Below are 57,671 nucleotides of genomic sequence, written 5' to 3'. Positions count from 1 at the left end.
CGTGCCATCGTGGTCACCACTTTATTATTCATGGAGCCGCCTTGCAGAGAATGAGGATGTCCAAGGAAGGCAATGGCAGGTGTCATTGATTGCGCGGGAACGTTAAGCACCGCTTCCAGAGCGCCTGCATCGCCTTCAAAACTGAAAGGATGTTCGCCAGGTATATTCAATTTGTCAACAGGTATCATTACGGTCCAGCCAGTTTAAATTAATGGTAAATTATACCCCAGCAGCTTCAAAATGCCAGGTTTTGGGCGACGTGAGTATATAACTCATCTTGCAATTTGATGCACGTGCTTTATGATCTAAGTAAGGAGTTTATTTTTACTAAACAAACTCCCCTAGCACTGACCCGATGGGCAGTGACTTTGACAAACACTTATATAAAATGGAGGACTTGATCCATGAGACAGGTACCTGAATTATTCCCTGTTATAACTCAGACAGGGAGAACATCATGAAAATCACCGATTTCAAGCGTAAAAAAGCATTAGGTGAAAAAATATCCTTTCTGACCTGCTACGACTACCCATCCGCCTGCATTATTGCAGAAACTGAACTGGATTGTGTTCTGGTGGGTGATTCAGTGGCCATGGCTGTTCACGGCTATGAGACAACGGTAATGGCTACCATTGAAATGATGGAATTTCATACTCGTGCAGTTGCGCGTGGTATAAAAAAACAATTCCTGGTCAGCGATCTGCCTTTCCTGGCGCATAAAGGCTCACAGCAGGAAACCGTTGCCAATGTACGGCGTTTACTGCAGGCTGGAGCGCAGGCCGTAAAAATTGAAGGAGGGGATTTGGACACCTGCAAAACCATAGCCCATTTAGTTGCCGCTGGCGTACCGGTTGTGGGTCATATTGGCCTTACTCCCCAGTCAGTTCATCAGCTGGGCGGGTATAAAGTACAGGGTAAAACCCGGGAGCAGGCAGAACAATTACTTAACCAGGCCAAGGATCTGGAGGCTGCCGGCTGCTGCGCTCTGGTTCTGGAATGCGTTCCTCAGAACGTAGCGGAACACATTACCAGCCAGCTTTCTATCCCGACAATTGGTATAGGAGCCGGTGTGGGAACAGACGGGCAGGTATTGGTTTGGCATGATATGCTGGGCTTAAATGACTTCAAACCGCATTTCCTCAAACAATATTGTGAAGGTAAAGCCTATTTTCGACAGGCGATTAATGACTATATTAATGAAGTCAGGCATTCACAATTTCCTGCCGAGGAACATGCTTTTTAAGTCTCGGAAATTTTGGAATTATTGTAGGTTGGGCCCTTGGCCCACGCAAACGGGTTGAACCACCCAACGCTCAACGTTGGGCCAAGGGCCCATAGCCGTCAGGCTAAGAATATCAGATCCCCTCTCCACCGCGCGCAGCGGGGGAGAGGGTTAGGGTGAGGGGGCTTTAAACAAGTTCGCGAAGCGATTCATTAATCATATTTCTGTGGCGATGGTTTATTGCCACAACAAAATGGAATCACTAACGTGATAAATTTTTTAACCCCCTCACCCTACCCTCTCCCCCACGCTGTGCGCGGTGGAGAGGGGATAACATCACTTCTTAGCCTGACCGCTATGGGCCAAGGGCCCAACCTACATATCATTGCAGAATTCCTTTAACTTAATGGTAGTACCTCCAGTTCTCCCCGAGGCGAGTGAGGATTTTAATCTTCTTAACAGTGAGCTACAAAATTATGCAAATTTTTAATCGACTTGAGGACTGGATTAACTTTCGCCGTTCATTGCCAGAAAAAGCAGATATTGGTTTTGCCCCCACGATGGGTAATCTGCACATCGGTCATTTGTCGCTTTTTGAAAGAAGCAAGCGAGAGAATGCACTCACTGCAACCAGCCTCTTTGTCAATCCAACTCAATTTAACCGTCAGGATGATTTTAATCATTATCCCCGCAGCCTCGAAGCCGATTTACAGTTAATGGAAAATGCCGGCGTTGATTTTTGCCTGCTGCCAGAAAAGGAGGCTATTTATCATGATGGTTACACCTACCAGATTCAGGAAAACGAGTTTTGCAAATTGATGGAGGGGCAATATCGTCCCGGGCATTTTAATGGCGTGCTGACCATCGTAATGAAATTATTTAATCTGATTAAACCGGACCGCGCCTACTTTGGGGAAAAGGACTATCAGCAATATCAATTAATCAAAGGAATGGTTTCCGCCTTTTTTATGGGCATCGATGTCATTGGCTGTCCCACAATCAGGGAAGAAAGCGGATTGGCCTATAGCTCGAGAAACAACCGCCTGACCGCAGAACAAAAACAGTTAGCGAATCAGTTTGCGCAAATTTTTCATCAGAACAAATCCTGTGCCGAGATTATTACCGAGCTGGAATCCAGGGGTATACAGGTGGAGTATTTGCTTGATTATCAGAACCGTCGTTATGCTGCGGTCCTGATTGGCGACATTCGCTTAATTGATAATTTTGCCAGAACATGAGGCGATTACGCCTGCGTGCAAGCTTGATTGCCGGCTTTTTCTATGTCAACCTATGGTGATTATAACGCCAACCCAAACTCATTAAATTGAAATAAGCTGATGAAATATAATTTGAAATGGATGATCCTTATTTTTTTCAGCTTGCCTGTTATTGCTCAAGGGGCGGAGTCAGTCATCCCGCCATTGCCAGCCGGCGCATCCACTCAAAATAAGGAAAGCCCGGCAGAAGCTGATATTTTAAGAACGATTCAGACCCTTCGTCAGCAAGGAAGGCTTAAGCAAGCCAAAGAGGCGGCTAAAAATTACCTGCATCAATTTCCAAAGGATGGCGATGTACAGCTGCTGCTTGGGTTGATTGAAATGCAGCAGAATAATCTTGCTGAGGCAGAATCCTATCTTCGACAGGTCCTGTCCAATACCCCAACTTATACCGATGCCCGAGTCGCTTTAATCCGACTTAAATTGCGGCAGAGTCGTTTTGCTGAAGCGAATAAACTGTTGATAGAAGGGCTTAAACTTCAACCAGGACAGGCTGAATTATTGAAACTGCATAATCAGCTGGTGAAAGCAGAAACGCCTGTTCCTTCACCACAAAAGGTAGCGAGTATGCCCGCACCCTCCTCTGCCTCCAGGATAGCACTCAAAATACAGGCGCCCAGCGCTGCCAGAACAGATAATTCAAAAAAACTGCTGGCCGAGCTGCAACAACTAAGACAACAGGGAAAACTGGAACTGGCTAAAGCCAAAGCAATAAGCTACTTAAGCAAAAACCCTGAGGATGGGGATGTTACTCTGGTATTAGGACTTATCTATTATCAACAGCAGCAATTTGCCAAAGCCTCCGGCTATTTTAAAATGGTACTGGAAAAAACTCCCGCCTATGTGGATGCGCGGGCTGCTCTTATTCGCATTCAGCTTATCAATAAAAAATATGAGGATACCAGGGATTTGCTGCAAGCTGGTTTAAAACTCAATCCTGGTAATCACGATCTGAAAGAGCTCGCAAAAAATCTGGCCTCTTTAACTGCGATCAAAAATAAAAAGCCAGTTTCCCCTGGACCGGCAACTGTCGAACCCATTGATCCGCAGTTAGTCAAAGTAAATCAGCTGATTAGTCAGAAAAAATATGAAAAGGCAAAGGTCTACCTGATTCAATTATTGGAAATCCATCCTGAAAATACCAGATACCGCATTGCGCTGGCTGATTTTTACCTCAGGCAACATAATGATATGCAGGCTTTACTTCTTATCAATAAAGGCCTGCGTACTCAGCCACGAAATATTGATCTATTGCTGAAAAAGGGCGAAATTAACACTATTCTGCGCGAATACGCGGTGGCAGCCCGGGTCTATCAGAAGGTTCTGATGCTCTCACCCGACAATCGAGGCGCAAGGGGAATGTTGAATGAGATTAGCAACATTAGCCCAAGATATACCTATGGTGTGAATGAAATTGGTATCGCTTCCGATAACGCCTATGTCGATGATCTTCACTCGATATGGGATTGGTCAACTCTTTACTATAGCCGGGATACAGACTGGGGCCGACTGGGCGGGAGGATTAACTATGCTTCACGACAGAGTCTCAATGCAAACCAATATGAAATAGACATCTCTCCCCGATTCAACCGAAATATTTATGCCGATCTAATGGCAGCCTGGTCCGATCAGCCCGCCTTGTTTCCGGATTTTACCGGTGCTGCAGAGGGCTATGTCAATATACCCAAATTCTTTGAATTATCTGCAGGAGCCAAATACGCGCAAATAGCCAGCACCTATCTAAGCACTTACACTGGCTCGTTTAATCTATATCCCGGCAGTTTGTGGCTTAGCTTTCGCCCTTTTTATTTTGTTCCGCGGGATTCAAACAGCAAGTCCTATTTATATACAGGAAGGGTGAGAAAATATTTTTCTACTGATGATCATTATATCGGTTTGGGTGGGGGCAGCGGCCACAGCCCGGATTTGGCCGATTTATTAACTGTTAATTTCCTGGTTATCAAAAACAGTTTTATTAATGTGAATTATACTTTCCCAATTTTCAATCATCATCTGGTAGTTGATTTAAGTGCCGGATATCAGCGCTGGCAATACCCTTCTGACCTGGTCCGCCGTTTATACGACGGCAGCCTGGGTTTACGATACCGTTTTTAGGCTTGCTATGGCTCAATTTTTAGGAATCATCAAGTTTGTGGTTCTTTTTCAGTTTGCACTCATCTTTATTTTTGTTTTAGCCATGTATTTTACCCGTGGCTATTTTCACTACCGCGCGGGCAAAACCAAAAAACTGGCCGATGAAATTGCCCAACGTCTGAGCGCTTGCCTTAGTGAAGAGCAGGAATTACCTGCTAAAAAATTACGTCAATACATCAAAGCGATTGATGTGGTTCTCATGGTACTAAAGACGATGGAAACTCATCATCAGCATGAGGCTGCTTTTAAGCGGTTCATCATTTATCTCTCAGATAACTTATTACAGCCTGCAGCCAGAAATCTTTACAATTCCCGCAACTGGCTTAAACGCTATTATGCGGCAATTTGCCTCAGTTACGGCTTTGAAAAAAGTGATGAAGACAGGCTAAGTCAATTAGTTCGTGACAATACTTTATTAATATCGATAAATGCGGCGAGCACTGGTATCCGATATCAAAATCCAATCGTTATTAATCAATTGATTACCAGTTTTGCCAAAGGCCGCCATCTGCAGCAATCCTTCTTCGCCCAAATATCGGAAGTGTCCAATTATGATGTGGCGGACATTATTATTGCCAGGCTGCAAATTGAAAGAGAGCCTTATACCAAGTTATTCTGCTATCGACTCTTGAAACAAATCCCTTACACCAGACTTCTTGATTGTGCCATTGACGATTTGCTGTTTGATCTGGTTGATTTACGTATTGGCATCATTGAATACCTGACAGAAGTACAGGATGAGCGGAAAAACCAGATTCTTTATGATTTAGCCTTTGTTCCTCAATGGGAGGTACGTGCAGCAGTTGCAAAATCTCTGGCCAGGATTCACAATCCCAGGAGTATGGATATATTAAGTATTTTATTAACCGATCCGCAGTGGTGGGTGCGGGTGAATTCTGCCACCTCGTTATATGCACAGGGAGAAGCCGGCATAGACATATTAAAAGCACAATCGCCAGAGAATGATAAATTTGCTTACGAGACCGCTCAACGAATACTTCTTTCGGGAAATAGAAAATGACGGGTATATTATTCTTTATCTCGATTTGTATTCTGGTCTATTTTACATTCCTTGGGCTCTGGTATTCCTTCCTGCTGATACTTTCCTTTCCTGAGGTAATCAAGAAGTTTCGCGAAGTGACACTGGGTGATATCAGCCTGTTTATTGATCAACTGACTCAGATACCAATTACCATTGTCACCCCCGCTTTTAATGAGCAGCATCGCATTCTTTCCATGCTTTACAGCGGCTTAAACAGCAATTATAAAAATGTTCGTTTTATTGTAGTTAATGATGGTTCAACCGATAAAACGATGGAAATATTGATTGATGAATTCCAGTTGTATGAAATTCCTACGGTAATTAAGCAGACCATACCTACTTGCAAAGTCAGGCACTGCTTTCAATCAGCTCGCTTTCCTAATCTGATGGTCATTGATAAAGAGCATTCGCCCTATCATTGCGCGGCGGACTCCGTCAATGTCGGCTTAAATGCCTGTCAAACCCCCATTATGCTCACAGTGGATGCCGATACGGTTCTCGAGCCAGAGGCTTTGACTCGCATGATGTTCAGTTTTTTATCAAAAGGCCATTGTATTGTGGTCAGCGGGTCTGTGTATGTACTGAATGAAAATAAAGTCCAGAATGGACGTTTACTAACCACCGATTTACCCAAACGCTTCGTGCCTGCCGTGCAGGGTTTGGAATACTTGCGCTCCTTTCTTTATGGAAGAGCCGGACTCAATGTGCTGGGCGGAGCCATGTGCTATCCTGGTGCATTTACCTTGTTTGAAACACAAAGCCTTCGCGAGGTCGGCGGCTATGATTCGCAAAACTTTTCCTATGATGCGGAGATTACGCTCAAACTGCATCGTTATATGATCAAAAACAGATTTCCTCATTCTTTGAATCATTCGCCCAACGCTTTTTGCTGGACGGAAGTTCCATCAACTGCCAAAAGCTTCTGGAATCAGCGTGATAAATGGCAGCGCGGCATGTGGCGAAGTGCCATGAAATTTATCACGATGTTCGGCAACCCTCGCTATGGAATTGTAGGTTTAATAAGCTTCCCAGCCTTTGTCCTTTTTGAAATTTTAGGGCCAGTTGTCGAGTTCTGCTCTTACTGTACCTTTATCATTGCCTACTTTATTGGGGATATCGATTATCAGGTTATTTTCTGGTTTCTGGTGATGGCCTGGGGATATCTTGCCTATATTACCGTGGCGATGATTTTTCTAAACCTGATTACTTTTAATAAATACCATCGCATGAAAGATGTATTTCGCAGCATCTGGCTGATTCTCGCAGAAATGCTCTGGTTCAGGGAATTTCGTGCCGCCTGTTGTGCAAGAGGAACCTTAAGGTATTTTGTTAACCGCCTTCTGGGAAAACCGCTTTGACAGGCGATAACTTTAAAATCCTTTCTCCTCTGATGTCCTTCCCGCGAAGGCGGGAATCCACTCCGCAATTAGCTTTATAGCTAGCTCAGAGATGGGTCCCCGCCTTTGCGGGGAAGACAGTTTAATATACAACTGATCTTAACTTGATAGCAGTGAGGATTAGAGAGGGGGTTTCTTCTAATCCCCCTCAGCCAAATCTATGCTCAAATTCAGCAAACCACATGTTCAAGCATTTCAGTGATTGTCTTTTCTAATGACCAATGATGTCGATAGCTAATTAAAGAACGTAATTTGCTTAATTCAGGCTTGCGATTTTGGATGTTGATGTAACCGTCGCCGTAGGTTTCTTCCAGGCTTTGAAACTGGATTTCAGAGTTTGATTCGGCCAGATGCTTCACCAGATTGGCAAGCTCAATAATGCTGATATCGTGATCGCTGCCGACATTGACCACTTCACCCACTGCTTTATTACTGAGGCTTAATTCGCGCATGATCTGGCAAGTATCCCTGACATCGCAGAAAGAGCGTGTCTGACTACCATCCCCAAAAACTGTGATTGGCTCACCATGGGTCGCCTGTTTTATAAAACGGGGTAATACCATTCCATAACGGGATGATTGCCGACGACCTACGGTATTAAAAATTCGCATAACGCTGACTGGCACCTGCATTTCATGATAATAAGCCATTCCTGCCACCTCATTACAGAGCTTGGAAACGGGATAACTGGCATGGGCTTTCCCACTGGCCTCAACATGCAAAGGATCTGTCTCTTTCATAGCAATGGGTTTTGAACCATAAACCTCAGAGCTTGAGGCTAATAGTACGGTTGGTTTTTCCTGAAGGCGTGAAACCGCCATCAGTAAACGCTCAGTGGACTGCATATTCACCTCAAGGGTCGCAATCGGTCTTTGCAGAACATTAAACATACCCACAATGGCAGCCAGATGAAAAATAACTTCGCACTTCTGCACGATGGGATCCAGGGGTATTTCCAGCAGGTTGGAATGATAAAATTTGAATTTTTTATTGGAAAGAAAGGGCTCTATATTGCGTAGTTTACCGGTACTCAAATCGTCTACTACAATCACTTCCTCATTTAAATTCAAATATAACTCAGCCAGATTTGAACCAATGAATCCAGCGCCGCCAGTAATTAGAATCGCCATACTAGTCCTTGTTATTAAGAATAGCGTTAATACACTTGATTGCAGCAATCACCTGCATCAGGATTGCACAACCAGTGTAGCGAATTAAAGCCCCCAGTAAAACACCCCGGGTTCATCCAGTTTTTCCTCAGCAAACAAATTGGGAATATCCATAATAACCGCCGGGCGCTCACATTTCATCACTAAGGACTGCAAACCTTTCTGCCGATAATAGTCATGCCCTACGACCACAATCGCCGCAGAGATGGTATTAACTTCGTCATAATCCACCAGATGGATATCATATTTTTTCTCAACATAGTCCCTGTCGGCAAAAGGATCGTGCACCTGACACTGGAAACCTGCCAGTTTTAATTCCTTGATAAATTTCAATGCCAGGCTGCTTCTGATATCTGCCGCATTTTCTTTATAGGTAATCCCAAAAACACCCACCGGGCAATGTTTTACCGGAATATCATACTTGATCAAAGCCTGGACTAATTGACTGATAACAAAATAAGGCATTCCGTCATTCACTTTTCGCGCCGTTAAAATCAGGTCGTGCGGAACGCCAATCCGCTTTGCCTTGAATGCCAGATACAGGGGATCAACAGCAATACAGTGACCACCGACAAATCCAGGTTTGAAAGGCACGAAACTCCATTTGGTTTTAGCGGCCTGTAAAATTTCATGCACATTTAAATCAAGTCCGTGCATGATTTGTGCAAATTCATTCATACAGGCGATATTAATATCGCGCTGGGTATTTTCGAGAATCTTCACCGCTTCGCCAGTTTTAATGTTTGAAACAGGATATAAGGTATCACAGCAGTTTTTATAAACGTCCTCTATCTGTTTTAATGTTTCCTGATTCTGCGCAGAGATCACCTTAATAATGTTTTTTAAATTATAATGCGGATCGTGAGGGCTAATCCGTTCAGGTGAGTAACCAATATTAAAATCAATTCCACAACGAAGACCGCTCATCTCTTCCAGTAGAGGCTGGCATACTTCCTCGGTAGTGCCGGGATAGACAGTCGATTCATAAACAACAATATCGCCTTTCTTCAAAATACTGCCTACCGCTTTAGTCGCATTAATCACCGGTTCGAGATTAGGCAGCTCGTAAAAAAAGGCAGGGGTTGGAACAGTAACAATAAAGAAATTAGCCGTACGAATCTCATGCGTATTGCTGGTAAAAAATACCGGACTTTCCTGTAATTCTGTCTTATTTACCAGATTGTTTTTGTCAAAGCCTTTTTTTAGTTCCTGAACTCGGCTTTCGGAAATATCATAACCATAGACCTTGTATGTTTTACTTAAAGCCGTCGCGAGACTTAAGCCTACATATCCCAGACCGATTATCGCAATTTCCCTATTCATAGATTACGTTCCCTGATTGTCAATGTTAAAAGTATAGTTGAATTGCCTGGTTCAGGTAATACAAGCAACTGTTTTTTATCACTAAGTTTTCAGGGATTAGGTGATGACCATGTGTCAAGTTGATTACCGCTACATCCTGGATGCCGGCTGCCCCAAAAGCTAAACCATAAACAGTATGCGCGAAAGATTGATCTATGCGTGAATACACCCTAAATTTAATAGTAGAGTCACTACTTTCGCTTGAGGGCTCACCTGGAAGGATATGGAAATGTTGCAACCTCATGGATTATTAATACATCAGACAAAACAGGCTTATCATTATCTTCTGTCTCGGGGAAATGACTCCCATGATTAATGATCTCTCCCACCTGAAAGAGTTCAACTTTAGCGATCAACAGGGAGTCAGCCAATCGATATTAAAGGATAAAATCCATCTTTTATACAAGCAGCTTCCTGTTGCTATTTTAGCAGAAGCCTTCGCGTATATTGTGTTTGCCTCAGGCATCTCATCCTATGGCCAACATCTGTTCAGTATGAAAATCTGGCTGGTTTATATGATTATCGTAACCCTGTCAGGGTTAACCTTATACCTTACCTTTCGATTTAAACCACAGGCACTCTCCTATCGGATATGGTTATTACAATTCGCTTTGTTCTGTTTTCTGTCAGGCTCAGGATGGGGCCTGGCCAGCGTGTTGCTGATCCCTGCAGACAGTATTCTGCATCAGGCATTTGCCATCATCCTTATTTTTGGTCTGATTGCCGGAGCCGTTCCATTTCTTTCTCCATTGATTAGTATTTATGCTTTGTTTCTGTTGCCCACTGCGCTTCCTTTAATAATATGGCTTTTTATGCAAAGCGAAATTCATGTTCTGATTGCCTATTGCGCCATCATATACGCACTGGTTGCTTTAGCGAGTAGTCTCTATGCCAATCAATATTTAACTAATGCACTTTCTCTGGCTTATAAAAATATCAATCTTGACAGCATCAATCAGTTACTTGAAAAAAAAGTAGCCCTGCGAACCCGCGAGCTGGAGCAGAACCTTGCCCTGACCCGCTCCACACTGGAGTCCACTGCTGACGGCATTATTGTAGTAAATCGTGCAGGAAAACTCGATTATTACAATCAGAGGTTTCTCGACCTGTGGCAGGCAGCCTTCACCAGTCAACCTCGAATCAGCATTCAGGAATTTTTTCCAACGCTTTTGCACGAGCTTAAAAATCCGGAAGCATTTCGAAAAATATTAGAAAAACTGAGCATTGATCCGGAAAGGGAATATGCTGACGAATTTGCTTTGCGCAATGGCCATATTCTTGAATGGAACTCAAAACCCCACCGCCTGGGGAACGCAGTTGCCGGGCGCGTATGGAGTTTTCGCGACATCAGCCAGCGCAAGCAAATGGAATTGCAGCTTGCTTTTCAGGCTAATCATGATCAGCTGACTGGCCTGCCCAACCGAAAACTGCTCTATGATCGTATTATTCACGGCATTCATTTTGCCAAGCGAAATCATAATAAACTACTGCTTATTTTTTTAGATATCGATAATTTTAAACTTATCAATGACAATCTTGGTCATGAAATTGGCGATGAATTGCTGCAGCAGATTACCCAGCGTCTTAAGCTCGCTACTCGAGAAAGCGATACCCTGGCACGTTTTGGCGGCGATAAATTTGTTGTTTTATATGCGATCAAAAACTACAGACATGCTGTAATGCTCTGTAAACGGATTTTGTCAGTAATGACTAAATCCGTTTATATTCATCCTCATGAAATTGTCGTCACGGCGAGCCTTGGTGTAAGCCTGTATCCCAAGGATGGTACCGAGGTTGTCACTTTACTGACCAATGCCGAAATGGCCATGTATCAGGCTAAAAACATGGGCCGTAATAACTACCAGTTATATGACGAATCCATTCGCAATCAGGCCCGGCAAAGTCTCCAATTACAGATGGAATTGCGAACTGCCCTGGTGAAAAAAGAGTTTTTCCTTCTCTACCAGCCGATAATTCAGTTAAACAGCGGCCAGATTGTTGGAGTTGAGGCCTTGTTGCGCTGGCAACACCCCACGAAAGGGATTATTTTACCTCATGAATTCATCACCATAGCAGAAGACTCCGGTATCATCATACCGCTCGGGGAATGGATTTTTAAAACAGCCTGCACCCAGAATAAAACCTGGCAAGACCAGGGATTAAACCCCATTCGCATGGCCATTAACGTTTCCGGAATTCAATTATTAAGAGATGACTTTGCCGCCTGCATCGATCGCTGCCTCGAAGAAAGCGCGCTTCCACCCCATTATATTGAAATTGAATTAACAGAAAGCGTGATTATGGACAAACAGCAGCAACATATTAATTTGTTGAATGTACTAAAAAACCGTGGCGTTCAACTTTGCATTGACGATTTTGGAACCGGTTATTCCAGCTTAAGCTATTTGCGCGATTTCCCTGTTGCAAAGATTAAAATTGACCAATCCTTTGTTGAAAAATGTCCCTTCGATCCGAACAATAATTCCATCGTGGAGGCCATTATTGCCATGAGTCACGGGTTAAAAATGCGTGTTTTAGCAGAGGGCATTCAAAATGCAGAGCAGTTACAATTTCTCAAAGACTTAGGCTGTGATGAAGGCCAGGGTTTTTATTTTAACCAAGCGCTTTCAGCGGAAGAAATTGCAAAACTTCTTGCCTGATTTCATATCATAAATTCTAGTTTTTTTACAACTAAAAATAAATAGGCTAAAATGAATCCTTTTTAAATAACAAAGGTTAGCTAATGTTTCTCGTAAAAAAAGCCATTCGGCTTCTTAAATTCACTTCTTCAAATCCATTTGACAATCTAGATTCAGCGAGCCTTTACACAACATTATTACAAAGCGAATCGCCTCAGGAACAAGCCATTTATTCTTTATTTACACGTAACAATACCATTGCTCGCTCATTGCAGGAAAAATTACTGTTTCTCTGGATTCAAAAGCCTTCAAGATTAACCAGTACAAATTGCAGTAAATTCTATGAAATTTTGAAGAACTCACTAAGCAATTCGTCCACCAGTCCTCGCTATAAAATGCGTGCAGGATGGTTAATGGCTATTTTATCCAATACACTTCCCGAAGAGTTCAAAAACACGGTCGCGTCTATTGATCAGGACTCTTTTATTCCAGGTTTCGCAGATTTCTACCCAACCAGAAAAGTGTTAGAGTTCTTAAAGGCTATGCGAGTGAGCGCTGAGAATCCATCAGGATTGATTACGAATTACTATTTCGTGTCTACAGCCCATCTTAAAGTCGAGGATATAGAGGAAATTTTACCCATGTACCTGGGAGATTTTAGAAAAAATCAACCCACTTTAGATCTTAACGATCAGCTTTTTCCACTCCTGGCTTTTCTTGAATGCATGAGTGATGAACAACGCCTTAAAGCATTTAATCAGATTGTAAAATGCGTACAAATCGAACCCTTATCCTTTATAAAAGAAATCCTTAGCCGATTTCTGGCACAAGCCAGCGATAATTTGGTCGCTCAAATTAAAAACCAGGTCGCAGATGACTTTGTGAAAAGAAACTCTCCAGAGCACAAAGGCTCCATTAATGAGAAATATTACTGTATCTATGATCTGCATAATTTTATGAATACTCTTATGGAGCAAGCACATCAAGAGAAAAGAGCCGACTTTGCTACACCAGCAAACGAAAATGAATTATCGCGCTTCATTGATGATTTATTTAAAAATCTCCAATCGTATCCGAAAACACTGGCTGCCTATGAAGGAGCTTTTAGAACCTTAATGCAGCTAGTGTTTAGCAATGATCAAGCAAGAGTAATCATTAAAGAGAAAATTGATCAGAACTATGACGCTCAAAAATGCAATATCTATTGTCGTTTCCAGCAGCAGCTGAGGGCGGCCTGCATACTGAAAACCTGCCTTCCAAACACGCTTCAGGCCTGCCAGGAATCAGTGGATTCGCAAACCATGATGTCTGAAGCAATCGCCTCAATCTGAGCTAACACTAAAAATGCTGATTAATTGCCTTGGCGTAGGTTTCCTGCGCCTCGGTTAATTGCTTTTCTGCTGCACCCAATTCAGCCATCAGCACCAGTTGCTGCTCTTTCCTGTCGCCAAGCGCAGATAATCTTGCCGCCAGCGCATCTCGCTGCTCAGTGAATGATTGAATCTGTTCTTCAAGAGAAGCCAGCCATTGCTGGCGAGTGCTTAGAGCCTGCAGCATAAAGCTGGCCGTGTCTTCTGTTTTTTTAACAGACGCCTTACACTGGCATAATCTGACCAGAATATTAATTTTCTGATGGATACGCTCTGCAAGATAATTGGCAGCCTGCGAATTGACTTGTATGGCCAGCCTCTCGATATCCCTTTTAATTTCGGCAATGAAATTGTCGGCTTTGGGTTCAAACTGATAGTGAAAAATGCCCGGCGGCAAGCTTTGCCAGGATATCTGGACGCCGGGCTTGCTCAGATTCCAGGCTAACTCCGGCAGTCTGGATTTAAGGCCTTGCAGCATTATTTCTATGTTTTCTAGCATGGGCTTATACCCGGTGGTGTGTCTGGTTCAAATTCTTTCTCATCAGCGAACTCAGGCTTATGGACCAGCTCATGTGTTTTTAGCCGCTCCAGTAAATAGCGGCAAAACTGACGGCCGCTTTCTTTTGGAAAATCATTCTCAAGCAGATACTGATGACCATCACTGAGAGCATTGATGTTCAAAAAATTAAGCCAAAGCGGATATTTAGTCAGGATAGTGAGCATAAGGCTTCGATCATAGCGCAGCAGTCCATTAATTGCTTTAATCATTTTTGAATCGCAGTCAGGATCCTCGCTTTTTGCTATCTGTTCCAGCGAGCGGTATAAATAACTCACCTGCCATTTTTTTTTCAAAAGCGGCAGAGATTGCGAATTCCCATCCAGCAACTCGCTTACCGCCTGCTGAATATCCTTTCGATCTTGCAAGTAACGCTGAACCTTTCTTGTTGACTGCTCTGGAAAATTGTTTTTGCTCATGAAGGCATGAATTGATTCAAGGGCTTTAATTTCCAATTGATGCAGCCAATGAAAATATTTGTCAAAAATCCGCAAAACACAGGTTTCATCATACTGAATGAGTGCTGCTATCGCGCCAGGAATTTTTTTAGAGTAGTCGTCAGACTCCTTCGCCTTCAGGATAAAGCGTTGCAAACCATGATATAAATACTCTAACTGCCAGGGTTTAAAAAATTTCATCCATTCGGGGTATTCAGTTAGCAAATCTAGAATTGCCTCATCGCAGTGGTTCATCAGAGTGAATAATTGCAAACCCTCAGGCTCTTTTTCAAGTGAGTCTTCCAGCATAAGCCAGACATTTTTCCGATTGTTTCGATACCCTTTGGAGCGAGCATAGGAGTCTTCACTCAAAAAAGTCTTAAAAAAAAGATTCATATTTAACATATCTGCGCCTTCACCGACTCGCAAAATTAATCGACAAATACGATATTGTAAGCCTTTTGAGCAATTTTATAAATAAGAGTTCTAACTTCACCTGCACTCAGAGCTTACACCATAAAGCGCTTGAATTTTTTATTCAAAAAGGTATGCTTTGTAATTGTGGGGCCGTTAGCTCAGCTGGTAGAGCAGGAGGCTCTTAACCTCTGTGTCATAGGTTCGATCCCTATACGGCCCACCATTCAAAATCAGGTACCTAACTTGATTTTATATTTCCCTGCTTGTCTCAGCAATCCAAAATAATTTTTTAAAATGGACCCTCCAGCTAAGGTCTCCTCAACAATGGGTTCGCCATAATCAAGGCGCTTTGCTTGCGCCGAGCATTACGGATCGTGAGGACTGTTCTCACCAGTTTTATCAACACTCTCAAGGTTTTGAATGCACTACGAAAGTTTGAATCCATATCCTTATCTAGGGAGTGTTCATCAAACTGTGTCATTGCTTACAGGCACGCCGTCATCTCGAACGCAGTGAGAGATCTCCCAATCTTGATTTGTGCCAGCATTCGGAGATCTCTCACTGCGTTCGAGATGACATGGCATGACACAGTCGATGAAGACTCTTTTATTTAATAAAAAAATCTGCATGTCTATTAAATCTCTTTCTCAATAAAAAAGCTTGACCCTATAGTAACTATAGGCTTTATCTTGTTCATCAACAGGCAGGAGATAAGAACAATGGCGGAATGGCTGGTTAAAAGTTTAAGTCAATTGACGGGAGTTTCTGTACAGACACTGCATCATTATGATCGCATTGATTTGTTAAAACCGTCGTTACGTCTTGTTAATGGCTATCGTGTTTATACAGAAAAAGATTTATTAAAACTTCAGCAAATTATTGCCTTGAAATTTTTCGGATTTGAACTGTCACATATTAAAGAATTACTCAAGAATGACGGGGATGCCCTGGAACATTTTGCCACCCAGGCACAGGTATTAGAAAAAAAGGCGCATGCTTTGCTGGAAGGTGCTAAAGCATTAAAGAAAATTACCTCAGAGATGAATCAGAGCCAACCAATTCCCTGGAAAACATTGCTTGAACTTATTGAGGTGTATCAGATGACGGTCAAACTTGAGCATTCATGGGTTAAAGACATTTTTAGCCCTGAAGAATTAAGAGAATATGCGGCTTTTAAACGAGAAACGGATGAATCGAAGCAGCGTGTTTTTTTTGAGAAAAAACTATCTTATTTAATCCATGAAGTAGGCAGAAATTTACATTGTGATCCCTCTTCCGAAATTGGTATTCGTTTGGGCGAAGAATGCATGAAGAATATCAACCAGTTATATGGAAAGAAATATGCGCATTTGCGAACTAAACAATTTGAAAAAGGATTTGCCAATGGATTAGGACTTAGAGAAAGAGGTCTGACTTCTGAAGTTGTGAACTGGATGCAAAAAAGCATTAGCGCTTACTGGCAGGCAACTTTTTATGAACTGATTAAAACCTTTGGGGAAATTCCTGAAAAGGATTTTTTATCGTGCTGGAATGAATTAATCGATGAGCGCTGTGGGAATAATTTTGAGCATAAACAAAGGGTCTATGAGCAGTTTTTAAATGATGACAATGTACCTGATGGCATAAAAGACTGGTTAAACCATCTAATGAGAAATAACAATAATATAGGGGGTTAAAATGAAAAATATACCGGAAACAGTGGTGGTTGTGGGTGCAACCCGCGGCATTGGTTTAGGTTTTGTGGAAAAGTATTTAGCTTTAGATTGCAAAGTAATTGCCACCTATCGAGCGACTAGTAACCTGCTTAATCTAAGAAAACAACAGGAACGCTATGGCGATAAGCTAATTTTGTTGCCACTCGATTTGGCTGATACAACGCAAATTGACGCATTTACCAAAAAGGTTCATGAGTCCGAAGAAAAAATAGATTTATTGATATTGAATGCCGGAACAACCGGAAATAATGATGTCCTCAAGTTAGAGCCAAAACCTCTGGATCCAGCCACATTCTGGCCTGAGCTGGAACTTTCCAGGAAGGTGCATGAGGATGGACCATTGCGGCTGATCCTGGGGTTAGAAGATAAATTACAAAATGAAAATGCCTGCATCGTCTATTTAACCACTCCTCATGGCCTTGGTTCAAAAACTGTAGGTATTGACGCGCATGCTATGTCAAAAGCTGGAGGTCAGAGTATGATTTATAGCCGCTGCAAAGCAATGGTTAAAAAATGGGCCGATGCCTGTAAAGAGCCTGAACAACTGGCGCAAGCACCTGGCGCCTTCGCAATTTATCCTGGTTGGGTGAAAACAGATATGGGCGGCTCAAATGCCCGTCTTACAGTAGCGGACAGTGTCGACTCTATGGTTAAGGTGATTGACACTGTGATTAGTACCAAGAAATTTGCTGCAGTTTATTCATATAATGGTTCGGCAATGAACCCTAATGCCTATGCTCCTTCAGAAGAGCTGATAAAAGTAATTGCGTCAGCAGAAAAAGCAGCTCTGAAAATAGAAACGCCTGATGAATCAGCAGAGGAAGTACGCTCGCAAAATCAGCAGATGTCCAATGCCATTCTCCCGACCTTGTCTATTTTTGCGCAAAAAGAGAGTGATGTGCGTACTAGTCCTCATGTCGGCAATTCTATTCCTAATGCCAGCAATTCCTCTTCCGGGGTAATACATAATCCCTAACCCGCGACCTTACGGACAAGCCGCAGGCCGTAGGGGTACGGACATAAAGTTAAGCTCAGTTGTATATTAAACTGTCTTCCCCGCGAGGCGGGGACTTCCAATTAGCCTTAAGTTTTTCTTGACTCCAGTAGATCAATTGTGTAAATAGCCCCCTCGCCCGCGGAAGAAATTTGAGCAAAATACTTATGTTTCTCGCGGGAGAGGGTTGGGGAGAGGGTAAAAAACCGGTTTCAGCTGGAATAAAATCCACATACATTACGAGAAACTTAATATAGATAGGAACTATTGAAAGCTGTTCTAACAATAATTGGAGTTATTCCCTCTCCCCAACCCTCTCCCGCGCTTACCACCTGGATTTTAATCACTTTTCTTGCGCGGGCGAGGGGGCGCTACATCATACATTCTTAATGTCAAGAAAAACTTAAGGCTAATTGGAAGGGCGAGGATTTATCGCTGAACTAGCTGTAATGCCAATTGGGGAATGGATTCCCGCCTTCGCGGAAGGACAAAAGTCCATGACTTAATGGCATTGGGAGTAAGAGATCTTAATAGCCCGGTAAAATTTTTTTTTAATTAAAACCCAGAATTTCATCGCGAGCGGTAATGCTTTGCACAAACTCACCGACTTTTTCAGAACTGCTTATCCCCGCCAATTCTTTCGCATTGAAGCTGGTTTCCGGCATTTTCCAGCCACGTGCGCTTATAAACTGATTGAATTCATTGAGGCTATGAGGTGAATACAAACCCATGGAATTTCGTTTTGTTTCGCATACGGATTTAACCAGGGACAAAATGACGTTAGTTTCAGCGTCATTCAAATTATCTTTGGTCTCTAACCAATCATTGATTCGATTTAAGGCTGCTGCCTTGGCATCAGAACCGCTGTTAAACCATTGCTTTCGGCCGTTCTTTTTGTCTTTAATATTCTCTGACAAATCAGTAATCAACTGTTTAATCTGAGCAAGCGGCGATGGTACAAACTCAATATTATTATCTTGCAAAAGCTTTTCGAGCGCAGGAATATTCTCCTCCCCGATTTTTAACTTATAGCGGGAAGGCACAACAACCAATGGTTCACAGAATCGCATATCCTCTTCGTGATGCATCAAAGTCATCGTCAAATCTAGCAGCTTAGTGAAGATTAAGGCATTCGTGTAGCCAATACTGACCAAGGCCTCAGCAATTCTGGTTTTTTTCTCTTTGTTTTCTGAAAACATAGAGATTAGTTCTGCCGTTTGCTCATCAGAAATAGCGCTGACTTCCAAATCCCCCAGCAGCCCTTGCTGACGATGTTGATTAAGTGCCGCGGCTAAATGCAAAAGGAAGTTATCAGCAGAAATGATTAATTTCTGCCTCTCCAATAAAGCATCTCTCAGCAGCAAAGCGATTACAGTCTGTCCCTCCATTGAAAAAGTTCCATTTTCCCCATTCACCTCACAATGAATCCTGGGGATTGTAAGTTGATCATGAGCAATAATCCTTCTAATTACCTTTGTTATCAGTTTTCCTCTTACTAAGGAGTCCATATTTTCCCTTGCTTCATGTTCTGCAAACAAAGGAATGATCAAATTCTCACCAATTTTATAGTTAGTAATAGCAGCGGTGATTAACTGAACACAAGTTTGCTCTTCCGGGTTCATATCTTCAGGCATTAGCCAAGGCATAAAAGACTCCACATTACTGGTGACAATCGAATTGGGCTATTATCGCATAAATCGACTCATTTGTGTTAATATTTTAAACAAAATGTGTTTTATTAGCCGACACATCACATCACAAAATCTATCAAGGCCTTTTTATCTTTCAAGGCCTTTTTGTATAAAATCACTGATAGCCATATTGGTTCTCAGCAAATGGGGAATAATATGACCCGTGCTTTCGCAATTAAGCTTTCTTTTGATATTTTCAAAATGCTTGTCGACCGTGCGTTTTGAAATGTCGAGAATATCGGCCATTCTCTGGAAATTGAACCCAAAATAATACAGATAGATTAACTCTCTTTCTTTATGAGTTAATTCCTTATTGGCGATAAAATTAAACGGCAATAAATTAAAGTCAAAAGCCTCATCATTTACCATTGACTGCAATCGTTTATCCGACTGTTTCACCTCTAAAACAGCGTTCTGTAAACAGTCTATATGGGCTCTTTTATGCAGCTCGAACACTTCATTCATCTGCACAATAAAATCGCTCGGCAACATCAATATGTTCTCATTGGTTAACAATTTCCGGCAACGCTTGCCTAAATCCTGGCTGATTAGCTTTAACATATCCAGGTTATTCAGCGCGAAATTGCCGCCCTGGAGCGGGTCGCAATGTGCAGCGAAGGTATATATTTCAGTGTAATCAGGCTGTTTATTCGCGATATCAAAAAAATAACGATACTTATTATCCACCAGCACCTCTTTAATCACGTTGGGAAGAAGCGAGTCCTGCAAGACATCGCAGGAATAATAATTGCCGTAATTATTGGAAAGATTATCGATAATTTGTTCAGCATATAATTCATTTTCAAGGAACACATCAATTAAGGTATTGTCTGAAATAATCTGTAAATAGCGTCCCTGTAAATCAAAATACAAATACCCCCAATTGCAGATTACTGTTTTGTCAAAAATGTGCTGATAACAACCCTTGAGATAGGAGGTATACATTTTCATGTGCTTGTAGCAGTTCATTGAAGCTCACCAGGCATCGCGACTATTTTTAGTATAGCTCGCGAATTTAATCCTAAAAGCGAAAGCAGATGCAGAGCATAAAAAGCACAAATATCATATAATATAAACACTAACGCTTATTGTGATGCACCCATGCCAAGAAAACATATCGATCCCCAAAAATTTACTCTTAAGAGGAATGCGCTGAATAAGACCACGGTTAAAGCAGAAAAAACTGCAAAACCAGGTTCCCAGTGGTATTACAAACATCCCAATAATGTCCGAGCTCAGGAGAATACCCTTCCGAATCAGCATGCTTATGAACTGGAAGCCATTGCCAGTGACTTATTCCGTTTTATCCTCGGTCTCTCACGCGCGGCCAAAACACGCGTAGTAAAATCAGACTCTGTCGAGGCTGTAGCATCTCAACACAATCCAGCGGGATACAAAACCGCAAGCCCGGAAGAGTTCGAGGCCGTCATGAAGGATCCCGGAATGGTGTGGGCTCTGTCGGTTCTCAACGAAGGTGATTTGAATCCTGCTAATTTTGGCGTTAATGACAACAACGAAACGGCACATATTGATTATGATCTGAGCCTGGAACGCTTAAAGGCCCGGATGTATGGAACTACAATATATAGTAGACATGGTGCAGTCGATATACCACCCAGTGAATTGTTTGCAGTTCTGCTCCCCCGGATGGAAAGAGATGAAAAGGATTTACAATCAGAACCAGGAAAGATAGAAATCCGGAAAAAATTCTTTCCCATATTGCTGAAAAGCCTTCTGCTCACTCCAGATGTCCTGGATACGATTAGCGCCCGTCACACCGAGCTCCCCTTATTACGAGAGGGCTTAAAAACTTTTATGGCTGAGCAACTGGATCCTGTGGACAAGCTTCTTGGCTCAAAAGCCCTTGCTGAATACCTCATCAATACTAACTTTCAGCAACTCGAACCTGAGCTTAAACAGTTTTTTAAATTTGAATTTAAATTGAATGAGCGCGAAGCAGACAGATTATTGGCAGCCATTGAGGATCGATTTATCAGCGTGAAACTTTTATCTTTTGATAAAAACCCGGAACTGCTGAAACGCTATGTAGAAACTCCCAGGAGTGAGGAGGCTCAGGCAAAACTCCTTAAAAATATGAGACTGCTGGCAGCTACTCATTCACTTGAAAATATACCAGCCCTATTGCATCGACTGGGTAAGGACCATTACGCAATCAGTGATTTTAATGATACCAAAACACTGGAAAGCTATCTGCCGAAAATACGGCAGGGCGAAGCCAGTCAGTGTAAACGAGTCCTCGGTCAATTATACCGGGAAACTCAGTCACCTGATTATACAGGTGACAGCCAACAGTCTGTTTTAATCAAAAAAAATTTGCTGGGCCATCAACTGGAATCCAATGATTTCAGGGCAATCAAGGCAACCTCTTATACCATAGACACCTTTGCAGATGACCCGGATTTATTGAAAAAGTATTTAACTCAATACCACCAGAATGATTATGAGCAGTACAGTGTCATTCTCAAGCAATTATGCGAACAGGCGCAACAAAGCAATATTCCAAAAGACTCCTCCCAGTATCGTCTGCTCAGTAAATTGCAGCAGCTGGATGACTACAAGCAGCAGCGAAAGGGACAAGCAGAATACAAGCATTATCACGGGTACTTTTTCGGTTACTCGAAAACCGAAAAGCTGGCGGCTGTTAAAGGAGGAGAGGAGCAGTTGCTCGGCATTACTGCTGTTCTTGATAAAAAGCAGGAGAAAGCCTTAAATCAGGGTGAGTTAAAAAGCAGATGGAATGGTCCATCTTGAGTAAGCATTTTTGCCGTCTTTGCGAACAAAGTGAAGCAACCCAGATCGAAACTGGAAAAAAGTCAAGATCTGGATTGCTTCGCTGACGCTCGCAAAGACAGATTTTTATGCACTTATCTTAACCTTCCATCAGCTTATGTGGCAAACTTTCCAGACGACCGGCCTGAGTGACCACCACATAATCGAGTTTGCGTTGCAACTCACTGATGCTATCAGCACCGGCATAGGTTAAACCGGAACGTAAACCGCCAATAATATCGGCAATGGTGCCATCCTGAGTGTCACGATATTGCACTTCGGTTGCGACTCCCTCAGCTGTTTTCCATTCATTCATTTGCCCGTGGAAATCTTCCTGCGCTTCACGCGAAGCCATGCCGCGATAGCGCTTGACCTTGCGTCCATCTTCTTTGGTAATAACTTCCCCGGGCGTAGGCTCAGAACCCGCCAGCATACCGCCAATCATTACGAAATCAGCGCCAAAAGCGAGCGCTTTCACGATATCTCCGGAGGTTCTAATCCCGCCGTCCGCGACAATGGAACGATCAGTCCGTGCGCACTCCTGTATGCAGGTTAACATGGGGATACCGAAGCCGGTTTTAATACGCGTGCTGCATACGGAGCCGCCGCCGACTCCTGCCTTAATAATATCAGCGCCGCAAGAAGCCAGATAATCAGCGCCGGCATAGGTAGCGACATTTCCCGCCATAATACAGCGGTCGCCGACGATTTTACGAAGCTCCTTCAGCATCTTGCCCACATACTTGGCATGACCATGCGCCACATCTACGCAAAAATAATCAGCCCCCGCGTCGCGCAGCGCCTCCGCTCTTTGTAACTCCGCATCAGAACATCCCACCGAAACGAACACTGGCCCAAGACATTGCTTAAACTCGCTGATATTCTCCTCAATACTTAAAAAGCGATGCAAAGCGCCCATGCCGCCTTTGCTGTGCATGAAATTGGCCATTTTGCTTTCGGTGATGGTGTCCATGTTGGAACTGATCACCGGCAATTGCAGCTTGAGCTTACCCAGTCTGTCTTGCATGCTGATATCAACGACACGTCGCGATTCATGATGATTATAAGCAGGCACCAATAAGACGTCGTCAAATGTAATGGCTTGAGTGTGCATTGTTTATCCTTTGTAAAACGCGTACTATAAATGGTCTGCCGCATAATGTGCAAGCCTTGATCGCTCTCCACGCGTTAAAGTCATATGCGCACTGTGTTGCCAATGCTTAAATCGGTCCACGGCAAAGGTCAGTCCCGAGGTCCTTTCTGTTAAATAAGGTGTATCAATCTGCTTGATATCTCCAAGGCAAATAATTTTGCTTCCGGGGCCTGCACGGGTCACCAGGGTTTTAATCTGTTTGGCTGTCAGGTTCTGCGCTTCATCGATAATGATATAGCGGTTCAGAAAGGTACGGCCGCGCATAAAATTCAATGAGCGGATTTTGATTTTATTCTGCAGTAAATCCTGGGTGGCACCACGCCCGAAACTTCCCCCTTCCTGCGAACTGTGAAGCACCTCAAGATTATCCATCAGAGCACCCATCCATGGAGTCATTTTTTCTTCTTCTGTTCCGGGTAAGAATCCAATATCTTCACCTACTGGAATAGTAATGCGAGTCATCAGAATTTCATTATAACGATTCTGATCCAGTACCTGGGTCAAACCGGCAGCGATAGTCAGCAGCGTCTTGCCGGTACCTGCGGAACCTTGCAGAGTAACAAAATCAATATCCTGATCCAGCAAGAGATTTAAAGCGAAATTCTGCTCGCGATTACGCGCATTAATTCCCCAGACGCCATGTTTGGCCTGCGTATAGTCTCTGGCAACCTGAACCACCGCATGCTCGGGTGTGAGTTGTTTAACAATGCCCTGGAATTGATTATCGCGCGTACTGATGCAGTCATTATAATACCAGTGCTTAATCAGCGGACCGCTGATTTTATAATACGACCGTCCCCCTTCCTGCCAGGCATTCATATCCTTGCCATGCGCATCCCAGAAGTCATTTTCCAGAATATGGAGACCACTGTGTAAAAGATTAACATCATCAACTACCAGATCATTGTAATAATCTTCCGCTAAAATCCCGAGAATACCGGCTTTTATACGCAGATTGATGTCTTTAGAAATGATAATGACCTGACGCGGGGCGAACTGTTTCTGCAGGCCAAGAGCGGTCGCCAGAATGGTGTTATCCGCTTTGTGTCCGGGGAGAGAAATTGGCCTCACCCCTTCAAATTCATGGGTTTGAAAAAACAGGCGGCCGCTGCCTTTGTGATCATGATTACTGAGAACGCCATTTAGCGGCAAACCAGCCACAACCTCCTGATGAGTAGCATGCGCCATTAACTCCACCAGCATACGGTTCACCTGGCGTACGTTGCGCGCCACTTCCGACAAACCGGTTTTATGACTGTCAAGCTCCTCGAGAACAACCATGGGTAAGTAAATATCGTGTTCGTCAAAACGATAAATAGCAGTGGGATCATGCATCAGGATATTGGTGTCGAGTACAAATAACTTTTTAGTATCCATAAGACCGCCTTATTATAGTAGTCATCAACACAACTCACTCCCTGCATAGATCATGCCTGAAGTGCTTTCAACTCATCCAGAACTTCCTTCACGTGATTGTCCACGCTGACCTTGCGCCATTCCTTGCGCAATACCCCTTCAGGATCAATCAGGAAGGTGCTGCGTTCAATTCCCCTGACCTGCTTGCCGTACATCATTTTCATTTTGATGACATCAAACAAATTACAAATGGCTTCATCCTGATCACTTATTAATTCAAATGGCAGTTCCTGCTTGCATTTAAATTTATCATGCGAGCTAAGACTGTCGCGGGAAATTCCAAGAATTTCAGCATTGAGATGTTTAAATCTGGAGTGGGCATCACGGAAATTCTGACTCTCCAGAGTACAGCCGGGTGTCGCGTCCTTTGGATAAAAATAAAGCACAAGCCATTTGCCGCGATAATCACTAAGTTTCTGCTCAAGATCATTTGTGGCAACAAATTGAAAATCCTTAACCAGTTCACCTGTTTTCATAGTAATTCCCTGATTTAAAGTTAATATCCTAGTACAATTCGCAAGAAATAACCTCTCTTTTTATTAATCTGCATACTATAAATCACTTACTCAGAGTATAATTCCAACATTTAGTAATCCGAAGAATTCATTATGTCAAACGACAACTCTAAAAACTCAAGCATTGCGCTTAATAAAAAAGCACGGTTTGATTATTTCATCGAAAACGAATACGAGGCGGGGATCGTTCTGCAGGGATGGGAAGTCAAAAGCCTGCGGGCAGGAAAAATTAATTTGTCCGATGCGCATGTGATTGTAAAATACGGCGAGGCATTTTTACTGGGCGCCCAGATTCAACCCTTGCCCACTGCTGCCGCTCATTTACAGCCAGACCCCACTCGCACCCGTAAATTACTGTTAAACCGCCAGGAGCTTAATCAACTCATCGGCAGCGTCGAACGCCAGGGATATACCTTAATCCCCTTGTCTCTGTATTGGAAAAAAAACCGCGTCAAGATGAAGCTGGCTTTGGCAAAAGGTAAAAAAACGCATGATAAGCGGGATAGTATCAAAGAACGTGACTGGCAGCGTGAGCGGGCAAGGCTGATGAAGAAGCGTTGATGAGGCAGGTTATTGCAGACTAAAACTTAATCCCTTACCCAGCCATTCTCATCATAACACACCATGTCTTTCCAGGTTATATTTGACAATAAATCATTGAGAGTTCTAATCTAAATGGATGAGGGCTGGTGCTATTGTCATTCCCGCGCAGGGATGACAGTTAAATTTAATTTATGGACGTGATCAGCAGCCCATGTTACACCCTGTTCTTCAGGCAAGATCAGGTTTTACAGACTCTAAGGAGAGAGCTATGCCAAACTGCACCAGGATGTGCCGGTTTTTGTTTGTTATTATGCTGTGGCTGCCCTTTGGCCTTTCTGCTGCACCAGCAGTTAAAGCGATGGTAATTTTTGGCGACAGTTTGTCTGACACAGGCAATACAACCCACCTGCTTAAAGCATTGCGGCAAGATGAACATCCTGCCTTTCTGGTTAAACCTCTTAAAGTGTTTGTAATAAACAAAATGACTGAATTTGCCAATGATTACTATGTGCCGCAGGTGGTACTGGATTCAGGTATTGATTTGGTCACCCATTTTTTTGATGAGGATTTGGCCCCCTTACTAGCCAATTTAATCGGTAAAGTGAGACAGGTTCCTGTTTTGCCAGGCGATCCCTACTGGCAGCATCATTTTTCAAATGGCCGTATCTGGAGTGAATACCTGGCGCCGATGCTTAATGTCGATCGTGAGGATTTGCGCGTTTTCGATGATCAGGCATTTGGCGGCAGTTGGGCGGTGAGCTATGATTATCAACTGACTGTGTGGAATTTAATCCGCCATCCAATCAATACTCTGAAAACACTGGTGGTCGGAAAATTAATTCCCCCGAGTCTTGGATTGACGATTCAATCCTATTTATTGGTCCATGAACGCCTGGACAGCCAGACGATTTATTTTGTGTTCAGCGGGGCTAATGACTATGTTAACGTCTTAAAATTTGAGGACAATTATAATCCGGCGGTAATGAACAGCTATATTGATAATGTGCTGGACGGCCTGGGTTCAGGGGTAAAAAAACTGGTCAGCGCAGGAGCCACGCATATTGTGGTCATTGGATTACCTGAAATTGGTCATATTCCCAAATTCAACCGTACCTATGACCGTCCGGTTCTTAATAACGCCATTCAGCAGCATAATGAACGCCTGGCTCTTCGAGTTGAAGAATGGCGGCTGATCATGCCTCAGGTCGACTTTCTCTTCATTCCCGTTCAGTCTTATTTTGAAAAAGCCTTAAACAATCCGGAACAGTTTGGCATAAACAATACCATGGATGCCTGCATCGATATTAAACTTCCAATGTTCAATACGCTTGTCGCTTCCCCATTCGCAGGAAACTACGTTCTTGAGTATTTGCAGGTTCTTCACTATCGCGACAGTAATTTTGCGGCAGGTGATAAAAATTATCATGTCTGCGATAATCCGGACGCCTATTTATTCTGGGACGAATTACATCCTACAACCCGTGTTCACCGCTATCTCGCCTATGAAATTTGTGAGGCAATGAAAGAGCATGGTTATCGAACTCAATGCCAGACACCTACAAATCTTTAGATTGTGGGGGTTTTTGTGGCATAATTTCAGGTTCTTTACAATGAATAAAAAGCCCGGTCTTGTTATATAGGCAATAATTAAAATATGAAGGAGCCATTATTATGTGTGGAATCATCGGAGCAATCTCCCAACGAGATGTGAGTCGTATTTTGCTGGAGGGTTTGCGCCGTCTGGAATATCGTGGATATGATTCAGCAGGTATTGCAGTTATCGATTCGCATAGCCGTCTGAAACGTGTTCGCATGCAAGGCAAGGTCCAGGCATTGGCAGACGCCATGCAGGAAACCGCCATTGCCGGTACGACAGGGATTGCACACACTCGCTGGGCAACTCACGGAAAACCCTGCGAACTTAATGCGCACCCTCATTTATCACATAATGAAATCGCCATAGTCCACAATGGCATCATTGAAAACCATGAAGCACTCCGGGAAGATCTAAAGACCAAAGGCTATCAATTTACCTCAGAGACCGATACAGAAGTCGCCGCTCATTTAGTTCATCACTTTTATCAGCAGCATGAAAACCTTTTGCGTGCTGTCCAGGAAGCAAGCTCTGCCATGCATGGGGCTTTTGCCATTGGCGTGATCCATCAGCAACGCCCTCATGAGCTCATTGCACTACGCAAGGGAAGCCCGCTTGTGATTGGCATAGGAATCGATGAGATGTTCATTGCCTCAGATCCGCTGGCCTTGCGGTCGTTCGCGCAATCGGTGATTTATCTGGAAGAAGGCGATAGCGCCCGGCTGCATAAAGGACAGGTAGAACTGTTTAATGCACAGCTAAAACCAGTTAAACGTCCCCATCATCCGCTGGAAGATGATGGCCAGTCAGCCAGCAAAGGCCCTTATCGCCATTTTATGCTGAAAGAAATTTACGAACAAACCAAGGTTTTGACCGATACGCTTGAGGGCCGTATTCAAAGCATCGATATACTTAAAGCCAGTTTTGGAGAACGTGCGAATCACATTTTTCCGCAAGTCAGGCAAATCCATATTGTCGCCTGCGGCACCAGCTACCATGCCGGATTAGTCGCGCGCTATTGGCTCGAATCTCTGACAGGCATTCCCACTCAGGTTGAAATTGCCAGCGAATATCGATACCGCGACGTTGTTGTTGAAAAAAACACTCTTTTTATCACTGTTTCTCAGTCCGGTGAAACAGCCGATACACTGGCTGCTCTTTACAAGGCAAAAAATTCAAACTATCTGGCCACATTGTCCATTTGCAATATTGCCACCAGCACTCTGGTCAGAGAATCTGATTGTGTTTTCCTGACCCGCGCAGGATTAGAGATTGGCGTGGCATCAACCAAGGCGTTTACTACGCAATTGGCCGCCTTTTTAATGTTGGCTGCTGCATTATGTAAAGACGAAAGAGCGAATACAGTATTGCAGCAGTTGCAGGAATTGCCCTCATGCTGTGAGCGCGCTTTGCAAATGAGTAATGAAATTGAGAGCTTATCGGCATTATTCGTTTCAAAATCCCACACCCTGTTTCTGGGAAGGGGAACGCAATATCCCGTCGCTCTGGAAGGCGCACTCAAATTGAAAGAGATCTCCTACATTCATGCGGAGGCCTATCCCGCCGGTGAGCTTAAACATGGCCCTCTGGCGCTGGTTGACAAACATATGCCGGTCATTGCCGTCGCTCCCAATGATGAATTACTTGATAAATTAAAGTCCAATCTTCACGAAGTCAGTGCACGTGGCGGCCAGCTGATTGTTTTTGCAGACGACTCTCACAAATGGCAGCCCAATGGGGCCAGACTCATCCCTGTTCCCGCCTGTGGATCATGGATAGCCCCCATTGTTTATACCATTCCTTTGCAGTTACTTGCCTACTATGTAGCCGTAGCCAAAGGTACGGATGTGGATCAGCCGCGCAATCTGGCCAAGTCAGTAACGGTAGAGTAATCCTGTTATTAATAAATTGAAAAGCGGTATTCGTTCTTAATTTATTGATTGAAATTCACCTGGCCCGACCGTTTACGATCGGGCTATGTAAAAAGATAAATCAATGAGTACTCCCAAATACCTGCTTATTGTATATAATCACCGCTGAAAATCTCGCAAATTAAATACTGATAAGTATATAATGCTGGCGATTTAACAGTTTTGTCTTACGGGGATGTGAATGTCACAAAAAATGCTGTCGGCTGCAACCATCATTGCACAGGAATTGAAAGTGAATGTTTCTCAGGTAGAAACCAGCATTCGCTTATTGGATGAGGGCGCCACTGTTCCTTTTATTTCCCGCTATCGTAAAGAAGTAACGGGCGGACTTGATGACAACCAATTGCGACACCTGGAATCGCGCCTCTATTATCTGCGCGAAATGGATGAACGTCGTAATGTCATTCTTCAGTCGATTAAAGAGCAGGAAAAATTAACACCAGAACTTGAAGCCAGCATTCTTGCCGCTGACACCAAAACAAGGCTTGAGGACTTATATCTGCCCTACCGCCCCAAACGCCGCACCAAAGCACAGATTGCCCGTGAAGCAGGACTCGAACCGCTGGCCACATCGCTCCTGGCAGATCCCAACTTATCCCCCGAACAGGAAGCGCTCAAATTCATTAATGCTGAGGCAGGCATTGAAGATGAAAAAGCAGCACTGGAAGGTGCACGACAAATCCTCATGGAGCAATTTGCAGAAAATGCTGAACTGATTAACGAGCTGCGCGAGTATTTATGGCAACATGCTGTTTTAAAATCAACAGGCAGTGCCACCAGTAGCGACAAGAAAAATAATGCCAGCAAATTCTCGGATTATTTTGCTTATGAAGAACCATTAAAAAAAATCCCCTCTCACCGTGCCCTGGCATTATTCCGCGGGCGTCGGGAAAGCGTTTTACAATTATCGCTTCAGCTCAATGACAATGAGAATTACGGTGAAGAGCATGTGGGCCGCTATTTCGGTATTGTCGATCAAAAACGTGCCGCTGATGCCTGGCTCCAGGAAACAGTCCGTATGACCTGGAAAATTAAATTATTCACCAAACTTGAGCTTGAATTACTGGCCCGTTTACGAGAAGCAGCGGATGAAGAAGCAATCCAGGTGTTCGCCAGAAATTTACGCGGCTTACTGCTCGGTGCCCCAGCCGGACAAAAAATTACCATAGGTCTTGATCCCGGCATCCGTACCGGCGTGAAGGTGGTAGTCGTTGATATCACCGGAAAACTGCTCGACTACACTACTATCTTCCCCTTTGCACCACACAATGAATGGCATCAGTCCATCGCTGAGCTCGCCAAACTGGCTGCCCGCCATAATGTCAATCTGCTCAGTATTGGCAATGGAACCGGCTCCAGAGACACCGAGCGTTTGGTTGCTGATCTGATGAAAATGTATCCTGATCTGAAATTGACTAAAATCGTGGTGAATGAAGCAGGGGCTTCTGTCTATTCCGCCTCCGAATTAGCAGCCAATGAATTTCCTGATTTGGACGTAACATTACGCGGCGCTGTTTCCATTGCCAGACGCCTTCAGGATCCTCTGGCAGAGCTGGTTAAAATTGAGCCTAAGTCGATTGGTGTAGGGCAATATCAGCACGATGTAAATCAGACACGTCTGGCGCGTAGCCTTGACGCAGTAGTAGAAGACTGTGTGAATAGCGTTGGGGTCGATGTCAATACGGCCTCGGTTTCTCTGCTGACTCGCGTTTCAGGCTTAAATGAAACCTTAGCGAAAAACCTGGTGCAGTATCGCGATGAAAATGGTGTATTCAGCAGCCGTGAAGAACTGAAAAAGGTTCCGCGCATGGGAGAGAAAACCTTCCAGCAGGCTGCCGGTTTCCTGCGGATTATGAATGGGGCAAATCCACTTGACGCCTCTTCAGTACATCCGGAAGCCTATCCTCTGGTTGAAAAAATACTGGCCAGACATAATGTTGAAATCCGACAAATTATTGGAAATCATAAACTCCTGAACAGCGTTAACGCCGCAGAGTTTGCCGATGATCAATTCGGTTTACCCACCATTCGTGATGTGCTTCGTGAGCTGGAAAAACCTGGACGCGATCCACGTCCTGAGTTCAAAACCGCCTCCTTTAAAGAGGGTGTGGAAGATATTAGCCAGCTGGAAACAGGTATGATTCTCGAAGGCGTCGTCAGCAATGTGACTAATTTTGGTGCCTTTGTCGACGTCGGTGTTCATCAGGATGGTTTAGTTCATATTTCAGCAATGACTAATCGCTTTATCAGTGACCCGCACACTATTGTAAAAGCCGGCGATATCGTCAAAGTGAAGGTGGTCGAAGTCGACAAGGAACGACGACGAATTGGCTTAAGCATGATTCTTGATGAGGAAAAGTCAAACGTTTCGGTGAGAAAGCCCGGCAAGCCAACCGAATCAGCCAAAAACCCGGGGCCGAAAAAAGTATTAAAAGGCTCTAAGCCAGCCCATGATAAGAAACAGCCCGAAAAGCCGGTTAAAAAAGGCGTGTTTAATACGGCAATGGCCGATGCCCTGTCCAAATTGAAACGTGGTTCCTGATATGACTGATACTCCGCGCGGCGAAATTACCATTCAAACATTGGCCATGCCTGCCTCAACGAACGCCAACGGCGATATTTTTGGCGGCTGGATTGTTTCGCAAATGGACCTGGCGGCCGGAGTATTGGCAAAGAAGATATCTCATGGCCGCGCAGTTACCGTGGCGATTAACTCAATGACATTTCTAAAGCCCGTACACGTAGGTGATGTGGTCAGCTGTCATGTTGAGTTAGTCAAAACGGGTAAAACCTCAATGACCATCGCTGTTGAGGTTTGGGCCGAACCTGGCGCCGCTGTATCTGGAAAATATAAAGTAACCGAAGGTATATTTGTTTTTGTAGCCATTGACGAACATGGAGCGCCAAGACAGGTACCTCAGACCCCATGACTGAAGACTTTACGAAATTAAAACAATGGATTGAGCAGATGGCGGCGTTAATTGAAAATAACGCCGATCCAGAGCCCCATTATGTGAATTCTTTTCTCCAGGAGCCTCATCTGGCTTCTCAGCTGGTTGATCTGCTTGATCATATGTCTGAAGAGAAACTGGAGGAAACACGCTCCTATTATTCAGCCTGTATCTATGCATTGGATATTTGTGTCGCTCAACTCCAGTCTGCACTGGAAAGCGGCAGTAAATCGGCGATTAAAATTCTTGATCAGCTGATGTCGCATCTTGCTCGTACTATCAGAACCGCCTCGCATACGCTGAGTTTCTGGCTGCCTATTTTAAACGCTTTTTACGATGTGCATGCCGAACTGTCAGATGAGTTGCGCGATGCCTATCTTGAGCTGGCGGGGCAGGAAGAAGAAATTAGTCCTGAAGAAGAAGTTAATCATCTTAAAGCCATCCAGGATATGATTAATGAATTATCAGAGCTCAGTATTTTCGATATCGCCGAAAACTTTTTTGCTCAGAGCTATGCCATGCCGGTGGAGTTCTTTGCCGATCTGGTATTTGATCTCTACAGCATTCCGGAAGGCCAGGATATTGCCTTACTCATGTTGCTTCACCCCAAACACTTCGTTCGGGAAATAGTAATCGCAGCCCATGAGGAAATTGTTAACGGCGTAACTTTCAGCTCTGCGTCGCTGACCCGCTTGCAGGCTATCAAGAATTGGTATCCTGCAGAATATCATGAGCAGTTTAATCGCTGGATTAAAATCCAGCGGAAAAAGGGAGTTATTCTACAGCCCCCTCCTCACGGGGAAATTAAGCGAATCAAGGCCAGTGAAGTGGATGGAAGCGGCGCTCAGGGGCTATTTATTCATGTAAAGCTGGGCCGAAACAATCGACTTTGCGGCCTGCTATTCAAAGATGAAATAGGAATAAAGGATGTCTGGGTCACCCCAATAATGACCACTGCAGAAATAAATCGTTATTATGAAGAGGCCTTTGACGATAGTGTGACCTTGCGTGTGGTCGATCTTGATTACCACCGTATAATTTGTGAGCATTTTCTGGCGATGACACTTGCCAAAAATGAGGTTCCTGACCTGCATTTTCTTGAAATGCAGGAACTGCTTGGAGTGCATTTCACGCCGCAGGCAATCGATATTCCAGCTTTGATAGAGGACCTGTCGGTTCAAATCCATCCCTTTACTCCTGAAATTGTTGAGATGTCTTTCAAGCGTTCAAAAAGCTGGTTGAAAAATAAATCATTCACCGAATCCTGGTATATCGAGAACGCTCATGTCGATAAGCTGGTCAACCGCTGCAGCAGTTTTGTCGAAGGGATCAAAGTATGTTCTATCGATGAAGCTACCGAGGAAGTGTTTTCCGAGGAGTTTGAAGCCCGCCGTGAGAAGTGGCTCTTCCATTTTTTATGGATTGCCCTCTGGTTAAAAGCCTCCAGCCGGGCCAATGAAAAACTGTGGCAAGACAGTTTTTTCATTGCACACGCCATCTTTAATGGCACTCCGCTCAAAGATATTCCAGTAATGCAGGAAATTGTCCGCCAGACAATCTACAACAGTATCGAAACAATGAACGAACGCCGCACGCATTTGAACAAAGAATAAAACACCGCACTGCTTAAATATTGGGGATTGTCACTTAAAGATAGTAGCGCTCTTCAATTAAACTCTCATAGGGTATATGTAATTCTTTATGTAGTTTGGCAATTTGCGGTAGGGTTAAATGACGTTTTCTATTCAAAACATCACTAACGCGACGTTTCGGACCAAGTTGTTTCGCGCCCCAAAGAGCCTCAACTCGCTCGAGAGCAATCTTATAATCACCCTCATTATGAATTGGCTTAATCATTTTCAACCTCCGAGGCATTCACCCGATCATACTCTTTGTGAGTACCAACAAATTTAATAAACATGGCTAACCTGGAATAATCCATAGCACAAAGAATTTGGTAACATCAATGGTTAACCCCCCGTCCTCCTGCTCTCTACCATTAAGCTAAGCTCAATTGTATATTAAACTGTCCTCCCCGCGAAGGCGGGGAACCATCTCTGAACTAGCTATAATGCCAATTGAGGAATGGATTCCCGCCTTCGCGGGAAGGACATAATTCCTCAACTTAATGGTAGTGCCTCCCGCTCTTCCCATCGCGTTGCGATTTCCCACCCCGTAAACATTACGGGGCGTAGTCAATACGGGAACAAAAAACAATCGAAAGTGAATATCATGAACTCATCATTTATTTGCGATGAGGTCAATCATGAAAATCGTTTTATTAACTGGCGCACCCGGCAGCGGTAAAAGTACTCAGGGCAACGCCTTAATGGCATTGAACAGCAAGTTTAAGCATTTGTCTCTGGGCGAAGTGGTTCGTCGTTATCTCGAAAATCCCGAACATCCGATCACAAAAGAATACAAATCACTGATAAGTGCTGGAAATTTATTGCCAGATCAGGTTATTAAACAGATCCTGGCTGAAGAATTAGCCACAATTACTGACCAGGATAGCGTTATTTTACTCGATGGCTATCCACGCACCGAGGCACAATACCAGGACTTCGTTAAAGGATGGGGGGGAACCTGCAGCTTTAATTCATCTGGATATCGACCAGGAAACACTTAAAGAGCGTCTGACAGCTCGTGAGGATTCTCGCTGTGATGATAATCAGGATGCAATTCAAAGACGTTTGAATTTTTACCAGCAAACTACTCTGCCCTTGATCAGGCAAATCAAGGAAAATCTCTGCAAAAAAGCAATCAGTATCCGCAGTGCGGAGGCCATTCGACCCACCAGCCTTTTTATTTATGCTAATTTGCAGCGAATCGATGAAGTCCATACTGTCTTGCAAAAGGGCAATGAAGTTCCAGCACAACAACCCCTTATTGACAGCGAAATAAGACCTGTCGGCTTAAGATCTGTTTTATCGCAACTGTGGAAAACCGGCATCGAGTACAAATCAATCAAGTCCTTGCAGGAAAATTACAAGACACAGAATTTATCCTTTTCTCTGTTTAATAAAAAAATGGTGTATCTTGAAACCGCAGCTGAAGTAAGACAAGTACTGGAATCTAAAAGCCATTTAGGTCATGTGTATCGGCATTTCTCACAGGCTGCCGGCTTGAAATACGAGTTTGTCGCCACTGATTCTGGCGATGACCGTCATTTTGTCGACCAGCAACAGCAGGTGAATGTATGGAAATTAATTCACAGTGCATTTGGACAAACGATTAAGAGTGACCGGCAACGCATCGAACGTTTAATTGATGTACACCTGGACCGCCATTTTTTCGCCACAAAAACCTTTGAGCTGGATACAGCATTCGATACATTTTTCAGCAGTTTCTGGTCAGAGTATCTTTTTGGAAACAATGTATCTTTAGAAGCTTATCAGCAAACACGTCATCAGATACTGTCGGCGATGAAGCAATGCTTTTATAGCAATTATTATAAAAGCCTGGATCCAAGCGGCTTAACGTCCTGGCTCTATGAACTGCCCGTTAATAAAGAACTGCAGGCCGCTAAAAAAGCGATTCAGGAATATATTGGCAAAGCTACAAGTCAGTCGATGGTCAAACGCTTTGAGGCGGATTTGAATTATTTTAATGAGAAAGAGCAGCTAGGTCTGGATGCGAAAACAATTGCTGCGATTGTTTCTGATTGTGTTTTTGATCTGATTTTTGAGCCTGACTTTCTTGAGAATGTCATGTATGAAGCGCTTGCCATAGCCGTCAAAGAACATGCCGATCTTCGCGATCCAATGGTGCGTGCTCGAATCTATGAACAAGGACTGGATAAAGGCTATCTCTTCCCTATACGCACCCGCATTCTGGATGAAGATATCCAGTTGGCGGATGGTACCAGCCTATCCGCGGGCACAATGACCTGTCTGAACCTAAAGCAAGCGGGCATTTATCATTCGGCGGGCGCAAGACGCTGTGTGGGACAGGCTTATACGCATTATTTTAAAGAACATTTTTTCAACCGCATTGAAGCCGTTGACTTTAAGGTAAAGGAAGTCACTGAGCCTGCTGACAGACAAATTGGCAATGAAAATGTACCCGTTTCACCAGAGCGATATCTGGTGAGCTGGAAGTTAAGGCGAGATGAGGCCATGCGCAATATGTCTTATCACGCCTACAAGGGAAATCGCTTCTTTGATGTATTAAAGTTACATGAAAATTCCGGTTTGAATACCCATATGGTCAGACAGATGACATTAAAAATTCAGCGCTATATAGAGAAAAACAGTCTGGCCTGGAAAGATGTGGTTATTGCTACTGCTGAAGTGCGCGGGATTCCTGTTGCCTCTCAAGTTGCCGGTCGATTACAACTGCCTCTTTACACTATTCGCAAAAAAGGCGGATATAAGATGCCTGATGAAGCAGTGCAACGCGAAAATATACAAAAAGGCTATGGCGATCCGGATGTACTCGAGCTTCCTACTGATAAGATTAAATCTCTGGCAGGCAAAACGGTCATTTTTCTGGATGATGGTATAGCAAGCGGCGAAAGCGCCGAAGCTTGTATCAAACTACTGCAAAAGCCCGTTTCCGAAGGCAAGAAGCCTGCGGTGGTTAAAATGGTTATGACATTGTTACAGCACGATTATGTACAAACCAGCAAGTTATCACAGCTCCCTCTGGTAAAAACTTTATTTGATTGCCGTTCCAAGGCAGCGGTGGTATCTGAAACCAATCAGGCTTCAGAACAGACTGGTTTAATTATTCGATAACACCGCCCATGACTCACTGCCATTAAGTTACTGTAGGTTGGGCCCTTGGCTCAACCTACATGCATTACAGAGTTTCCTTAACTTAGTGGCAGCGCACCCAGAATGATATCATGGAAGAATGATGAGCAATTCAGTGCTAAAAATACTTGGATCCTCAGAAGCGCCTTTGTCTGTGCAAGGTGTATTAATGTAACCAGAAAAGATTAACCCAGACATACAAGGTAATCATGCCAATTACGGGAATTATTAAGAAGGCAAGAAAAACATGGGTTTGTATACGGTTTTCAGCACTTGCGCGATAGAATTTTCTGAGCTTTTTTAAAAGAGCCATGTCATACCTCGTTTCATTAATGAGAATCGCAGCCGTCAAGCGAAGGCTTACAGTTATTTCTCTCATAGTTTCAGTATAACATCCCCTGCTTAAATGAGGGATTTCTTTCCATAGAACTCCAGAAAAGCACGTACTTTTGGCAACTCATAATCATAGGCTTGGTAAAACAGATAAATTTTATAGTTTTTAAATTCCAGCTTGGGTAATATTTGAATTAACTCGCCACTATTCAGTTCATTTTTCACTAATAAATCACCCGTCAGAAACAGGCCATGTCCATCTTTACAAGCTTGATTAAGTGCGTCGAATTCATTAATTAATAAGACCGGCCGGTTTATTGGAATAGTGCTTCCATCGGCTAATGGAAGGTGATGATTTGGCGCTCTCAGCGTATGAGAAATAAAATGCGCGTTAGCAAGATCACCTTTACAGGCAGGCAATCCATAGCGCTGCACGTAACTGGGAGCGGCGCAGAGAATATTCTTAACGGTGGATACGTAACGTGCTTTCAAGTTATTGGTGTAAGGAGGAATTTCAGGAAAACCCATCATGATATCTGCTTTGGCGTCTGCCAAATCGTCATCTTCCTCAGTCAAAAGGAGTTCCAATTCAATTTTTGGAAAGCGCTCTCTGAAATCTTTTAAATGAGCGAATAGCCATTTCCTGGCCAGGATTGTTGAAACCAAAACCCGTAAACTTCCCTGGGGCTCTGCGCGTCTGTTTTCAATAAACTGATCCAGTTTATTAATTTCATTTTCAATAACCCGGCATCGCTGGTAGAGCCTTTCTCCCATTTCCGTCAGGATGACGCGACGTGTACTGCGCTTGAAAAGCTGAATCCCAATTTGCTGCTCCAATCCTTTAATTTGCTTGCTTAGCGCGGTAGGAGTGATGTGCAAACTGGCTGCTGCACTGGCAAAATGCAGTGTTTCCGCCGCTTTGATAAAGCACTGGAGCGAGTGATTAATTTTCATGATCGGCCTTGATATTATGAACCTATGGTTCATAAATTATGGAAAACAAATCGTTTTATAAAGTGTATACCATCAATCTATAATATCCATAGATAACGAAGGGGTTAAATAAATGAACTATCAATTCCATCATGTGGGTATTCCAACTACTGAAGTCCGCCCTGGCGAGCGATATAGTGCCCCGTTTAAAATGTATACCTCGGGCGGAGAGGCTCCAACTCGTATCCAGTACCATCGCTTTGAAGAAGGCTGCCCTTTGCATCCACTGCTACAGACCAAACCTCATGTCGCATTCAAAGTCGATAGCATTGATGAGGCGATCCGGGGAAAAAATGTCATTCTGGAGCCTTATTTTCCTTTTGAGGGTTTTAAAGTAGCGGCGATTGAAGAAAATGGCTGGCCTATCGAATTTATTGAGACCAGTCTGTCTGAAGAAGAAATTTGGGGTGGAAGCGCTTATAAAAATTCGGTAATTTATCCTGAGAGTGAATAGATGCCAGTGCATTAAATCGCATCCTGTGGATAAGTTTGTTCATAAAATTAGTGAAGCATTCTAATTATGTATGAAATAATAGACAACCAATTGATAAAATTAATTTTTTATAAGTATACCTTGAGCAGCAGCTCTGTGGATAAGTTTGTTAATACTTTCCTGTTTGTTTTAATAAACTGGGACTTATAATAATGCATCTCTGACAGAGCAGCGAGTCTGCATCATTGCGGGCCTGGTCAGTTGGTGCAATTGCTGGATTAATAAGGAAAATTATGGCCGCTTCAGAAGACAAAGTGTTTGATGATCTCTTTGTACAAATTTCCAAAAATTATCGTAACCTGTTAAAGACCAATCTTGCGGTGTATTTAAATGAGTTTCCCGATTTCCCTGAACTTCTTGAATTGCTGAAGAAAAAAGGCTTTTTCAAGGGGAAGGAGGCAATTCCTTATACAGCCGCAGACTTTATCAAATCCTTAAATTTAAGTGAGCAGCAATTGCAGGCCACACCGGTCGAGCTGCTTGCCTCTTCCTCGCCCATTCTTGATGAAGCAAAAGAATATACTTTCCCTGCCGAATTGAGCGATCTTCATCAGGCATTGAATTGTTATGTGGAATTAATTACTGATGTTCTGCAAAATAAACTGGCCCAAAAGCCCTATGAAAATCCGGGCGCTCAGGAGAATGTCACCGAGCAGGAGCATGCGCTTGAAGCGGGTAAGCTGAGCCTGATATTACTGAACCGATTAGAGTATGTCCTGGCCCTGCTATGTCATGACATAGCCCGTCCATCCATAAATGATCCTGTATATGGTCATTCCAGGCATTGTCAGGAGGGAAGTGATATCCTGGCACCACTTGGTTTAAGCCTGGATTACGCAGGTCATCATGCATTTGCAAAGTATTTACTTTACCTATGCTGCCCTTCATATAAACAATTGATCAGCAATACTTCCAAATCCACCTTAAAAATTCAGGAACAAGGGCTTTCGGCAGAAATTGAGGATCTGAACAGCATGGATGTGCAAAGCCTTGCTAAAACATTTTACATGCTAATGTTTATGAGATTAATTGATGATGAGAGTAAGGTTTCAATCATTGACGTAAAAAGGCAGTTGCGGGGCCGACCGCTCGATTTTTTTGATGCAGAAACGATTCAAACCCTGGTTTGCAGGCAACTTGGAAGACATCTGCAGGAGCGACTGGCCAAAGGCGAAGCTATTCAGGAAGTTAGAGATGCAATCGAATTGAAGCTTAACAAAGCTTTCACGTTGCTATTACGTGCCAGAGACGCGAGCAATGCTCCTCAGTTGTATGAAAAATACAAGTCAGTTTTAGATGAAATAAAACTCTCTAGCCTGTCTGCTCAAGAGCAGATAACCATTTAGTGATAGTCTTTGCGAGGGTTAGCGAAGTAATCCAGTGCCTTGCTTTGTTCAGGTTTCATTCTGGATTGCTTTACTTCGTTCGCAAAGACGATAGGTTAGTGGCTTGATCTTTATTTATGTACCAAGCCAGCCGCAATGACCGGTCAACCGGGCAGCTCATACAGCAGGGCTTCTAATGCTGAGATCTGCTCGGCATGGTTCCGTAGTGTTTATGAATCGCAGTCATCCAGCTTGGATTAGACATATCTGGCCAGTTATCTTTATCGAATCCCGGGGACTTCTTCAAGGTTTCTTTATCGACACTGATAACAAAGCAATCCTGGGCAGGATCATAGGAGAAAATACTCCAGGGCATTGCAAAAAGCTTATCACCCATGCCGAGGAAACCACCAAAAGACAATACTACATAGGCCACTTGTCCCTGATATTTATCGAGCATTAAAGCCTCGATTTTCCCCAGACTGTCTCCTTCACGATTCTTTACATCCACACCGATCACATTGTCGGCATTTACAATTTGTCTGCTCATAACTAATCTCCCTTTAGTAACTAAAAGCCCTCAAATAAAGCAACCGTTGCTTTTGCTTTTCGAAGTGGGTTCATAAATGAAGATACAAATCATGTGATGTGCAAAAGCGAAAGAAATAAAATGTTTTTTAAACCCCTTCGTACGATTGTAATTCCGGACCTCCTCCCTTGTCCTTTGATAAAAAAAGAGCTTATCACTTAAATTTTAGACCAATTACCGCTAAGTGCCAAGTAAAGGAATACGGCAAAGATTAACAGGATACAATTTATTTAATCAAAGTAATGATTAAATTTTTCTGCTGAATTTTGAGAGTAAATACAGAATTTTAATTTATTATGCTTACAAGATGATAATAAATTCCCTCACGAACGCTAGATGAGGGCCTATAATTAGACTGTAGGTAAGTTCCTCACCTACTCAATAAATCTCCGCATTTAAATAAAGCTAGCTTTACATTCTCTATTCTACTTCAGGGAGAAGCGGTATTTCATTAACGAAATAGAAGGAGATCCATCATGAGTAAACAAGATAATATGACAGTTCAGGAAGCCGGCTCCGAAGGCGGCAAGGCACGCGCAGAAAAGTACAGCGAAGAAGAACTCTCAGAACAAGCGAAACGTGCATCCCAGACTGTTGAAGAAAGAGAGCCCGGTTTTCATTCAAAAATAGGTGAAAAAGGCGGTAAAGCCCGTGGCGACCGCAACGAAGATTGATGATAACTGAGCATAATACTAACCTCAACCTGCCACTCCCTTGCGAAAGCAGAGGAGCTGGCAGTTTTATCAATAATCTGTTCTTGCAATCTCTAATCTAATTGCAATTCTCATTGCCAGCAGCAATCTTGGTATTTTTTGAACATTCTATATAATTTTCCAGGTGAGTCCATATTACTATTTTTTTTCTTAACGAAAAGGACACTGTGTGAAAACTTTCAAACCCGAAACAGGTAAAGCACCGGAAGCAAAAAAGAGAGAACAGACTTGTCTGGCAATCAATAAGCAGCTTGGCAAATATCAACATTTCAAACTGGATGAGATTCTTTCATTACCAGACGAAGAGCTAGTGGCTCTGGAGAACTTCTTACAGGATATATTCACCAACAAAGAGATCTTACGTCGATTTAATGTGACAATGCTCTACCATTTCAGCAAGATTCAGCAATTACGAACCCCCTGGTCAGGCTTTTGCAATTTGAGTGATCTCGCTTCCTTATCAAAAGACGGGCTAGGGTTTCTATTAAATTTTGTCCTCCAGTCTCCGCATAGGCAAGGCAGTATGCAACTAGCATTTGCTGATGCTCTGGTAATGGTTAAATCCTTACGTCCTGCCCAACTTGCATTTCTGCACTCACTCCCCTGTGACTTCTATCCCCTGATATTAAAGGATAACACTGTAAACTTAAGAACTTTGAATCTTTTGTGCAGGCTTTCAGCTTCGGCAAAGACTGTCCTCTTTTCTCAGACAGCCAATGAGGATTTATTTCATTTCATACAATCTATTGCTCAATTGCGCTTTATTAATAGAGAGCGTCTTGAGCTTCTGTTTAACAGTCATTACATACTTAGTAAAGAATCATTTAGCAATTCGCCTGAATTAGACATTCTTTTGAATAGCAAGCTGCCTGCAGAGCAATTAAAACCTGTTTTTTGGCTCCCCAAAGAAGAGGCGGCTGTTCGCATACCCACTATTCTCAGCGTGCAGGGAATCGAATGTCATCGTCAGGCTTATTGTGATTTTTTAACTCAGCTTGAAGTCTGTCCCGAAATTTTATCTTTTTATCAACAGTTCTTATTAAATGTTAAACGGCCCTCCGATGAGAAAGAGCGGGGGCTATTCTCTAGCCCGCAATTTGTGAAGGGGTACAAAACCAATTTTTTTGATATCGACTATTTAACAGGCTGCACGAGGGCTGAAATGAAATTGCTTGCCAACTGCTGGGAAAGAGCCAGTCAGAAGAGCATTCGTAACGTCTGGGATCCAAGATTTGCTGCCTTTATGCGAGCCCAGGAGACTCAGGCAAGCAGTAATCAGCGCCTGATGCCTGCCCCCTCCCCGATTTGCGCGGCACCTAAAGCCTGCATTAAATCCTTAGCAATCTGAATCCGCAACAGAGCCGGTTGCCTGCAAACTATGTCATACCATGTCATCTCGAACGCAGTGAGAGATCTTCTGAATCCTGGTTTGTGCCAGCATTCGGAGATCTCTCACTGCGTTCGAGATGACGACGTGCTTGTGAGTGACACAGTTTTCGGAGATCTCTCACTGCGTTCGAGATGACGGCGTGCTTGTGAGTGACACAGTTTTCGGAGATCTCTCACTGCGTTCGAGATGACGGCGTGCTTGTGAGTGGCACAGTTTAATGAACATGCTCTCAATTACTGGATCTGCTTGTTATAACGGTCATACTCCTGAACAAAGAAATCATTGAGATCACGCATATCCAAAACCGAACCGTTATAGGCCATAAAATCAGTCTTCATGTCAGGAATATTATAAAAGTAAATATTACTCGAATCGCTGGCGAGGGTATGCTGGCGTTTAATAGTACTTAATTCAGCGACAGAATTCCCGTAGGTTTTCACAAATGCTCTCTTGGCACGTAAGTAGCGGCCATTAAATCGGGCAGAATCTTTCAGGCAGACATCAATTTTATTAGCCACACCGCCCAGCTGAATAAAGGTATGTCCGCCAGCTCTGATAGTCAGGGTATCACTTTTTATCCAGTACATGCTTAAAGCGCCATCCCCCTCCAAATCAAGCGTATTTATCCTCTCAACGCCGGCTAGCTTAACCCGTGGTTTACCAGACATACGCAAATGCAGATTGCGCGATTGCACCCCGTTAATTTCGGTATATCCTCCTCCCTTCACCTCCAGCACGCCGACATTAATGTGACCACCCAGTACTGTCCTGCCTTCATTCTCCAGATAAAGATCAAGAAGCCCTGAATTTAATCGCGGCCCGGTCACAATTCCTGCGCCTTCATAGCGGAAGGTATTTAGAAAGCGCCCGCGAATATCCACGGTCACGCTGCCATAGCGTGGATATCCACTGCCTAAATTCACCACCAGGGTATAGTTCTGGACTTGGGTACTCACCTGCACCAAATCCCGGGGATCACCATGTAAAATAACCTGAGGCTTTAAATAGCCGGTATGCAGCACCACATTCAGGCGGCCGCTAGCTGATACCTTATTAAAGGAAGGCATAGCTCGCGTTTGCTGGGTTTTATTCACCGGTACAGGCGGCTGTTCTGTAGAGTTCACAGTAGAGTGCCTGCAGGCTGACAGGAGAAATAAAATGCAAATCAGGGAGATAACACGGGTTAACATAAGCCGACATTCCATACCAGGTTAAGCTCCTACATTAGAATAACTTGGAAAATTGCGCAAGCAATTATCGTTTACTTTGATATAACTCTGCCTGTTCCAAAGGCACTACTCTTAAGTTAAAGAATTTTGTCATTCCCGCGAAGTGTTCCATAAATGAAGACAGGTGCACAAACCCGTCTTTGCGAGCATCAGCGAAGCAACCCAGTTCCCTAACTTTGTTCAAGTTTCGATCTGGATTGCGTCACTTCGTTCGCAAAGACACACGTTAGTTGGGCGGGGCAAGCATTTATATTTAATACCAGGACTCGCTGTTAAAATCAGAGATACCCACTTTAGCCGGACATCCTTCGTAACGCTTGGCGTCAGGCGCTCGTTCAACCAGCTCTGCCAAAGAGTCCTGCTCGGGAATTAAAGCGGGTAATTGTACAAAAATATCAACCAGCATCCCATTTTTACAGCCCAGATATACCTTTCTGGTGCTGGCGTTTCCAAAAGAGAGGCGCACCAGCTCCTGCAATTGCAGTCGATCCACCGTTTCGCCGACATGCTCGTGTAAAAACTTTCCTAAAGCTGTCTCTTCCATGTCTTCAGTCAGGCGAATTGCCAAAGCGAAATATTCGTCAGCGGATAACAATTGACAGCTTCCGTGCTTATACCATTCGTGGCGCTCCAGACAGCTGCCATGAGAGTAACTGGGCATAAAATATTTAAGCGAAGCAGATACCGGTTCTTTCAAACTCAGAGGTGGGTAATCGCAATGATTAGTGCGAGGACTGGTGCCGCAGAAGCCATAATGCTCGCCGCATTGTTCCTGATTAGGCCATAAGCCATGTAAAACCAGATGACTGGCCTGGTAGGAGCGAGACGGCAAATGAAGGCATTCCGGTTTCCCGGCTTCATATCCATAGGTCTGACAGAATGCAGGCTGCCAGCTAAATGCAAGTACATAGGAATCCGCAAGCCCCGGGCTTTGCTGACAACGTGGAGCAGGGCCTGGATGATAGGATGAATCGCCACAGTCACTACTTACCCAGCGAAGCGGTGTTGCGTTATCAGGCAGATACAGGCGAAACCAGTCCGGATTATGCTCACGATTAATTTCCCTGATTTCGTAAACCTGTCCCGGCTGTAGATATACGTTGTCAGGATTGGTTTTTTTATTTTTTGAAATATAGGCAGGACAGGTTTTTTCAATGGTAAAACTGCCGGATGCCGGCGCCGCCAAGGCAATTGAAGGGAAAAGTCCGAAAAAAAATACAAAAATCCATGTACGCATAAATCCATCCATTTTCTATTGGTGTTTGAGTATAAACTGATTTGCCGATTTGGCAAAAACTCTTATTTATCAATATAAAAAGGAAGACCTTCACGAATAACAAAAAACTGTTTCTCTGTCAGTCCATATTTTTTGCGGGCTAGAGCCAGATCATTGACGGGCTGATTAAAATCTTCTGCACCTAATTGAAAGGTTCCCCAATGAATCCCAATTGATCTATGGCTGCCCAAGTCCAGGTGCGCTCGAACAGCATCCGACGGATTCAAATGATAAGGTTTGGCCAGTGAACGCGGTTCATAGGCTCCAATTGGTAAAAATGCGAGCTGTGGTGTTCCCCATTTCTTTCTGATTTCTTTAAAATGCCCGAAATAGCCCGTATCCCCGGCAAAATAAATTTTTCTGCCGCTAATTTCCACGCCAAAGGATCCCCAAAGTGTTTTATTCAGATCATAAAGCCAGCGCTGCGAATCATGATGAGCGGGTAAGAGGCTGATTTTCGTCTCTTTTACATTCATAGATTGCCACCAGTCCAATTCAGTGACCTGTTTAACTCCATTTCGCTCCAAAAAAACCTTATTACCCAAAGGTACAATAAATTGAGGGTGGTATTTCTGTTGCAATTTCTTAATGGTTCCCAAATCCATATGATCGTAGTGATTGTGGCTTATGAGCACCAGATCAATAGTTGGCAGCGTGTCAAATGAAAGGCCAGGCTCGCGATGCCTTGCAGGTCCAATCCACTGAAAGGGGCTCGCACGATAAGAATAGATCGGATCAATCAGGATATTAATTTTTTTGCTTTGAATAAGTACTGTGGAATGATTAATAAAGGTAACCATTGCACCATCGGGATAGTTTGCCGGTAATAGCGGATAAGAAATTTCGGGCAAACTTGCTGGCCATTGGTTTTGCAGCACGGAAATCCATAGATTGACCAGGTCATAATTTCCGTTGCGTTTTTTACCTTTCTCGTCCGGATTATAAAAGGTTTTACCATCAAAATGGTCAGAAGGAGGCCCTTTATAAAACCCGGTCTGACAGCCAGATATAAGACAAATAATAACAAGCCATAGAATTTTCAAAATGACTTCCATTTCAATAGGGTTCCAGTGGGATTAGATTTTTGACTACAGCCCGGAGCTTAAGAGCGATAAAAGCACTCTATCATACCTGCAAGAATACGCAGGCTCAATATGTTGAACTTAAAATTAATAAACAGGGGATTATCATTCCCCTCTTATTTTTGAGTAAAGAATAAGAGGGGACGATTTCAGAAAAAACTCAGAATACTTAAGGCCTAAAACATTAGACCGCAGTAACTTCCTCAGCTTGCAAGCCTTTTGGACCTTTAGTTACCAGAAATTTTACACGTTGGCCTTCATGCAGTGTTTTACGACCAGATGTTCCTACGATTGAACGAAAATGTACGAACACATCATCTTGGCCATTGTCACGGCTGATAAAACCATAACCCTTGTCATCGTTAAACCATTTAACGGAACCAGTTTCTACTATAGCAGACATTATACTTTCCAAAAAAAATTAAACATAAACCTGTACAAGTAAACGAGCCTCAAATGCCGTTGACATAACGCGATTTTCACTACTTTGGAAACACAAAAGGAGGGATTTTTCACGAATAACGCTCATTCAATCTTGAACACTTGATACAAGTGATCACATTATAACTTACTGAAGTTTAAATAGCGAGAATTGCGACTAAATTATTTATAACTTTACAATTCATTCAGCGTAGATCTCGCGAAGTGCCCAATGGCGCTGCCTTAAGGCTTTACCCCACTCCCTACGTCCCTCGGCTTGTCCGAAGGGATCCAGGAATCTCATGTCAGGGTTGAATCTCTGGACCCTGCGGACAAGCCGCAGGGCGTAGTAATGATGGGTAGAAGATATCTATGCTTTATGGCGGTCAGACCGTTATTTGACCTATTGCGGGTGTATAGGAGGCAAATCAGAGCCAGGCTTTCGCTTGCTTGCTGTTTGCGACAAATGGTGCTGTAAAGCCTGCCATAATCCGCTTCCCTGCCATGTTTTCTGTTGCTGATGATAAAGGGCTTCCGACAAGTCATTAATCTGTTTCTTGAGATTCATATCAAAGATTTGCTCACAGATATCAGCCAAACTTAAAACTCGCTTTTCTGGCCAATGAAGTGAAGCCCATTCAATTAATGCCTGTTGCGCTTCGATCGGCTGATTATTCAGGCAAGCGCTCTGCAGACGTTTTAATACTGCTTTTTTACCTGCTCCTTTGTGCGACTTAAAATATGGCAGATTAAATCGGCCCAATTTAAGAGTTAACAACCAGGCCAGTGCGAACAATGCGGCAACTCCCCAGGCTAACCAGGTGCTGGCTGGCGTTACCTTGTCAGCTGAGGGTGTGTCTGCAGGACCTTCTACCGCCACGTCCTGTTCTTCAGACGGCGTATTCACTGAACTATCGGCGCTATTCGCTGTAGCCTGAACCTGAATAACCCGAGGAGCTAAAACAGCTACTTCATTCTTTTGAGTCACTGTATTAAACCAGGGTAAACGCAATTCAGGGATAGTAATTTTTCCGGCCTTATTAAACAGATAAGTTACTTTCAGCGTTTTGGTCCCTACCAGATAGGGTTGACGGTAACTGTTTTTCTCTCCTGCTTTTTCTGGATAGACTGAAAAGCTGTCCTTGCTGCTAAAATCCAGCGACGGTAATAATTGAGCGGGTATACCGACCACTTCCAGAGTAACTGTACGGGTTAATGTATCTCCCTGCTTGATATTAACAGGCTCTCGATCGTATTGATCATTCAGTATGACTTCATTGGCGGGCAGCCATTCTTTGCCTGTGAAACTGGCGGGCATCGATTTTACCTTGAGCGTGAGCGGATCTGCACTGATTTTGGTTTTATGGGGCATTTGATCATAAACCAGGGCGCTGAATACCGGAGGGGTCACAGTTAGTTCACCGCTTTTCTGTGGAAAGATAGCATATTGCTGTTCCACGACTGAAAACAGTCGGCCATTTTCCGTGGCTTGATATTGTTTACCATCGCCCAGAGGCACCAAAAGCGCATTATCAACCTGAGGCGCCTGAAAATCAGTGTCTAATAACTGTAAACTGTTATAGAGTTTGACCGTGTAAATCACTTGTTGATTAACATAGGGCGTCTTGTTATCCACTTCAACGATCAGCTGCAGATCGTCCTGTTTCGTAAGAGGTTTGCCACTTTGTACTGCAGAAGCAGTGACCTCTATTGTGGAAGGCGTCGTACTTTCCTGCCCGACCTGAAGAGAAGGTATGGAAATAGTGCCCATTTTGAGAGGAATCAGAAAAACGGTCCATTGGTTGACGGTGCGAGCCTGCCCGTTAATGATGCTGTAATTTGTACTGCGTTCGGTTCCAACAATTTGAAAATTTTCCTGCAGAGGAGTTAAGTCCGGTACGGCATTCGTCTGGCCATCCATAGTCAATACCAGGCGAAACGATTGACCTATCTGTACTTTACTGCTCTCTATTTGAATGCTAAGCCCTGCAAACAGTATTCCTGAATAAAAAAGAATGAAAATGCTGATTATTTTTTTCATTGGTACCACCCCCGCTGCCGGCGTATATGATCACGTAGAAACTTTTCACGAAGTAAACCGCCTGGATCGTCAGGAATTAATTTAAGCCATTGTTCTTTGGCCTGTTGCTGTTCTTTATCTGACAGAGACGATTGCGCTTGTGCTGCAGCTTGTTTTTTTTCATCCTCATTGGTCTCTGACGCATTGTTTTGCTGTTCCTGCTTCTTTTTATTCTGCTTTGCAGAAGCCTCATTTTCAGCCTGCTGCTCCTGCTGGTTTTTCTCTTTATTCATCTGTTGTTCAGCACCAGAACTGTCTGATTGCGGCTGATTTTGTTGTTGCTGCTGATTATTTTTTTCATTGGCACTGGACTTCTGGTCCTGCTTCTGCTCATCCTGCTTATTTTTCTGATCCTGACTTTGTCCGCCATTCTGCTCTTTATTTTGCTGTTTCTCTTTGTCTTTTTTTAGTAAATCAGCAACGAGCGCCCGGTTAAATCGGGCATCCTGGTTATGAGGGTTTAATTTCAGAGCCTGGTCATAGGCCTTCAATGCCTCTTCATATTTACCCTGATGAGCCAATGCATTTCCCGCATTATAAAACCCTGTCTCATTATTGAGCGCTTGGTAAGTCTGAGCGGCCTGCTGATAATTGCCTGCACGATATGAGGCAGCTGCCTGCCAATCCTCCTGCTTAAATAATTCACCAGCTTTGTTATATTGCCCCTTTTCCATCATCTCAGCCGCCTGCTGATCAGGTGTGTACCATAAATCCTTCCAGCTGAAGGACCAGGTCGATGCACTGGCGAAAATCAATATTATCAATAACAAAACTCTCATAACTGCACCCTCTGCAGCCAACCTCTTCTAAACACTGGCATAAGAAACAGTAACGCTGGAATCAAAAACCAGCGCCCTTCATCCTGCCATACCGGAATTTCATTTTGTTCACTCAAGGCATATTGCCTGCTGGTGATTGCCCTTCTCAACCATTGATTTAGCGAAGCACCTTCATTATTTAAATCAAGCAGCATTCCCTTGCCGGCATTGGCTAAGGGTTTAAATATTGGATACACAGCGGAATCTGCCAAAACAGGCATAATGGAGGTTTCGATACCCTGATTGGCCAGTTTGGAAGCCGCTTTCAAAGCAGACGCATCGGGAGGAGTGGCCGTCAGCACCAGGATTTGTCCACCCGAAAACCCTGCCTGTTCAATCAATCGGGCAGCCTGCTGCAACGCCATCGATAAATTCTGGCCATTCACTGGCATGATTTGTGGATTCAAGGAATCCAGCAAGCTATCAATTGTTTTAGCATCCTCCGTCAATGGCGACACTACAAAGGATTCACCTGTGTAAACTATCAGGCCTGTTTGTCCCGTGTCTTTACGGTTAAATAAATCATGCAAAATGAACCTGGCCCGTAATAAGCGATTGGGTTTTAAATCTTCCTCAAGCATTGCCTCGGATAGATCCAGCACTACGATTCTGGGCTGCAATAATTTAAAGGCCGGCACAGGCAACTTTTTCCATACCGGCCCAGCGAGAGCAATAATAATTAATCCAAAACTGGTTAATAACAGCAGCAAGGAATGCTTCCTTTTTCCAGAGTGCTGATTTTTGATTAACTGCGATAATAGATGCGGATCACAGATGGCAGCCCAGGCTTGCAAGGGAGCTTTCTGCTTCCAAAGGCGCCAAAATAACCAGCAAAGCGGTAGAAAAGCAAATAGCCATAGTGGACGAAGAAAATGAAAGTCAATCACAATCCTTTCTCCTGATACACAGTGTTTCGCTGCAATAAATAATTAAACAGGCCCAGGCTTTTTAAAAGCCAAATCATGATCAGGCCTAAGGCAAACGCCAATGGCCAGGGATAATATTCGCGTTGCGGTCTGAGCGTTGTGTGTTCCTGCTGCACAGTTTCAAGCTGATTAATTTTTTGATAAATCGACTCCAGTGAACTTGAATCGGTTGCCCGAAAATATTGGCCGCCTGTGATTGAAGCAATCTCTTTTAGTGTATCTTCATCCAAATCAGCCCCGGCTCCCATGTTAATAAATGGGCCCGACATCATGCGGGGATCCGCTTCAGAGCCTAAGCCAATCGTATATACCTTGATTTGTTCGGATTTTGCCAGTTCCGCCGCTTTAAGAGGCAGCAAGACACCCGAGTTATTGGCCCCGTCGGTTAATAAAATCACTACACGGCTACTTATTGGAACATCTTGCAAACGCTTGACCGCAAGTCCCAGCGCATCCCCAATTGACGTGGTTTTGCCGGCCAAGCCCACAGTGGCATCTTCAATGCGCAATAACACACTGTGGCGATCATAGGTTAAGGGCGTTTGCAGATAAGCCTGACTGCCAAATAAAATAAGACCGATTCGATCCCCTGCCCTCTCTTTAACAAATTGCTCAGCAGCATGTTTAACAACAGCGAGGCGTGACACCGGCCTGCCATTCATTAACATATCATTTAATTCCATACTGCCGGATAAATCGAGAACCATCATAATATTACGACCCTCTCTTTCCAAAGGTAAAGGCTCTCCCACCCAGCGCGGGCCAGCAGCAGCCAGAACCAGTAACGCCCACACCAGAAACCAGAAGCCAAGACCGGATTTTTTACTCAGAATATGTTTGTCCTGTTCAGCAATGGCACGCATGGATTGATAAAACGGAACTTGTAATGCTGCAGGCAGGCTTGAACTGGCTCGCGGTATTAAAAACCAGAGGATTAACGGCAAACCGAGCAAAAGAAAAACCCAGGGGGAAGCTATTTCAAACATCGTTTACCCCGTTGTTTTATCCAGGTTTTTGCTCGCGCGAATAAAGGCGCCATGCTAACCTGGCTGGTTGAAGGTTGATAGGGAAGCTCAAGCAGCAATTGACGCACCGCATTAAAATTTAGTTTGCGTCCCGTTTGATTCAGGAAATTAATCCATTCCTCTCCCTGCAAGCTGGCCACTGTTTCACGTGAAAAATACACCAGCGCAACCCGCTTTAACAATTCAGAAACCCGGGAACTGGCTAACTGACTGTTTCCGCTGCGCTGATACTCTTCCTGATATTGAGCAAGTAATTTAAGTGCATGCCGCTTGGGTTTGCTGTTTTTCTGATACTCAATAAAATAGTACAGTCCCCCGGCAAAGAGCAAGAGAACAAGGATCAGCAAAATATACCAGCCTGGCGCCAAAGGCCACCAGCCGATAGCCTCCGGCAGATGAATATCACGCAGATTTTCCAGAGCATTCGTCTTAGTCACGTTTCCTCCGCGGAAATGTCTGGTAAATCACCTGAGGGATATCGTTTTCACCATTAATCTGCGTATATTGAATATGCAGCTTTTTAAATAAGTGCTGTAAACGCTGCTGACGCTGATCGCACCATCGCTGATAATCCGCATTAACCTGCGAATTTACGGTATCAAGCAGTAACTCCTGATGGCCGTCGGTCATGGCATAAAGTGCAGGTAAGGGCGAGTGTAGCTCCAAAGGATCAACAATATGATAGGCGAGAATGTCATTATGTTCATGTAAGCGGCTTAAATTTTTTTCCGCCTCGCCATTCAAATGATAAAAATCACTAATTAAAACAATAATACTGCCAGGTTTTACTACCCTTCTTAATCTGATTAATGCTTCGCCCAGAGGTTTTGGAGGACTCTCAGTCATCATGCCGCTTGTTTGATTAGTATATTCCATTAGCCCTGCCAGGATAGGCAGGACACCCCCCTCACGCGACCTGGGTAGATATTCATTATGCCGTTCAGAGGAGTACAGCAGAGCACCAATTTTGTCACCCTGCTTGATCGTAGTCCAGGCAATCATCGCCGCCAATCTTGCAGCGATCACCGATTTAAAAGCCTTGCGAGTACCAAAATACATGGAGGGATTAAAATCAACGACAATAACCACTGGCCGTTCGCGCTCTTCCTGGTAAAGCTTGATATGAGGCCGCCCCGTGCGTGCGGTTACACGCCATTCCATATGACGGATTTCATCGCCGGCCTGGTAATTTCTAACCTCTGAAAAATCCATTCCCCGGCCACGAAATTTTGATAAATGATTCCCGCCAGGAGCTCCCTTCTCAGGTTTGTATGCCATTTTGCGAGCGAAACGTTTAAAAGCAATCAGTTCCGCAAGATCAATTGACACGCCGTTTACCATATTTCTTTTTCCAATTGACAACTCATTTATAGAACCAATCAACTAATCTGTCGTCTTTGCGAACGAAGTGAAGCAATCCAGATCGAAACCTGCACAAAGCCAGGATCTGGATTGCTTCGCTAATGCTCGCAAAGACGATTTTTTATGCATTTATTTTTATCCCGAGCATCAGGGAACTGCCACCAGGCGCAATAGATGATCAATAAAATCATCGCTACTAACCCCTTCCGCCTCTGCTTCAAAGCTTAATAATACACGGTGCCGCAGCACATCATGGGCTATTACATGAATATCTTCCGGCGTTACATAATCTCGTCCAGCCAGCCAGGCATGCGCCTTGGAGCAGCGATCCAGAGCAATTGTCGCCCGCGGACTGGCACCGAAACGCAGCCATTTCGCTAACTCATTGCTATACATTGACGGATTTCGAGTAGCCACAACCAATTGAACCAGATAATGTTCCAATGCCGGGCTGGTATGTACTTTCAAAACTTGCTTGCGCGCCTCGAACAATACGCGCTGAGGCAACTGTTTAATATTCGTCGGCGCGGCTTGTACAGGATCCATTGCCTCCCGTCTGGCCAGAGCCAGAATATCCTGTTCAATAGCCGCATCAGGATAACCAATTTTAACATACATCAGGAAACGGTCGAGCTGCGCCTCCGGCAGAGGATAGGTTCCTTCCTGCTCGATTGGATTCTGAGTCGCCATAACCAAAAATAACTCCGGCAGAGGATAGGTCTTCCCCCCGATGGTTACCTGACGTTCCGCCATGGCTTCCAGAAGCGCAGACTGTACTTTTGCAGGCGCGCGGTTGATTTCATCTGCCAATACCAAATGATGGAAAATAGGACCTGGCTGGAATACAAAGGAACTGGTTTCAGGATGAAACACGTCGGTTCCGGTTAAATCTCCGGGCAAGAGATCAGGCGTAAACTGAATGCGATGAAAATTGCCTTCAATCAGAGCGGACAGCTCTTTAACTGCCCTTGTTTTGGCAAGCCCTGGTGCTCCTTCTACCAGGAGATGCCCATCTGCGAGCAAGGCAATCAGCAGGCGAGATACCAAAGCGCGCTGGCCAAGGATGCGATCATTTAGAAAATGACTAATCCGCAAAATTTCCTGCTGCACAGATTGTATTGTCGTTTCCTGCAGTTGCTCCATTTATTCAACCTCGTGCAAAAAAACCTAATCCTAGCGTGAATCCCTGCTCGTGCCAAGATCTCGTTGTTATCGAAAGGCGGCCAAGAGAGCCTTTAGCGCAGTTATAGACTACAATTATAGGAATACGAAGCTGCCATTGAGCAATTGACAGCAGCACATCAATCAAACCTCAGGGAGGAGGGCTCTAATGAATAAATTAAAAGGAAAAAAAATAGCCATACTTGCCGCCAATGGTTTTGAGCAGGTTGAAATGGAAGCCCCTCGCAAAGCACTGGAAAATGAGGGCGCAGAAACCTTCCTGATCTCACCTGAAAAAGAGGAAGTACAAGGATGGCATCATTTTGAAAAAGCTGACAAATTCCCGGTAGATATTCCGCTTAAAGAAGCAAAACCTGAAAATTTTGATGCGCTCTTACTTCCTGGCGGCGTGATCAATCCTGACCAGTTGCGTCTGCTGCCAGAGGCTGCAGAATTTGTTAAATCAATAAATAAACAAAATAAGCCTATTGCAGCAATCTGCCACGGACCCTGGTTATTAATCAATGCGGAGCTGGCCAAAGGCAGGAAAATGACTTCCTGGTTATCGATCAAAACCGATTTAATTAATGCAGGTGCTGAATGGGTTGATCTACCCGTGGTTTGCGATCAGGACATTTTAACCAGCCGGAAACCGGATGATATTCCCCAATTCAATGAAGCAATGATTCGGCTTTTTTAATAGCTCCACAGGGGAGGGAGGAATGAGTCTTGATCGTTATCAGAAAAAAAGGGATTTTCATAAAACCCCCGAGCCTAAGGGCCGTGTTCATCGAAAACACCGCTTTCTTTATATTATTCAGAAACATGCCGCCAGCCATTTACATTATGATTTTCGCCTGGAACTGGATGGCGTTTTAAAGAGCTGGGCAGTTCCCAAAGGCCCTTGCCTTGATCCCGCTGTGAAGAGGCTGGCAGTACAAGTAGAAGATCATCCGGTTGAATACGGCAGTTTTGAGGGGATTATTCCCAAGGGTGAATATGGCGGCGGTACGGTCATGTTATGGGACAAGGGAAAGTGGAAACCCCTGGATGATGATCCTGCCAAAGCCTATGAAAAAGGACATTTACATTTTGAATTGCAGGCTGAAAAACTCAATGGGCAGTGGGATCTGATTCGCTTTAAGGAAAAGCAGTGGTTCCTCATTAAACATCGGGACAAGGACGCAAGACCGCTTGACGAATATGATATTACAAATGAAGAGCCGAATAGCGTTGTCAGTCAGCAAAGCTTAGACGAAATAGCACAGAACTATCAATCCATCTGGCATAGTAAAGAAAGTGCCCAAAATAATAGCCCTGTTAAATCCGCTAAAAAAAAACAAAAAAAGTATAAGCTGGCTCTGCCCGCTCGCCCATTTTTGCAGAATTGCCCAGTCGAATTAGCCACCCTGACCAATAAAGCTCCCATCGGTGACGACTGGTTGCATGAGTTGAAATTTGATGGCTATCGCATCATAGCCTACAAACGCCATTCGCAGATTCAGTTGCTGTCACGTAATCAACTGGACTGGACAAGAAAATTTCCGAATGTCGTCAATGCCCTGAAAAGCCTGCCCGCGGACAATATTATTGTGGATGGTGAAATTACGGTTCTGGATGAAAACTCCCGCTCAAGTTTTCAGTTGCTGCAAAATGCCATGAGCAATGGGGCGCAAACCCATTTTACCTATTATCTTTTTGATTTGCTCTACCTTGATCAATACGATACCCGTTCTCTCCCGCTTCTCGAAAGAAAAAAGCTGCTCGCCGCTTTACTCGAGGATGCAGAGGAAAGCCTTCGCTACAGTGACCATATACTGGGTGACGGAGAAAGCGTTTTCAAACAAAGCTGTGATTTTAATCTGGAAGGGATTATCTCCAAGGACATTCATAGCAGTTATCAAGGTAAGCGAAGCAGGAAGTGGCTTAAAATAAAATGCAGTAAACGTCAGGAGTTTGTCATTGGAGGTTATACCAAATCAGAGAAAAATCGCACTGGGTTTCGCTCCCTGCTTTTGGGTGTTTATGACGAGAACGGGCAGCTTAATTATTGCGGTAAAGTGGGTACAGGCTTCACTGAAGCCTCCTTAAAATCTATTGCCAGACAATTAGAACCCCTGCAAATGGCAAAGAACCCTTTTAATACTAATCCACCTGGAGTCAGAAGCAGCACCTGGGTGAAACCTGAACTAATCGCCGAAGTGGAATTTAGTGAATGGACAGACGATGGCCATTTAAGACACCCCAGTTTCAAAGGTTTAAGACTGGATAAAATGGCGAAAGAAATCCGGAACCAAGAGGAAATACCGCTAAAAATAACGCCCGTCAAGGGGAAGAACATGCCCGCAATTAAATTGAGCAATCCCGATAAAATGATTTATGCTGAAGACAGCATTTGTAAAAAGGAACTGTTTGATTATTATCAGGCCATTAGTTCCTATATCCTGCCCTATATTCGCAATCGGGCATTAACCCTCGTTCGCTGTCCCTCTGATTATAAAGACTGCTTTTATCAGAAACACCTTAATCAGCAAAATCCTGGGGGCCTTTATACGATTGAAGTGGAAAGCAAACGCACTGAGAACATTGAAAACTGCATCTATCTGAAAGAGGAGGAAGGATTGCTCGCTCTGGCGCAAATGGGAGTGCTGGAAATTCACCCCTGGGGCAGCACCGTCGAGCATCTTGAGCAGCCTGATGTTCTGGTGTTTGACCTTGATCCAGATCCTGAAGTCAGTTGGAAAATGCTGGTGGATGCCGCTTATGAAATCCGGGAGGAGCTTGAGCAATTAAAACTATCTGCATTTATTAAAACGACAGGCGGTAAAGGCCTGCATCTGGTCATTCCGATTCAGATTAAATATGACTGGGAGTCAGTCAAAGAATTCACTCATGTTTTTGTAGAATATCTGGAAAAAAAATATCCCAAAAAATACACCAGCAATATGGCCAAAGCCAAACGCAAGGGAAAGATTTTTGTCGATTACCTCCGAAATCAGCGCCAGGCAACCGCCATTGCACCCTATTCGCCCCGCGCAAGACCACATGCACCGGTAGCTACACCAGTGCATTGGGATGAATTGACCGATAATCAAAACGATTCATTTTATACCATACGGACTATCTTCAAGCGGCTTGAGCAATTGAAAGACGATCCCTGGAAAGAATTCTGGACAATTAAACAAAGCCTGCCATTGGATAAAATTTAAAGTCTATTAGAGAGGCCCAGCTTCACTGCCGTTAAGTTAAGGAATTATGTCCTTCCCGCGAAAGCGCTGAGTGATCCTGTCATTATTTTGAACAACTCAAAGCGCCAGATTCAATAAATGAGTGATATTGCTGTTGCAGGTCACTCATTACGCTC

Annotated in this window: 49 protein-coding genes and 1 tRNA gene (1 of these 50 running past the window's edge); 25 read left to right on the top strand and 25 right to left on the bottom strand. The window is 43.8% G+C overall.

Annotation, left to right across the window (positions count from 1 at the left end; genetic code table 11):
• Positions 1-188, bottom strand: partial view of an alpha/beta hydrolase gene (locus E1O89_RS09175; RefSeq protein ID WP_133139907.1) — the 5' end (the start) only. The gene continues 475 nt to the left of window position 1, outside the view; the window shows 188 of its 663 coding nt (coding positions 1-188); it begins with the start codon at positions 186-188; its stop codon lies beyond the left edge, outside the window.
• Between the two features lie 269 nt (positions 189-457).
• Here E1O89_RS09175 and panB point away from each other — a divergent pair, with 269 nt between their 5' ends.
• The 5 genes from panB to E1O89_RS09150 all read left to right on the top strand — a co-directional run bounded on the left by panB (position 458) and on the right by E1O89_RS09150 (position 7,053).
• Positions 458-1,243: a 3-methyl-2-oxobutanoate hydroxymethyltransferase gene (gene panB / locus E1O89_RS09170; protein ID WP_133139906.1), complete on the top strand. Its 786-nt coding sequence runs from the start codon at positions 458-460 to the stop codon at positions 1,241-1,243.
• Positions 1,244-1,698: 455 nt separating this feature from the next.
• A complete protein-coding gene (gene panC / locus E1O89_RS09165) occupies positions 1,699-2,460 on the top strand; it encodes a pantoate--beta-alanine ligase (RefSeq protein ID WP_133139905.1) in 762 nt (253 codons plus the stop codon).
• A gap of 99 nt (positions 2,461-2,559) precedes the next feature.
• A complete protein-coding gene (locus tag E1O89_RS09160; RefSeq protein WP_133139904.1) occupies positions 2,560-4,614 on the top strand; it encodes a YaiO family outer membrane beta-barrel protein in 2,055 nt (684 codons plus the stop codon).
• A complete protein-coding gene (locus E1O89_RS09155) occupies positions 4,529-5,674 on the top strand; it encodes a HEAT repeat domain-containing protein (protein ID WP_133139903.1) in 1,146 nt (381 codons plus the stop codon). The genes E1O89_RS09160 and E1O89_RS09155 overlap by 86 nt, the downstream gene beginning before the upstream one ends.
• On the top strand, positions 5,671-7,053 hold the full coding sequence (locus tag E1O89_RS09150) for a glycosyltransferase family 2 protein (protein WP_133139902.1): 1,383 nt from the start codon (positions 5,671-5,673) through the stop codon (positions 7,051-7,053). The genes E1O89_RS09155 and E1O89_RS09150 overlap by 4 nt, the downstream gene beginning before the upstream one ends.
• A gap of 209 nt (positions 7,054-7,262) precedes the next feature.
• Here E1O89_RS09150 and E1O89_RS09145 read toward each other — a convergent pair whose 3' ends face one another.
• Positions 7,263-8,222, bottom strand: a complete 960-nt coding sequence (locus E1O89_RS09145; protein ID WP_133139901.1) for an NAD-dependent epimerase/dehydratase family protein — start codon at positions 8,220-8,222, stop codon at positions 7,263-7,265.
• Between the two features lie 84 nt (positions 8,223-8,306).
• Positions 8,307-9,584, bottom strand: coding sequence for a nucleotide sugar dehydrogenase (locus E1O89_RS09140; RefSeq protein WP_133139900.1), 1,278 nt, complete (start codon positions 9,582-9,584; stop codon positions 8,307-8,309).
• Between the two features lie 347 nt (positions 9,585-9,931).
• On the opposite strand from E1O89_RS09140, the gene E1O89_RS09135 reads away from it, so the two are divergent.
• Together E1O89_RS09135 and E1O89_RS09130 are read left to right on the top strand one after the other, a co-directional pair.
• Complete coding sequence (locus E1O89_RS09135) at positions 9,932-12,283, top strand: putative bifunctional diguanylate cyclase/phosphodiesterase (RefSeq protein WP_262337475.1); 2,352 nt, start codon at positions 9,932-9,934, stop codon at positions 12,281-12,283.
• An 83-nt stretch (positions 12,284-12,366) separates the two neighbouring features.
• On the top strand, positions 12,367-13,593 hold the full coding sequence (locus E1O89_RS09130; protein ID WP_133139899.1) for a hypothetical protein: 1,227 nt from the start codon (positions 12,367-12,369) through the stop codon (positions 13,591-13,593).
• A 7-nt stretch (positions 13,594-13,600) separates the two neighbouring features.
• Here E1O89_RS09130 and E1O89_RS09125 read toward each other — a convergent pair whose 3' ends face one another.
• Both E1O89_RS09125 and E1O89_RS09120 read right to left on the bottom strand, forming a co-directional pair.
• Positions 13,601-14,131 carry a primosomal replication protein gene (locus E1O89_RS09125; protein ID WP_133139898.1) on the bottom strand — a complete coding sequence of 177 codons (531 nt, stop codon included), beginning with the start codon at positions 14,129-14,131 and terminating at the stop codon, positions 13,601-13,603.
• Positions 14,125-15,030: a hypothetical protein gene (locus E1O89_RS09120; RefSeq protein ID WP_133139897.1), complete on the bottom strand. Its 906-nt coding sequence runs from the start codon at positions 15,028-15,030 to the stop codon at positions 14,125-14,127. Before E1O89_RS09120 ends, E1O89_RS09125 begins: the two co-directional genes overlap by 7 nt.
• A 159-nt stretch (positions 15,031-15,189) precedes the next feature.
• Between E1O89_RS09120 and E1O89_RS09115 the strand changes: the two genes are divergently transcribed.
• From E1O89_RS09115 to E1O89_RS09105, 3 genes are all read left to right on the top strand, one after another.
• A tRNA-Lys gene (locus E1O89_RS09115) sits at positions 15,190-15,265 on the top strand.
• 496 nt (positions 15,266-15,761) lie between these two features.
• Entirely contained in the window at positions 15,762-16,718 is a 957-nt protein-coding gene (locus E1O89_RS09110) for a MerR family transcriptional regulator (protein ID WP_133139896.1), read from the top strand.
• A gap of 1 nt (position 16,719) precedes the next feature.
• Positions 16,720-17,733 carry an SDR family NAD(P)-dependent oxidoreductase gene (locus E1O89_RS09105; protein WP_133139895.1) on the top strand — a complete coding sequence of 338 codons (1,014 nt, stop codon included), beginning with the start codon at positions 16,720-16,722 and terminating at the stop codon, positions 17,731-17,733.
• Between the two features lie 569 nt (positions 17,734-18,302).
• On the opposite strand, the gene E1O89_RS09100 is transcribed toward E1O89_RS09105, so the two are convergent.
• On the bottom strand, positions 18,303-19,397 hold the full coding sequence (locus tag E1O89_RS09100; RefSeq protein ID WP_133139894.1) for a hypothetical protein: 1,095 nt from the start codon (positions 19,395-19,397) through the stop codon (positions 18,303-18,305).
• 132 nt (positions 19,398-19,529) lie between these two features.
• A complete protein-coding gene (locus tag E1O89_RS09095) occupies positions 19,530-20,411 on the bottom strand; it encodes a helix-turn-helix transcriptional regulator (RefSeq protein ID WP_133139893.1) in 882 nt (293 codons plus the stop codon).
• 132 nt (positions 20,412-20,543) lie between these two features.
• Here E1O89_RS09095 and E1O89_RS09090 point away from each other — a divergent pair, with 132 nt between their 5' ends.
• Positions 20,544-22,214, top strand: a complete 1,671-nt coding sequence (locus E1O89_RS09090; RefSeq protein ID WP_133139892.1) for a hypothetical protein — start codon at positions 20,544-20,546, stop codon at positions 22,212-22,214.
• Positions 22,215-22,332: 118 nt separating this feature from the next.
• On the opposite strand, the gene E1O89_RS09085 is transcribed toward E1O89_RS09090, so the two are convergent.
• Genes E1O89_RS09085 through E1O89_RS09075 form a run of 3 tightly spaced genes read right to left on the bottom strand, consistent with a single transcriptional unit; the run spans position 22,333 to position 25,277 of the window.
• Positions 22,333-23,346: a guanosine monophosphate reductase gene (locus E1O89_RS09085; protein ID WP_133139891.1), complete on the bottom strand. Its 1,014-nt coding sequence runs from the start codon at positions 23,344-23,346 to the stop codon at positions 22,333-22,335.
• A gap of 24 nt (positions 23,347-23,370) precedes the next feature.
• Positions 23,371-24,762 (bottom strand): PhoH family protein, encoded by a 1,392-nt coding sequence (locus tag E1O89_RS09080; protein ID WP_133139890.1) that lies wholly within the window; start codon positions 24,760-24,762, stop codon positions 23,371-23,373.
• 50 nt (positions 24,763-24,812) lie between these two features.
• Complete coding sequence (locus E1O89_RS09075) at positions 24,813-25,277, bottom strand: peroxiredoxin (RefSeq protein WP_112219514.1); 465 nt, start codon at positions 25,275-25,277, stop codon at positions 24,813-24,815.
• 132 nt (positions 25,278-25,409) lie between these two features.
• Here E1O89_RS09075 and smpB point away from each other — a divergent pair, with 132 nt between their 5' ends.
• From smpB to E1O89_RS09045, 6 genes are all read left to right on the top strand, one after another.
• Positions 25,410-25,877, top strand: a complete 468-nt coding sequence (gene smpB / locus E1O89_RS09070; protein ID WP_058507067.1) for an SsrA-binding protein SmpB — start codon at positions 25,410-25,412, stop codon at positions 25,875-25,877.
• A 250-nt stretch (positions 25,878-26,127) separates the two neighbouring features.
• On the top strand, positions 26,128-27,429 hold the full coding sequence (gene plaC, locus E1O89_RS09065; protein WP_133139889.1) for a lysophospholipase/glycerophospholipid:cholesterol acyltransferase PlaC: 1,302 nt from the start codon (positions 26,128-26,130) through the stop codon (positions 27,427-27,429).
• Positions 27,430-27,530: 101 nt separating this feature from the next.
• Positions 27,531-29,345, top strand: a complete 1,815-nt coding sequence (gene glmS, locus E1O89_RS09060) for a glutamine--fructose-6-phosphate transaminase (isomerizing) (protein WP_133139888.1) — start codon at positions 27,531-27,533, stop codon at positions 29,343-29,345.
• A gap of 220 nt (positions 29,346-29,565) precedes the next feature.
• Positions 29,566-31,926 carry a Tex family protein gene (locus E1O89_RS09055; RefSeq protein ID WP_133139887.1) on the top strand — a complete coding sequence of 787 codons (2,361 nt, stop codon included), beginning with the start codon at positions 29,566-29,568 and terminating at the stop codon, positions 31,924-31,926.
• A gap of 1 nt (position 31,927) precedes the next feature.
• Positions 31,928-32,314: an acyl-CoA thioester hydrolase YciA gene (gene yciA / locus E1O89_RS09050; protein WP_112219518.1), complete on the top strand. Its 387-nt coding sequence runs from the start codon at positions 31,928-31,930 to the stop codon at positions 32,312-32,314.
• Positions 32,311-33,948 (top strand): hypothetical protein, encoded by a 1,638-nt coding sequence (locus E1O89_RS09045; protein ID WP_133139886.1) that lies wholly within the window; start codon positions 32,311-32,313, stop codon positions 33,946-33,948. Before yciA ends, E1O89_RS09045 begins: the two co-directional genes overlap by 4 nt.
• A gap of 34 nt (positions 33,949-33,982) precedes the next feature.
• Here the strand turns inward: E1O89_RS09045 and E1O89_RS09040 are convergent, their stop codons facing one another.
• Together E1O89_RS09040 and E1O89_RS09035 are read right to left on the bottom strand one after the other, a co-directional pair.
• On the bottom strand, positions 33,983-34,192 hold the full coding sequence (locus tag E1O89_RS09040; protein ID WP_133139885.1) for a hypothetical protein: 210 nt from the start codon (positions 34,190-34,192) through the stop codon (positions 33,983-33,985).
• Positions 34,185-34,289: a type II toxin-antitoxin system HigB family toxin gene (locus E1O89_RS09035; protein ID WP_262337484.1), complete on the bottom strand. Its 105-nt coding sequence runs from the start codon at positions 34,287-34,289 to the stop codon at positions 34,185-34,187. Before E1O89_RS09035 ends, E1O89_RS09040 begins: the two co-directional genes overlap by 8 nt.
• Positions 34,290-34,601: 312 nt before the next feature.
• Between E1O89_RS09035 and E1O89_RS09030 the strand changes: the two genes are divergently transcribed.
• Positions 34,602-34,964 carry an adenylate kinase family protein gene (locus E1O89_RS09030; RefSeq protein WP_165483113.1) on the top strand — a complete coding sequence of 121 codons (363 nt, stop codon included), beginning with the start codon at positions 34,602-34,604 and terminating at the stop codon, positions 34,962-34,964.
• Positions 34,864-37,074: a phosphoribosyltransferase family protein gene (locus E1O89_RS09025; RefSeq protein ID WP_133139883.1), complete on the top strand. Its 2,211-nt coding sequence runs from the start codon at positions 34,864-34,866 to the stop codon at positions 37,072-37,074. The genes E1O89_RS09030 and E1O89_RS09025 overlap by 101 nt, the downstream gene beginning before the upstream one ends.
• Positions 37,075-37,494: 420 nt before the next feature.
• Here E1O89_RS09025 and E1O89_RS09015 read toward each other — a convergent pair whose 3' ends face one another.
• A complete protein-coding gene (locus E1O89_RS09015; RefSeq protein WP_165483112.1) occupies positions 37,495-38,379 on the bottom strand; it encodes a LysR family transcriptional regulator in 885 nt (294 codons plus the stop codon).
• Between the two features lie 112 nt (positions 38,380-38,491).
• On the opposite strand from E1O89_RS09015, the gene E1O89_RS09010 reads away from it, so the two are divergent.
• Together E1O89_RS09010 and E1O89_RS09005 are read left to right on the top strand one after the other, a co-directional pair.
• A complete protein-coding gene (locus tag E1O89_RS09010; RefSeq protein WP_133139880.1) occupies positions 38,492-38,872 on the top strand; it encodes a helicase in 381 nt (126 codons plus the stop codon).
• 272 nt (positions 38,873-39,144) lie between these two features.
• Positions 39,145-40,257: a hypothetical protein gene (locus E1O89_RS09005; protein WP_133139879.1), complete on the top strand. Its 1,113-nt coding sequence runs from the start codon at positions 39,145-39,147 to the stop codon at positions 40,255-40,257.
• Positions 40,258-40,429: 172 nt separating this feature from the next.
• Here E1O89_RS09005 and E1O89_RS09000 read toward each other — a convergent pair whose 3' ends face one another.
• Complete coding sequence (locus tag E1O89_RS09000) at positions 40,430-40,786, bottom strand: PRC-barrel domain-containing protein (RefSeq protein ID WP_133139878.1); 357 nt, start codon at positions 40,784-40,786, stop codon at positions 40,430-40,432.
• Positions 40,787-41,301: 515 nt separating this feature from the next.
• On the opposite strand from E1O89_RS09000, the gene E1O89_RS08995 reads away from it, so the two are divergent.
• Both E1O89_RS08995 and E1O89_RS08990 read left to right on the top strand, forming a co-directional pair.
• Positions 41,302-41,499, top strand: a complete 198-nt coding sequence (locus E1O89_RS08995) for a hypothetical protein (RefSeq protein ID WP_133139877.1) — start codon at positions 41,302-41,304, stop codon at positions 41,497-41,499.
• A 208-nt stretch (positions 41,500-41,707) separates the two neighbouring features.
• Positions 41,708-42,886, top strand: a complete 1,179-nt coding sequence (locus E1O89_RS08990; RefSeq protein ID WP_133139876.1) for a hypothetical protein — start codon at positions 41,708-41,710, stop codon at positions 42,884-42,886.
• A 275-nt stretch (positions 42,887-43,161) separates the two neighbouring features.
• Here E1O89_RS08990 and E1O89_RS08985 read toward each other — a convergent pair whose 3' ends face one another.
• The 11 genes from E1O89_RS08985 to E1O89_RS08935 form a co-directional block, all read right to left on the bottom strand.
• Positions 43,162-44,118: a GIN domain-containing protein gene (locus tag E1O89_RS08985; protein WP_133139875.1), complete on the bottom strand. Its 957-nt coding sequence runs from the start codon at positions 44,116-44,118 to the stop codon at positions 43,162-43,164.
• Positions 44,119-44,410: 292 nt separating this feature from the next.
• The gene (locus E1O89_RS08980; RefSeq protein ID WP_133139874.1) at positions 44,411-45,394 is read right to left on the bottom strand and encodes a ribonuclease T2 family protein; all 984 of its coding nucleotides are present in this window, start codon (positions 45,392-45,394) and stop codon (positions 44,411-44,413) included.
• Between the two features lie 62 nt (positions 45,395-45,456).
• A complete protein-coding gene (locus E1O89_RS08975; RefSeq protein ID WP_133139873.1) occupies positions 45,457-46,488 on the bottom strand; it encodes an MBL fold metallo-hydrolase in 1,032 nt (343 codons plus the stop codon).
• A gap of 211 nt (positions 46,489-46,699) precedes the next feature.
• Positions 46,700-46,918 carry a cold-shock protein gene (locus E1O89_RS08970; protein WP_058507051.1) on the bottom strand — a complete coding sequence of 73 codons (219 nt, stop codon included), beginning with the start codon at positions 46,916-46,918 and terminating at the stop codon, positions 46,700-46,702.
• 420 nt (positions 46,919-47,338) lie between these two features.
• Positions 47,339-48,976, bottom strand: coding sequence for a BatD family protein (locus E1O89_RS08965; protein ID WP_133139872.1), 1,638 nt, complete (start codon positions 48,974-48,976; stop codon positions 47,339-47,341).
• Positions 48,973-49,794: a tetratricopeptide repeat protein gene (locus tag E1O89_RS08960; RefSeq protein WP_133139871.1), complete on the bottom strand. Its 822-nt coding sequence runs from the start codon at positions 49,792-49,794 to the stop codon at positions 48,973-48,975. Before E1O89_RS08960 ends, E1O89_RS08965 begins: the two co-directional genes overlap by 4 nt.
• On the bottom strand, positions 49,791-50,723 hold the full coding sequence (locus E1O89_RS08955) for a vWA domain-containing protein (RefSeq protein WP_133139870.1): 933 nt from the start codon (positions 50,721-50,723) through the stop codon (positions 49,791-49,793). The genes E1O89_RS08960 and E1O89_RS08955 overlap by 4 nt, the downstream gene beginning before the upstream one ends.
• Entirely contained in the window at positions 50,717-51,745 is a 1,029-nt protein-coding gene (locus tag E1O89_RS08950) for a vWA domain-containing protein (protein ID WP_133139869.1), read from the bottom strand. The genes E1O89_RS08955 and E1O89_RS08950 overlap by 7 nt, the downstream gene beginning before the upstream one ends.
• Positions 51,733-52,221: a DUF4381 domain-containing protein gene (locus E1O89_RS08945; protein WP_133139868.1), complete on the bottom strand. Its 489-nt coding sequence runs from the start codon at positions 52,219-52,221 to the stop codon at positions 51,733-51,735. The genes E1O89_RS08950 and E1O89_RS08945 overlap by 13 nt, the downstream gene beginning before the upstream one ends.
• Positions 52,214-53,125, bottom strand: coding sequence for a DUF58 domain-containing protein (locus tag E1O89_RS08940; RefSeq protein WP_133139867.1), 912 nt, complete (start codon positions 53,123-53,125; stop codon positions 52,214-52,216). Before E1O89_RS08940 ends, E1O89_RS08945 begins: the two co-directional genes overlap by 8 nt.
• 168 nt (positions 53,126-53,293) lie before the next feature.
• On the bottom strand, positions 53,294-54,289 hold the full coding sequence (locus tag E1O89_RS08935) for an AAA family ATPase (RefSeq protein WP_133139866.1): 996 nt from the start codon (positions 54,287-54,289) through the stop codon (positions 53,294-53,296).
• 187 nt (positions 54,290-54,476) lie between these two features.
• Between E1O89_RS08935 and E1O89_RS08930 the strand changes: the two genes are divergently transcribed.
• Together E1O89_RS08930 and ligD are read left to right on the top strand one after the other, a co-directional pair.
• The gene (locus E1O89_RS08930; protein ID WP_133139865.1) at positions 54,477-55,007 is read left to right on the top strand and encodes a type 1 glutamine amidotransferase domain-containing protein; all 531 of its coding nucleotides are present in this window, start codon (positions 54,477-54,479) and stop codon (positions 55,005-55,007) included.
• A 22-nt stretch (positions 55,008-55,029) separates the two neighbouring features.
• On the top strand, positions 55,030-57,516 hold the full coding sequence (gene ligD, locus E1O89_RS08925; RefSeq protein ID WP_133139864.1) for a DNA ligase D: 2,487 nt from the start codon (positions 55,030-55,032) through the stop codon (positions 57,514-57,516).
• The last annotated feature ends 155 nt before the right edge of the window (positions 57,517-57,671 follow it).

The sequence above is a fragment of the Legionella genomosp. 1 genome, from assembly GCF_900640215.1.
In the GTDB taxonomy this organism is placed as follows: Bacteria; Pseudomonadota; Gammaproteobacteria; order Legionellales; family Legionellaceae; genus Legionella_C; species Legionella_C quinlivanii_A.
The sequence above is the reverse complement of the archived record's forward strand: the minus strand, read 5'-3'. Positions and strand labels throughout refer to the sequence as shown.

Excerpts from the sequence above, each read along its gene's own strand:
- E1O89_RS09010 (WP_133139880.1), top strand. The coding sequence starts at position 38,492 with ATGAACTATCAATTCCATCATGTGGGTATTCCAACTACTGAAGTCCGC.
- E1O89_RS09095 (WP_133139893.1), bottom strand. The coding sequence starts at position 20,411 with ATGAACTGCTACAAGCACATGAAAATGTATACCTCCTATCTCAAGGGT.
- E1O89_RS09040 (WP_133139885.1), bottom strand. The coding sequence starts at position 34,192 with ATGATTAAGCCAATTCATAATGAGGGTGATTATAAGATTGCTCTCGAG.
- E1O89_RS09130 (WP_133139899.1), top strand. The coding sequence starts at position 12,367 with ATGTTTCTCGTAAAAAAAGCCATTCGGCTTCTTAAATTCACTTCTTCA.
- E1O89_RS08940 (WP_133139867.1), bottom strand. The coding sequence starts at position 53,125 with ATGGTAAACGGCGTGTCAATTGATCTTGCGGAACTGATTGCTTTTAAA.
- E1O89_RS08980 (WP_133139874.1), bottom strand. The coding sequence starts at position 45,394 with ATGCGTACATGGATTTTTGTATTTTTTTTCGGACTTTTCCCTTCAATT.
- E1O89_RS08935 (WP_133139866.1), bottom strand. The coding sequence starts at position 54,289 with ATGGAGCAACTGCAGGAAACGACAATACAATCTGTGCAGCAGGAAATT.
- E1O89_RS08960 (WP_133139871.1), bottom strand. The coding sequence starts at position 49,794 with ATGAGAGTTTTGTTATTGATAATATTGATTTTCGCCAGTGCATCGACC.
- E1O89_RS09075 (WP_112219514.1), bottom strand. The coding sequence starts at position 25,277 with ATGAAAACAGGTGAACTGGTTAAGGATTTTCAATTTGTTGCCACAAAT.
- E1O89_RS08995 (WP_133139877.1), top strand. The coding sequence starts at position 41,302 with ATGAGTAAACAAGATAATATGACAGTTCAGGAAGCCGGCTCCGAAGGC.
- E1O89_RS09160 (WP_133139904.1), top strand. The coding sequence starts at position 2,560 with ATGAAATATAATTTGAAATGGATGATCCTTATTTTTTTCAGCTTGCCT.
- panC (WP_133139905.1), top strand. The coding sequence starts at position 1,699 with ATGCAAATTTTTAATCGACTTGAGGACTGGATTAACTTTCGCCGTTCA.
- E1O89_RS09105 (WP_133139895.1), top strand. The coding sequence starts at position 16,720 with ATGAAAAATATACCGGAAACAGTGGTGGTTGTGGGTGCAACCCGCGGC.
- glmS (WP_133139888.1), top strand. The coding sequence starts at position 27,531 with ATGTGTGGAATCATCGGAGCAATCTCCCAACGAGATGTGAGTCGTATT.
- E1O89_RS09135 (WP_262337475.1), top strand. The coding sequence starts at position 9,932 with ATGATTAATGATCTCTCCCACCTGAAAGAGTTCAACTTTAGCGATCAA.
- E1O89_RS09080 (WP_133139890.1), bottom strand. The coding sequence starts at position 24,762 with ATGGATACTAAAAAGTTATTTGTACTCGACACCAATATCCTGATGCAT.
- E1O89_RS08975 (WP_133139873.1), bottom strand. The coding sequence starts at position 46,488 with ATGGAAGTCATTTTGAAAATTCTATGGCTTGTTATTATTTGTCTTATA.
- smpB (WP_058507067.1), top strand. The coding sequence starts at position 25,410 with ATGTCAAACGACAACTCTAAAAACTCAAGCATTGCGCTTAATAAAAAA.
- E1O89_RS09100 (WP_133139894.1), bottom strand. The coding sequence starts at position 19,397 with ATGCCTTGGCTAATGCCTGAAGATATGAACCCGGAAGAGCAAACTTGT.
- E1O89_RS08965 (WP_133139872.1), bottom strand. The coding sequence starts at position 48,976 with ATGAAAAAAATAATCAGCATTTTCATTCTTTTTTATTCAGGAATACTG.
- E1O89_RS09025 (WP_133139883.1), top strand. The coding sequence starts at position 34,864 with ATGGCTATCCACGCACCGAGGCACAATACCAGGACTTCGTTAAAGGAT.
- E1O89_RS09110 (WP_133139896.1), top strand. The coding sequence starts at position 15,762 with ATGGCGGAATGGCTGGTTAAAAGTTTAAGTCAATTGACGGGAGTTTCT.
- E1O89_RS09120 (WP_133139897.1), bottom strand. The coding sequence starts at position 15,030 with ATGTTAAATATGAATCTTTTTTTTAAGACTTTTTTGAGTGAAGACTCC.
- yciA (WP_112219518.1), top strand. The coding sequence starts at position 31,928 with ATGACTGATACTCCGCGCGGCGAAATTACCATTCAAACATTGGCCATG.
- E1O89_RS08970 (WP_058507051.1), bottom strand. The coding sequence starts at position 46,918 with ATGTCTGCTATAGTAGAAACTGGTTCCGTTAAATGGTTTAACGATGAC.
- E1O89_RS09145 (WP_133139901.1), bottom strand. The coding sequence starts at position 8,222 with ATGGCGATTCTAATTACTGGCGGCGCTGGATTCATTGGTTCAAATCTG.
- E1O89_RS09125 (WP_133139898.1), bottom strand. The coding sequence starts at position 14,131 with ATGCTAGAAAACATAGAAATAATGCTGCAAGGCCTTAAATCCAGACTG.
- E1O89_RS09055 (WP_133139887.1), top strand. The coding sequence starts at position 29,566 with ATGTCACAAAAAATGCTGTCGGCTGCAACCATCATTGCACAGGAATTG.
- E1O89_RS09140 (WP_133139900.1), bottom strand. The coding sequence starts at position 9,584 with ATGAATAGGGAAATTGCGATAATCGGTCTGGGATATGTAGGCTTAAGT.
- E1O89_RS09150 (WP_133139902.1), top strand. The coding sequence starts at position 5,671 with ATGACGGGTATATTATTCTTTATCTCGATTTGTATTCTGGTCTATTTT.
- ligD (WP_133139864.1), top strand. The coding sequence starts at position 55,030 with ATGAGTCTTGATCGTTATCAGAAAAAAAGGGATTTTCATAAAACCCCC.
- E1O89_RS09005 (WP_133139879.1), top strand. The coding sequence starts at position 39,145 with ATGGCCGCTTCAGAAGACAAAGTGTTTGATGATCTCTTTGTACAAATT.
- E1O89_RS09045 (WP_133139886.1), top strand. The coding sequence starts at position 32,311 with ATGACTGAAGACTTTACGAAATTAAAACAATGGATTGAGCAGATGGCG.
- E1O89_RS08985 (WP_133139875.1), bottom strand. The coding sequence starts at position 44,118 with ATGTTAACCCGTGTTATCTCCCTGATTTGCATTTTATTTCTCCTGTCA.
- E1O89_RS09015 (WP_165483112.1), bottom strand. The coding sequence starts at position 38,379 with ATGAAAATTAATCACTCGCTCCAGTGCTTTATCAAAGCGGCGGAAACA.
- E1O89_RS08950 (WP_133139869.1), bottom strand. The coding sequence starts at position 51,745 with ATGTTTGAAATAGCTTCCCCCTGGGTTTTTCTTTTGCTCGGTTTGCCG.
- E1O89_RS09000 (WP_133139878.1), bottom strand. The coding sequence starts at position 40,786 with ATGAGCAGACAAATTGTAAATGCCGACAATGTGATCGGTGTGGATGTA.
- panB (WP_133139906.1), top strand. The coding sequence starts at position 458 with ATGAAAATCACCGATTTCAAGCGTAAAAAAGCATTAGGTGAAAAAATA.
- plaC (WP_133139889.1), top strand. The coding sequence starts at position 26,128 with ATGCCAAACTGCACCAGGATGTGCCGGTTTTTGTTTGTTATTATGCTG.
- E1O89_RS09090 (WP_133139892.1), top strand. The coding sequence starts at position 20,544 with ATGCCAAGAAAACATATCGATCCCCAAAAATTTACTCTTAAGAGGAAT.
- E1O89_RS08930 (WP_133139865.1), top strand. The coding sequence starts at position 54,477 with ATGAATAAATTAAAAGGAAAAAAAATAGCCATACTTGCCGCCAATGGT.
- E1O89_RS09085 (WP_133139891.1), bottom strand. The coding sequence starts at position 23,346 with ATGCACACTCAAGCCATTACATTTGACGACGTCTTATTGGTGCCTGCT.
- E1O89_RS09030 (WP_165483113.1), top strand. The coding sequence starts at position 34,602 with ATGAAAATCGTTTTATTAACTGGCGCACCCGGCAGCGGTAAAAGTACT.